This is a genomic window from Gilliamella sp. W8126 (assembly GCF_016102185.1).
In the GTDB taxonomy this organism is placed as follows: domain Bacteria; phylum Pseudomonadota; class Gammaproteobacteria; order Enterobacterales; family Orbaceae; genus Gilliamella; species Gilliamella apis_A.
The window spans coordinates 1-57,671 of record NZ_JACFPE010000008.1 but is presented as its reverse complement, the minus strand read 5'-3'; the positions used below and the strand labels follow the sequence as shown (position 1 = coordinate 57,671).

Here is a 57,671-nt window from a genome sequence, read left to right as displayed (position 1 = left end):
TCCCAGTTATCTTCTACAAAACGAATATCGTTGATAGTTGGATCAAGACCAAGTTCCTTTAACGATCCTAGATAGAGTTCTTGAATGTTGTCTGGTGATGGTTTTAAGATAACTTGAAATTGATAATAATGCTGTAACCTATTCGGATTTTCACCATAACGACCATCAGTTGGGCGGCGAGATGGTTGAACATAAGCAGCATTAATTGGTTCCGGACCAAGTGCTCGTAAACACGTCATTGGATGAGAAGTACCGGCACCTACTTCCATATCTAATGGCTGAATCACTGTACAACCTTGATTAGCCCAGTAATCTTGTAACGTAAGTATTAACCCTTGAAAGGTTTTGACATTAAACTTTTGCATGATGTTATCTTTATGGTTGAATTAATTTTTTCTACAAATTAAATAGTGCTACATTTTATACTTTTTATTAGTGCTTGTGAAATGCCTAATTACTTTATATTGATTAAGCTACACAAGATAGTTTTCATTTTGCATCTTTAGCCATTTATCGGTATAGTGAAGTCATCTATATTGCTTGGTAAAAAATCAAAAATAAAAAGGCCATGTCTATTTATCATAAACTGTTGATTATATTTTTTATTGGATTAATAAATACACATTTTGTGTATGCTGATGATAATCAACAATTACAATCTTTACGTCGTTCAATCGAAGAACAAGAGAAACGTTTAGCAGAGCAAAAAAAAGAGCGAACTCAATTAATTAGTGATCTTAAAGAGCAAGAAACAGAAATAGCAAAATTACTAACATCAATTGAGAAAAATAGTCTTACACTTAAAAAGCTAGATAGTGAAATCATTTCTTTAATTAAGCAAATCGATAATTTAAAAATTAAACAACAACAACAACGCAATGAGTTAGCAAAACAGTTAGAAAGTGCATTCAAGCTAGGAAAAAACACCAACTTTAAACTCATTTTTGCTAGCGAACAAAGTGAGCGTAATGAGCGTCTTATTACTTATTTTCGTTATATTAATGAAGCACGACAACAGCAAATAAATATGCTTCGCGAAACACAAGTACAACTTAGTGAAAAGAAAACGGCTTTGAAAAAGACACAGAGCACGCAAAAAACATTGAATACTAAACAGAAACAAGAACAGTTAGCGCTAGAAAAAAATCACCAAAATCGTAAAAAAACTATCAATCTGCTTGAATCCTCAATGCAGAAAAATCAACAAAAATTAGACGAGCTAAAAGATAATGAAGCAAAATTACAGGCTAGAATTGCCCAGGCGGAACGAGAAAGCAGAAAAATAGCCGAAGAAGAGGCTAGGCAAGCAAAAAATATAGAAGAAAAACAACAAAAGAATACCAATTACACACTTAATGCTAATGAGCGGGCATTAATGGCTCGAGTCAGTGGTATTGGTAAACCGCAACACCAATTTAATTGGCCTGTAAATGGTAATATTATTCATCGATTTGGCGAAGCATTACAAGGTGAACTCCGTTGGAAAGGGATGGTCATCGATGCTAGAGATGGCACTCAAGTTAAAGCCATTGCTGATGGACGAGTTATCTTAGCCAGTTGGTTACAAGGATATGGATTTGTTGTTGCACTTGAACATGGTAAAGGCGATATGAGTTTATATGGTTATAACCAACGAGTGTTAGTTGAAGTAGGTGAAAAAGTTCGAGCTCAACAGCCAATTGCTATTGTTGGCTCCAGTGGTGGTCAAAATATCTCTGGCCTTTATTTTGAAATTCGTCGAGATGGTAAAGCATTAGATCCAAATGGTTGGTTAAAATGATAAAACATCTATTAAAAGTAGGAGTATTATTTTTATTATTTAATGCTAATAATGTATTAGCAGCAAAATTAGCATTAGTTATAGATGATTTTGGTTATCGCCAGCACAATGAAGAACAGATTATTTCATTCTCCGACAACATCACAATTGCCGTTCTTCCTCATTCACCTAATGCTAGACGGATTGCGACCATTGCTCATGAACATGGTAATGATGTTATTATTCACTTACCTATGGCTCCTTTGGGGAAACAGCCTTTAGAGAAAGATACTCTATTTCCCTATATGAGTGAGTTAGAAGTAAAAAGAATCGTTGATGATGCGGTCTCGCGTGTACCGTATGCAATTGGTGTGAATAATCATATGGGCAGTTTAATGACTGCAAATTTAAATGGTATGCATAACGTCATGAAGGCGTTAAGTCACTATTCAATGTTTTTTTTAGATAGTAAAACGATAGGTAGGACCCAAGTAAAAAACGCAGCAAGTGAATACAATATAGCGGTTATTGGACGCGATGTATTTTTAGATGATCAACAAAAAGAATATGCTATTGCTCAGCAGTTTGATTTGGCAATAAAAATAGCCCAAAAAAATGGACATGCCATTGCTATTGGTCACCCTCATCTACAAACTGTGAATGTCTTACGTACAAAATTAGCTAATTTACCTCACGATATTGAACTAGTAAAAGTTAGTCAGTTGATCACAACACCACGAACTAAATCTAAACTCAAACCGACAATTAAAGATATATTTGAAAAATATAAAAAACGATTTACAGATATATCAAATCTTAATTCTCTTGAATAACAACAGTTATTGCTTTTCAAGCGTACGATGACGAATTTGAACTTGTTTATTTTGCGCTTTAAAAAACTCGGCTAATTGTTCAGCGATAAATACAGAGCGGTGTTGTCCACCAGTACAACCAATGGCAATAGTCAGGTAGCTACGGTTATTTTTTTCTAACATTGGCAACCATTGTTGTAGATAATTGGCGGTTTGATAAATGAAATTCGCTACCTCATCATGTTTTAATAAATAGTTTTTAACTGGTTCATCTAAGCCGGTTAATGGACGTAAATTGATATCCCAATGGGGATTCGGTAAAAATCTAACGTCAAACACAAAATCAGCATCGACGGGTAAACCATGTTTAAATCCAAATGATTCAAAGATCATGGTTAATTCTCGTTCTTTTTTACCTAAAACTCTGGTTCTAAGAATAGTTGATAACTCATGAACAGAAAGGTTGTCGGTATTTATCATCAAACTCGCATGTGATTTTAAAGGCTCTAAATAGGTTTCTTCTCGATCGATGGCTTCTTCTAATGAATATTTTTGATTGGTAAGTGGATGTATTCGTCTGGTTTCGCTATAACGTCGAATCAGTGTATTACGACTACAATCAAAAAAGATTATTTCAGGTGTGACAGAAGAAGGTAAACGTTGGAGAATATCATGATTAAAATCAAAATGATCAGGCAAATTTCGAATATCTAGACTGACCGCAACAGGGGTATTATTATCTTTTAATGATTCAGCCAGTTGGGGCAATAATGCAATAGGAATATTATCAACACAATAAAATCCCATATCTTCTAGTGCACGTAATGCAATTGATTTACCCGAACCTGAACGGCCACTAACTATCAATAATATCACAATATCAACTCCAAAATAATTGGTGTTCTAGTATATACTGTTTAGTTCAAAATGTTAAATTATTGAAAATAAACAGCGATCTGAAAGCCAGATTATCTGGCTAGTACTCAGTTTTTATTTTGGCAATTAATTGTTTAAGTGCTTGTCCACGATGAGAAATTTGGCTTTTATGCTCTTTGGTGAGTTCTGCTGCACTACAATTAAGTTCTGGAATAAAAAATAATGGATCATAACCAAATCCACCATTGCCATGTGGTTCATTCAAAATTAATCCGTTCCATTTTCCTAAACAAATAATAGGCGTTGGATCATTTTCGTGTCGCATAAAAGCAAGTGCACAATAAAAGTATGCGGTTCTTTTTTCTTTTGCTACATCTTTTAATGCAAGTAATAATTTCTCATTATTACTTTTATCATTGCCATGTTCTCCAGCATAACGAGCTGAATATATGCCTGGTTGGCCATTGAGCGCGTCAACAACTAAGCCAGAATCATCAGCAATCGCCGGTAATTGTGTCAGCTTTGCAGTATGTCTAGCTTTTAAGATAGCATTTTCAATAAATGTTAAACCGGTTTCTTCTACATCAGGAACATTGAATGCACTTTGGGCTACAACATCAAAGCCTGCATTGGCTAAAAGCTGTTGTAATTCGTTGACTTTTCCTTGATTGTTGGTAGCTAAAACAATTTTTTGCATTTTATGACTCCATAACTAATTTGTGTTATATCGCTATTAGTAAATTGAATATTACTGATAGAAATATTGCTTAAAATTTAAAAATCAGGCTCACAGCAAAATGTCATACTCTCCCCAGTTTTAGGGTGATTTATTGTGAGTAGTTGTGCATGTAACAATAATCGTTTTGACATCGAAAATGCTTCAGGATGAGCATAAAATTTATCCCCTAATATTGGGTGTCCGATTGCTTGCATATGAACTCGTAATTGATGGGAGCGTCCTGTGAACGGAAATAGTGCAACTCTAGTGGTATTATCATCATTACGAGCAATAACTTGATAATGGGTTAATGCATATTTGCCATTTTCGTGGTCAACCATTTGCCGTGGGCGATTAGGCCAATCACAAATTAATGGTAATTCGACTTGGCCAATATCATTTTCAAGATGGCCATGAACTACGGCAATATAATTTTTTTTGGGTATTCGTTCGCGGAATTGTTTTTTAATTTCTCTATCAGCCAATTTTGATAAAGCTGCAACCATGATACCACTGGTTGCCATATCGAGACGATGGACTGATTCAACATAACTATATTTTTGTTGTAAACGATGGATAATACTATCTATAAATTGTGGCTTATTGCCTGAAACAGATAATATACCGGGTTGTTTATTAACAACAACAATATGATCATCTTGATATAAAATAGTTAGCCACGGATCAATGGGGGGATGATATTCCAAAAGCATGAATGTGTGATAATTTGTAAAATTAAATTGCCACACATTCTAACAAACTTACCAAAAAGTGCTAGTCGAAAAGTTTATTTACTCCAGATTGACTTTTTATTCGGTGAAAAGAGTTGAGAAAAGAGTATCACCAAACTCACCAAAAGGTAACAAGCAAAAATAATGATCATCCATTGCGACATTTCAATAGTTAAAAAAGACCAAATTTTGTCTGCACATGAGCCATAAGCATTAAACATGCTTGGCAACCATTCATTTAATGCTAACCAAGAAGGAAATTGCACATTAATAGCACAGGTATCACCTAAATTTGGTTCAAACTGTAAATGGGCATGAAACATTGCTAAGTTAAAACCTTTAATGGCACTAAATAACCACACCAAAATACCCGCTAAACGAAAAATTAGTTTGCTAGGCGCAATCAGCCCAATTAAGCTACCAAGCATAATGCCGTAAATTGCACAACGTTGATAAATACATAATGTACAAGGGGCTAGACCTAAGCCATGTTGAAAATAGAGAGCGGTTATTTCAAAAATAAAGGTGGAAAGAAATAATAAAAACCAAGCAACTCTACCGCGAGAGTATTGATTGAGCAGAGATAACATACTGTTTTATTCCTCCGGATTCCGTTATAATCGTGTTAAATTCATTTTATTGAAATTAATCGATATTAATTTTTAGCCAGTAGTAGTGTAGTTTATTTTTTAATAATGTGAAACGACTTTTATTTATAAACGGTGGATTAATCTTTTCTTATGGACTCAAAAGTTCAACAAACAAAACAACAAGTCTCATTTGTCACAATTAGTGAAGAAAATGAGGCTCAACGCATTGATAATTTTCTCATTACATATCTTAAAGGTGTGCCTAAAAGTATGATTTATCGCATACTTAGAAAAGGTGAAGTCCGTGTTAACAAAAAAAGAATAAAACCAGAATACAAGTTAGCTATTGGTGACCAAGTGCGCATCCCTCCTATACGCGTTTCTGAAAAAACGGTGCCTGAGATTTCCACAAAACTAAATAAAGTTGCTGATTTGGAGAAAGCGATCATTTATGAAGATGATGTTATTCTGGCCATTAATAAACCATCCGGAATTGCCGTACATGGTGGTAGTGGTCTAAGTTTTGGTGTTATTGAAGGATTAAGAGCCTTACGACCAGAAGCAAAATTTTTAGAATTAGTGCATCGAATTGACCGCGAAACATCAGGTATTTTATTGATTGCGAAAAAACGTTCTGCGTTAAAGTCACTGCACGAACAATTACGTTTGAAACAGATGCAAAAAAATTATTTAGCTTTAGTGAAAGGTAATTGGCCTTCTGAATGTAAAGTTGTACAAGCACCATTACTAAAAAATGTTCTTAAAAGTGGTGAACGAGTGGTTAAGGTCAATGCCGAAGGTAAACCTTCAGAAACGAGATTTAAAGTAGAAGAACGTTTCGGTTTTGCAACCTTAGTTAAGGCAAGCCCAGTAACTGGTCGTACGCACCAAATTCGTGTGCATACTCAATATGCTAATCATCCAATTGCATTTGATGATCGCTATGGTGATAGTCAATTTGATGCATTATTAACTGATAGTAAACTTAATCGATTATTTTTACATGCCGCTAATGTAAAATTTATTCATCCGAAAACTTTACAAGAGATGCAATTAAATGCTCCGTTGGATGATGTATTGCAAAATTGTTTGACAAAGATTAGAGATGACAAATATCAACAAACAGAATGATTAAAATGAGAAGGTAATTAATAAGCATGAAAGATCTTAATTTATACTTAATTAGACATGGTCAAACAGAATGGAATATTAAAGATCAGATGCAGGGGTCACAAAATTCGCCTCTTACTGAAAATGGCATTTTAGGTGCCAAAATAACCGGAAAGCATCTAAAAAATACGCCATTTATACAAGCCTATTCTAGCCCTCAACAACGAGCAATGGAAACTCGGGACTATATTATTAATGAAAATGATAATGTAATTCCTACTTTTGAACTGGAAGGTTTGCGAGAAATGGATTTTGGGCTTTGGGAGGGGAGACATGTACCTTCACTAAAAAAAGAATTCCCAGAATTTAATACCTATTTAACTGAACCAGAAAAGTTTGATGCATCTATTAATCAAGGTGAAAATTATCTTGATGTCCTTTCTCGTATGAAAAATGCTTTAAATGAAATTGTCAAAAATGCGCCACAAGATAATGGTAATATTTTAGTTGTATCGCATGGTACGGTGTTACGAATATTACTTTGTGTTTTAAATGGTGGTGATTGGCGTCAACATCGTGATGAAAACTATTTTCCTCGAATGTTAAATACCAGTATTAGCGTGGTTAATTATAAACAGAACAACGATCAACAAGATGGCGAATTTTCAGTTAAATTTTATAATAATGTTGATCATTTAGACGATTAATTACTATTGTTCTTTGACATTTTCAGGCTAATGCTATTAGTAGCATTAGCCTGAAATGTGAGTTTATCTTCTACTATAAACAGCATAACGTTTTTGCAATTGTTTTAATTTATTAATTCTGGCATCAATTTTTGCAATTAAGGTATGATTACCTTTTGCTTGAGTTTTAGCATTAGTTAATAATCGAATCGCGTCAGTAAAATTTCCTTCTAGAGCGATTGACTCAGCCCGTGCACTCATCTCTTGAGCTCTTGACTTGAGTCCACCATAAGCGGTTATTAGCAAATCCCAACCGTTAGTATCATCATTATGATCAAAAGTATAACGATGTAATAAACTTACTGCTTGTTGGTAATTGCGTGCTTTTACATAGGCATTAGCTAAATTTAATTGCAATGCGGAACTATCAGGTGATCTTTTTAATGCTGATTGAAGACGACTAATAGCAGTACTACTATTATTAAGTGCTAAATCAATATCCGTCATTAGATCAATATACCAAATATTATTGGGCTCATTATCCAGTAATGGTTGTAATTGCTGTTTGGCTTTTTGGTAATTATTATTATTGTAATCAACTAAAGCATTAGCATAAATTACCGCTATTTTACTTTGTTCATTATTCAGTTTACGATAATCTTCAATCAATAATCTTGCATTAGTTTTGTTACTCATCAATATTGCTATTCTAGCTTTGGCTAGATAATAATTTAAAGATGGTGTAACATTCTTTTTTGAGTATTGTAATGAACGATTACGAATATCGGATAAACGACTATTAGGTAAAGGGTGAGTCATTAGGATTTCAGGCGGCTTACTGCTAAAGCGACTTTGATCGGCAAGTTTTTGTAGAAACTCAGAAGAAGCATAAGGATCAAATCCAGCTTTAGTTAATGTTCTAAGCCCAACTCTATCCGCTTCTTGTTCATTTGATTGGGTAAAACTAATCATACTTTGTGTTGAACTAGCCATAGTAGTTGTCATTGCCGCCATACCCGCTTCTGGATTGGCTAAAGTTAGTAATAACGAGCCAAGTGTTGCCCCCCAAACGTATGGACTATTACTATTTTGAGCCTCCATTGCTCGAGCCAAATGGCGTTGTGTCACGTGCCCGATTTCATGAGCCATTACCGATGCTAATTGACTTTCATTATCGGTATCTAATATTAATCTTGAATGAACGACGACATTGCCACCAAAAAAAGCAAAGGCATTAAGTACATTACTTCTCATAACATAAAAGTGAAAAGGCGTCTGTACTGATTCAGATTTGGAAACTAATTTTTTTCCTAAATCATTGATGTATTGATTTAAAACCGGATCATTAATAATCGGAGCACTACCACGTAACAAGCGCATATAATAATCGCCCATCTCTTTTTCTTGCCCGATGCTTAATGTAGCTGCAGCTGCGGTGCCCATATCGGGTAGCTTAATGTTATCTGCATAAACGATCGATGTGTTTTGCAATAATAACGACGTAGATATTATTAATGCGATTGCTTTTTTTAACATACTTTTAACTCATAAAAAAGATTGATAGTTAAGTATTCTAGCTTAAAAAAAAGACAATATCACTTTGAATATTTTATCAATTTGAGCTATTACTTCTATATTATTTTATTTACTCGATTTAATAATCATTAAATAATGAATGTTATTCAAATACTGCGTGGCGAATTTGTTCTACATCAACATTGTTAATGTAGTTTTTGATATTGGGATAAATATTATAATGATGTCCAAACTCCGGTTGCATTAATTCATCAATAACTTGACGTTTACTCCAGTTTTGAAAAATTAAGCGATACATAGCAACAACTACGCCTGTGCGGTCACTGCCATGCCAACAATGAATCAATATCGGTTTAGGTGAATTTTTGATTGTTTTAAGGATTTGAATTATTTTTTTATCAGAAATATTTCCTGCTCGCATATTGATCCAAACCTCAGTGATGCCTGTATTGACAACTTTATCTCGATCACTATGCCATAATCGCAGATTAATTATGGTTTTAATGCCGAGTTTATCAAGCTGTTTTATCTGTTTTAACGAGGGTTGTTCAGAACGATATATATCGTTAGATACTTGATAAAAGTTATTTGGAATGAGGTTGGAATTAATATTTGACTGGCAACTGCTAATAAAAAAAATCAAGCAACACAACAAGATAATGTTCACTCTTTTGGCGATTTGCAAACCAAAGTGAGCTATTACTTGTTGTGTTCTATTTATCATTACTACAATTGTCTATTGTTATGTTTATTGTTGACGGCTTTTAATAAATTCAAGGATTTGATCTACTTTTACCAATTCTTTATCCCCACCAGCACGATGTTTATATTCTACATCACCATTATCAAGGTTACGATCACCAATAACAATAGTGTGTGGAATACCAATTAATTCAGCATCAGCAAACATTACACCAGGGCGCTCTTTACGGTCGTCAAATAGTACTTCAATACCGGCAGCTTGTAGATCGGCATAGAGTTTTTCTGCAGTTGCCTGTACTCTTTCTGACTTGTGCATATTCATTGGAATGATAACAACTCTAAATGGTGCTATGGCTTCTGGCCAAATAATTCCACGATCGTCATGGCATTGTTCGATTGCAGCGGCAACTATTCGGCTAACGCCAATACCATAACAACCCATGATCATCACATGATTTTGTCCATCTTCACCTTGCACTGTTGCTTTCATTGCTTCTGAATATTTAGTACCAAGTTGGAAAATATGTCCAACTTCAATACCACGTTTAATTTGCAATGTACCTTTGCCGTCAGGGCTAACATCGCCTTCAACTACATTACGGATATCTTCGATGCGAGGTAAAGCAACATCGCGTTCCCAATTGATATTGAAATAATGTTTATGATCAATATTGGCACCAGCACCAAAATCACTCATTACAGCAACATCACGGTCAATAATCATTGGCATATTTAGGTTTATTGGTCCTAGCGAGCCCGGTCCTGCATTGACTAATGCGCGAATTTCATCTTCGGTTGCAAATTCAAGTGGAGACGCCACAATATCGATTTTTTCTGCTTTGATTTCGTTTAAGGTATGATCACCTCGAACTAATAAAGCTACTAGTTGGTGACCACTCTCTTTAGTGGCTTTAACCATTAATGTTTTAACGGTTTTTTCAATTGGTAAATTGAATTGTGCTACTAGTTCATCAATAGTTTTGGCATCTGGAGTATCAACTAATTGCATCTCCTTGGTTGGAGATTGGCGAGTTTGAGTTGGTGCTTGTGCTTGTGCCATTTCGATATTTGCCGCATAGTCAGACTCAGTTGAAAAAACAATATCATCTTCGCCACTATCCGCTAATACTTGGAATTCATGTGACCAGTTACCACCAATTGAGCCAGTATCAGCTCGTACTGCTCTAAAATTTAAGCCTGCACGAGTAAATACTGCACTGTAAGCTTTATACATATCATCATAAGTTTCTTGTAATGATTCTTGCGATGTGTGGAATGAGTATGCATCTTTCATAATAAATTCACGCGAACGCATAACACCAAAACGAGGGCGTACTTCATCGCGGAATTTGGTTTGAATTTGATATACATTAAGTGGTAATTGCTTATAAGAGCTCACTTCATTACGAAGTAAGTCAGTGATCACTTCTTCATGAGTTGGGCCTAAGACGAAATCACGATCACCACGATCTTTAATGCGTAATAATTCGGGACCATATTGTTCCCAACGACCACTTTCTTGCCATATATCGGCAGGTTGTACCACAGGCATTAATACTTCAATTGCACCTGCTTTATTCATCTCTTCACGAACAATATTTTCGACTTTTTTTAGTACACGATAACCTGTGGGTAGCCATGTATATAATCCGGCAGCAACTTTACGGATCATGCCGGCACGTAACATTAATTGATGACTAATTACTTCAGCATCTGCTGGCGTTTCTTTTAATGTAGATAGAAGATATTTACTGGTTCGCATACATTTATCCCGAAAAATAATTTATATATAAATATAATAAAAATGTTAGCTAGTTTAGCAGTACCAAGCGCAACACAAAAGTAATTTTATTAATAATTATGGTTATAGATGTTTATTAATGATAAATTATCGTTTATTGAGAATAAGTTACTAATCAATATGGACAAATGGACATTGAACATACATAAATTAATTGAACGTTTATTCTTTCTCTTTTTAATCGGTCTTATTTTATATTGGCCGATTAAATTTGCTAAATATCATTTGTTTGATTTAAGTTATCAAGAGGTATTAGAGTTTTCTTGGCGAACTGATGGTTGTCAATTGTCATATCCAGAGGTATGCCCATGCCCTAGTTTTATTGAGCCAGATGATCATTTCACAATTACTGATGATGGCGATTTATATTTTGAAAATAAACTTTATGGTAAATTGATATTAAAAGACAAACCTAGTTTTTTTCATGACCCCTCTGAAATATTGTCTGGTGGCTTCATGGAAATTATACGGTCAGATTCAGGTGTTATTTGCTACTATGATTCGATATAAAAATTTTGAGAATTTTTTAGCTAAAATTAGCTGTCAAAAACCCCGTTCCTCAAAAATTTTTTATGCTAATAATTTAATCTTAATTAATGGCTTGATTCGACAATTGTTATCACCATAATATAGCACTAAATATAAGTCATTTTTAACTATAATTACGAGCAAGTCATTGATTACAAAAAGGGATAAAATGGGTTCGGTTTTTGATATATTCAAAATTGGTATAGGTCCTTCTAGTTCACATACCGTTGGTCCAATGAGAGCAGGTAAGGCATTTATTGATCTACTTATTAATAATGAGCAAATGCCGTTAGTGACTAAAATTGTTGCTGATATTTATGGCTCTTTGTCACTGACAGGTAAAGGTCACCATACTGATGTGGCAATTATTCTAGGATTATCAGGTGAAAAACCTGATACTGTTAATATTGATCAGATCCCCCACATTATTCAAACCATGAATCAATGCTGTCGGCTACCAATATATAATGGTCAATACCAAGTCGATTTTTCCAGTCAAAGCATTATATTTCATTCTACTTTTCTACCATTACACGAAAATGGAATGACGTTAAGTGCTTATCATCATGACGAATTAATTGTGCAAAAGACTTATTATTCAGTGGGGGGTGGTAAAATTGTTGAAGAGGAATTATTTGGTCTACAAGATCAGAATGCAATAGATGTACCTTACCCTTTTGCAACGGCCGCACAATTATTGCAGCATTGTGATGATAACTCATTGTCGGTATCTAGTATTGTTTTAAAAAATGAGTTACAACATCACACTTATGAGGAAATCGTAAATTATTTTTCTTTAGTTGGACAAACAATGCTTGATTGTATTAAGCGAGGCATGAATGCCGAAGGATTATTACCTGGTACTCTTAAGGTTTCTCGTCGAGCAAATGCGTTGTATCGTCAATTATTAACAAGTAAAAGTAATAATGATCCAATGATTATTATCGATTGGGTAAATATGTTTGCACTGGCTGTTAGTGAAGAGAATGCAGCTGGTGGTCGGGTAGTGACAGCACCAACTAATGGAGCTTGCGGTATTATTCCTGCTGTACTGGCATATTACGATAAGTTTATTGATCCTGTCTCACCAGATATTTTTATTCGTTACTTTTTAACCTGTGGAGCTATTGGATTACTCTATCAAAAAAATGCCTCTATTTCTGGTGCAGAAGTAGGCTGCCAAGGTGAGGTTGGCGTGGCTTGTTCTATGGCGGCGGCAGGATTAGCTGAATTGTTAGGGGGTAATCCTCAACAGGTGTGTATGGCTGCCGAAATTGGTATGGAGCATAACTTAGGTTTGACTTGTGATCCGGTTGATGGTCAAGTACAAGTTCCTTGTATTGAACGTAATGCGATTGCAGCAGTGAAAGCCATTAATGCCACTCGAATGGCATTAAGACGTACTACCGCGGCGATTGTTTCGCTTGATAAAGTGATTGAAACTATGTACGAAACAGGCAAGGACATGAATGCTAAATATCGAGAGACTTCTCGTGGCGGGCTAGCTATTACGGTTCATTGTAGTTAATAGTGAATCGTATGAGATTTGAAGATTTATCATCAGTAATATTATGATTAAATCATAGCTGCGATTTCATTTATGAAATATTTTTACAGGGTACTAATATTGTCCATATTTTTATAGCTAAACGGATAGTACTTCGTTTAGACTATCAATTATATCACTAGCTAATAAACTGTATTTATTTAATTTTTTAGAAGCAACATCGCCAGCTAAACCATGTAAGTAAACACTTACTGGAGCAGCTTTGGTTGGCGGTAGATGTTGAGCTATAAGTCCAGCCATTATTCCTGTTAAAACATCACCAGCACCGCCAGTAGCCATACCACAATTACCAGATTGGTTAATATAAGTGGTTTGTCCAGGTATTGTGACGATGGTTTTTGCATCTTTTAATACGCAGATTACGTTATAGTCTTGCGCAAATTTTTTAGCCGTGTCGACTAAATTATTTTTAATAGCTTCAATTGGTTGTTTAACTAGCCTTGCCATTTCTCCCAAATGAGGGGTAACAATAATAGTTGACTGTGCTTGTTTCAATAATCTTAAATTAGGTACTAACGTATTAAGCCCATCAGCATCGATGATTACTGGAATCCTTGCATGCTGTAATACATACGATAAGATTTTATGAGTATCATCGGATACCCCCATGCCAGGTCCAATAACAATGACTGAAGCCCGATTTATTAGTTCATCAAGTTTTTTTATATCAATTTTATTGGTAATAAATGGGGTTAATAGAACTTCGGGAATTTGGGTTAATAAAATATCACGATTGCACATGGGGGTGTAAATATGTACTAATCCAGCTCCAGTTTTATATGCTGCTTTAGCTGAAAAGTACGCAGCTCCAGACATATTTTCGGAACCAGCGATAACTAATACTTTGCCATAACTACCTTTATGACTATTGTTTGATCTTTGCGGCAATAATTTACTCAACTCATTAGATTGATAAGTATAATGACTGGCTGGAGTATCTGCATAGATGCCGATATCGGCAATAGTGATTTCACCTGCTAATTCAGCTCCCGGATGAAGCGATAAACCAATTTTTGCGTAGGCAAAAGTGATAGTTTGTTTAGCCTTGACTGCAACACCAAGGATTTTTCCTGTATTGCTGCAAAGTCCCGACGGAATATCAATAGCAAGAACATCGGCACAGCACTGATTTATCTGCTCAATGGCATGAACAAAATCGCCGCTCACTATACGATTAAGCCCTATACCAAAAATAGCATCAACGATAGTGGTATATTCGGTAAAGCATTTTGGGAGTGAAGTGATAAAGTTGATATTATAATGCTGTGCTATTTTAATTTGTTGTAGTGTTTCCTTTGATGCATGTTCTACTTGACCAATTAAATACACATCAACATCAATATGTTGTAATTTGAGTAAGCGAGCTACAGCAATACCATCACCGCCATTATTGCCATATCCACATACTACCGCAATTTTGTTTAAATTATAGTTGTTTTCATTAAGTTGATTTACAACGGCTAATGCTGCTCGTTCCATTAATACTAGTGAAGGTAAGCCAATTTTATTTGCGGTATAAGCATCATAATGCTTCATTTCAGATGAGGTGACTAAGTATTGCATGAGATTACCTCTCTGTATATGATATGCCACATTGCGTGGCAAAATCATATTGGTAGATTAATCAATTATTAGATTAATGTTTGCTCATCTAATTGATCTTTTAATTGTTGTTTTTTTAAGTTTTCTAAAATTTTATTATGAATACCATTAAAACCACCATTACTCATAATCAAAATTGCATCAGTTGGTTTAGCTGATTTAGTAATCATCTCAACTAATAAATCAATATCACCAGACCAATAAGCCGGTTGAATACAAGCATCAACCACATCGGCAACTAACCAAGGTAGTTGTTCTGGTTGAAACATATATATTTCATCTGCACGACCTAATGATGGCGCTAGTTCATCTTTCGATATGCCTAGTTTCATGGTATTCGAACGAGGCTCTAATACTGCCAATATTCGTCGATTTGCGCCAATTTTGCTGCGTAATGCTTCTAAAGTTGCTAATATTGCAGTTGGGTGATGGGCAAAATCATCATAAATCTCGATATCATTAACTTCGCCGTATAACTCTAAACGTCTTTTGGCATTTAAAAACGATCCCAGTGCTAAACAAGCATCAGCTGGTTTAATACCGACATTATGTGCCGCGGCAATAGCCATTAAGGCATTATGCATATTGTGTTCACCAACAAGCGAATAGTTAACTTCACCAACCTGTTCATTGTTAAAGTAAACGGCAAACTGGCTAGCATCATTAGCGATTTTTTTCGCCATCCAACCATTTTCTGATTCGGTGAATGATTGTTCACTCCAACAACCTTTTGCTAAAACTTGTTTTAAATTGACATCTTCTTGCGGTGAAATTATCAACCCTTTACTTGGCACTAAACGAACTAAATGATGGAATTGTTTTTGAATTGAGCTAAGGTCATCAAAAATATCTGCATGATCAAATTCCAAATTATTCATAATTAATGTTTTTGGGCAATAATGCATAAATTTAGAACGCTTATCAAAAAACGAACAATCATATTCATCGGCTTCAATAACGAAAAAGTTACCTTCACCTAGTCTTGCTGATACTTCAAAATTACCAGGTACGCCACCAATGACAAAACCTTGGTTATAACCTTGTTTTTCTAAAATCCAGTTAACCATACCGGCAGTGGTTGTTTTACCATGCGTTCCAGCAACCGCAATCACCCAGCGTTCGCGTAAAACGTTGTCATGTAGCCATTGAGGTGCAGAAACATAAGGAATATTTTTGTCTAAAATATATTCAACACAAGGATTTCCTCTTGATAACGCATTACCAATAATCACCAGATCAGGAGTAGGGTTTAATTGTGAAGGGTCATCTCCTTCAATAATATCAATATGTTCTTTTTGTAGCAGCGTACTCATTGGTGGGTAAACATTTTTGTCTGAACCCGTGACTTTATGACCCAATGAGCGAGCGATTAATGCAATGCCTCCCATGAATGTGCCACAAATCCCAAGAATATGAATATGCATTTTTTGGTCCTTAATGTTGTATAAAATATTGTACTGATGATAAAACTTATCTGTTGCCAGTATTTTTAGTTATAACTGATTTTATTTTTGTAGAAAATTATAATTATAGTCGATTTTAATTGCTTATGCGATAGGCCAAATATGTCTAATCATCAATTTTGCCGTCTGATTTCCTCGAAAGTCATCAACATCTAATTGATAGACAATTTTTACATTTTTTATTGTATTATCTGGCCATTGCGTTAAATTTATATTGAAACATATGCCTTCAATAATTGGGCCACCGTTTTTCGGTTCTAATACTAATCTAAGATGTTTTTCAGCAAATAAACGTTGTTGATGGACAATAAAATCGCCATCGAATGTCGGTTCTGTAAATCCTTCACCCCATGGACCCGATTCTTTTAATTGTTTAGCCATCGCATAATTAAAATCTTGGCTGTCTACCTCACCATCGGTTTCTATTATTTGTTCAAGCGTATTGGCATTTAAACGTTTATCTATTAGTGTTTCAAAATGTTTTCGAAATCGTTCTAAATCGTTTTCGCGAATGCTTAATCCGACCGCCATTGCATGTCCACCAAAACTCACCAGAAGATCGGGATGGTTTTGATCCAGTTCATCAAGTAAATCTCGTAAGTGAATACCGGCTATTGATCGTCCAGAACCTTTTAGTATCCCTTCTTCAGTAGATGCAAAGCAAATAACTGGCCGATAATGTTTATCTTTTAAACGAGCTGATAAGATGCCAATGATACCTTGGTGCCATTCAGGATGATAGACAACTAATAAGTTTGGGAAAGAGGATTGTTGTTGCTCTAACCCTTGGATATAGGATAATGCTTCTTTATACATCGTTTGTTCAATTAACTTACGATCATTATTTAGCATATCTAAATCACTAGCTTGTTTAAGAGCACTATCGTAGTCGTCACATAACAATAATTCAACGCTAAGAGACATGTTATCCATTCGCCCTGCTGCATTAAGCCGTGGGGCAATATAATAAGCTAGATCGGTTGAGGTAAAGGATACCGGATCTTTTCGAGCAATATGTAATAGTGCTTTTATTCCTGCACAGCAATAACCAGATCGGATTCGATTAATACCTTGGTGAACCAATATTCGGTTATTGTGATCGAGTTTTACCACATCAGCAATAGTTCCTAACGCGACTAAATCTAATAAACTAGCGAGGTTGTATTCTTCTAAATTATGTGTTCTGAACCAGTTTTCTTGGCGTAATTTTGCTCGTAAAGCTGACATAAAATAAAATGCAACACCGACACCAGCTAAGTGCTTAGATGGAAAAGAGCAGTTTGGTAAATTAGGATTAATGATTGCATCAGCTGCTGGTAATTGCTCAGGACATAAGTGATGGTCAGTAATGATTACAGTTAAGTTTGATTGTTTTGCAAATTCAACCGCTTCAATAGCGGAAACACCATTATCAACAGTAATAATTAGATCGGCTTTTTTTAACAGTGCTCTTTTTATAACACTTATACTTAAACCATATCCATCATCAAATCGATTAGGAATGATATAATCGACATGTTGGCATCCCATCTTTTTTAACGCTTTTACCGTTAGTGCAGTACTGGTTGCACCATCAGTATCAAAATCACCGACAATCATAATCCGCTTGTTATTCTGCATAGCTGAATAAACAATTTCGACAGCGGTTTGGGTACCATCTAAGTTGTCATAATTACATAAGTTACGCGTTGTATAATCTAACTCTTGCATAGATGTTATTCCACGTAATGCATAGACTCGTTGCAATAAGAGTGGGATATCCGGTGACAATTCAGGTAACGCTTCAGGTAATTGGCGGTGTGTTAATTTATTTTTCATATTTTAAATGTTAGCGCACGTGCGCTAACATACTTTTCTTATTTTATATTTAAATTTTAATTGCTATAAATTATAACTTATTAATTTTTTGCTTTCTTTTTTAAAATTTCGATTAATTTATCAGCAGGGACATAGCCTGAAACTAATTGTCCATCAGGTAGTACTAATGCAGGAGTACCACTGATACCTAATTTTTTACCAACGTTAAATTGTTGTGTTACATAAGGTACCATGCTATTTGCTGGAGAAATTGAATTACCCTTATAGGCATTATCAAAAGCAGCTTTACGATCGGCAACACTCCAAATAGATTGCATATTTTTACCTACATCACTATTAGCACCGGCTCGAGGAAAGGCAAAATAGTGCACAGAGATACCCGCATCTAAGTATTGATTTATATTTTCATGAAGTAATTTACAATAGTGACAAGTGTAATCGGTGAAAACCGAAATAATATATTTTTCTTTTGGTGCTTTATAAACAATGGCATCTTTTTCAATTGATTTCATTAATTTTAAGTTATTACTGTTAGCAATATTTACTGGTTCACCGCCTTCAAGACTATAGATTGGTCCTTGAGTTAAAAATTTACCATCATCTGTTACATAGAAAATGCCCTCAGGTGTGATAACACTTTTTAAACCTTGTACTGGGTTATTTTCGATAGTAATTTCTTTATTAGAAAAACCTAATTTTTCCATCGATTTGGTTATATCGGCGTTATTGGCTAATACTGAAGTTGAGATTAATGCTAAACCTAAACTTATGACTAATTTTTTCATTCAGTTATCCTTAGTTATCTAAACTGTTATGCACGAGGATGATGTTTGCTGTGCAATTGTTTTAATCTTTCTGTTGCAACATGTGTATAAATTTGTGTAGTTGATAAACTACTGTGCCCCAGTAACATTTGTACTACTCGTAAATCGGCGCCATGATTAAGCAGATGCGTTGCAAAGGCGTGCCTAAGTACATGAGGTGAAAGGGCTTCGATATTAATGCCGGTTAGTATGGCATAATATTTGATTCTATGCCAGAATGTCTGTCGTGTCATTTTCTTGCCTAAACGACTTGGAAAAAGCACATCAACTGGGCCATTTTTTAGTAGATCATTGCGCGCATATTTGAAATAGTATTCAAGCCAATAGATTGCTTCTTCACCTAAAGGAACTAAACGTTCTTTATTGCCTTTGCCTACAACTCGTACTACTCCTTGCCTTAGGCTGACGTCACTAATTTCTAAGTTAACTAATTCTGAAACTCGTAATCCTGTAGCATAAAGCACTTCTAACATAGCTTTATCTCTCAGCTCAATTGGATCATCAATACTTGGTGATTCTAGTAGGGCATCAACCTGTAATTCAGTTAAGTCTTTAGGTAATTTTTTGGATAATTTAGGTGATGACAATATAGCTGATGGATCATCGGTACGATAGTTTTCTTGATATAGATATTGGAAGAAACGTTTAGTCGCACTCAATAAACGTGCCGAACTACTCGCTTTATAACCATCTTTAACTCGTTGTAGTAAAAATTCTTGTAAGTTAATGGATTGTGCTGTGAGAAAATTAACTTGTTGTAATTGTAGTGATTGGCTTAGTGCAAGAAGATCAAGTTTGTAAGATTCAATCGTGTTTTCAGCAAGATTTCGTTCTAACCAAATTGAGTCTAGAAATTGTTCAATTAATATTTTATTTTGTGATGATATATCTTTATCAGACATTAAAAGCCAACTCATTTTTAATAGTTGTTAACATTATATACTAACTGTCAATAACTTGAAGTTGTCACATTATTATTGTGTTTGGAATGCATAAAAACGAAACGTTTAATTAATGAAAAAATTAACTTTAGTTGATATTGAAATAATATTTTGTATCTTTTCTATAGCCTACTATATACTGAATTATCTGTTATTTTTTATAATAAGTTATGTTAAAACGAAATATTAATCTTTTTATTGCGTTATATGCTTTTTTTATTATTGGTCTTGAAACTTATATTTATTGGCATACAAAGCTGAGACCGTGGCAACCAAGTACTCCAACTGGGCGAATAATATTTTACTACAGTTTTTTTACAGTACTTTCTAATCTAATGTTGGCATTTAGTTGCCTATGCTTAACTTTCAATCCTAACTGTAATCGATATAGTTTCAAGGTGATACGCTTGAATGGTTTAGTCGGGGTGATTATAACCGCGATAGTTTATAACTTAATTTTAAGGGGAATACATAAACCACCTAATACGTTATTACAATTTGCCAATGAAAGTTTACATGTGATTCTACCGATTATTGGCGTATTAAGTTGGTTAGTTTGGGGACCATTTCGACGTATTCAATTTAATGTCATTGTTGGCTCGTTTTTGTCGATGTTAATTTATGGTATTTATATTTTTATACGAGGTTATCTTACTAATCAATATCCATATCCTTTTATTAATGTGGTTAGGGTTGGATATATTAAAGCGCTATATGCTGCAGGATCGGTTTTTGTGCTGTTTTTAGGGCTGGCTCTTTTGTTATGGGCCATTGATTGTTTTAGGAGAAGAATATGAAATTGTATATTTATGAACATTGTCCTTTTTGTGTACGGGCAAGAATGATTTTTGGTTTAAAAAATATTTCAGTTGAACAGCATGTCTTTCTCAGTGATGACGTTAAATCACCAACAAGTATGATTGGTGAAAAAATGGTGCCGATCTTACAAAAGGAAGATGGCAGCTATATGCCAGAAAGTCTTGATATTGTTGCTTATGTTGATAGTAATTACGGTGAAAGCCCTGTCTTAATTGGAGCTAAAAATCCAGAAATAGAAGCATTAATTAAACAATTTCAACAATATGATTATAAGTTAGAGTGTCTTCGATATGTAAAATTAGGCTTGGCTGAATTTGCCACTCAAGCTGCTATTGATAATTTTATTACTAATAAGAGTAAAAAATTGGGTTCGTTTGCTGATTGTCTTGCAGAAACTGAAACATTAATTGCTAAGATATCTGATTTATTAAATCAGCTTGAACCATTAATTGTGACGTCGAATGCATGTAATGGCACATTATCTTGGGATGATATATGTTTATTCCCGATATTACGTAATCTAACCTGTGTTAAGGGTCTTATTTTTCCTACTAAAATTAAAGCCTATTTAGAGTCAATGTCTGAGCTAAGTAAGGTAAATCTGTTTTTTGATCAGGCGGTTTAATAAAAAGTAGAATTCAATTGCATGTGGGGCTGATGATTAGCTGATATGCAAATTGTTCATTAATAAGAAGAGTACAAGAAAAATAGGATAAAACTTGTACTCTTATCTGTTATTAAAGTTATTTATATAAATCTCTACAAAAACGATTAATTACTTAATTTAAGATCAATAATTTCAAGCTTGTCTTTTCCACCATATACATCGTACCAAGGGGTTGCATATTGTTTTAAAATCTTATTAAGTTGTTCAACATTTTCACGTCCGATGGTATCAAGCCAACGTTTTAAACCGTCTTTACCATTTTTTGCATATGCCTCAATCCCTTCAAACCAAGTAGCTCGACCACCTAGAATACCGCTATATTTGGCACCATGCTCACCGGCAAAAATGAGTTCTTCATGGAAAGTTTTGGTTGGTACGCCTGCACTTAAATAGATGAAAGGACGAGTGGCAACATCACTTGCTTGTTTGAAATAATCGGCTGCTTCTTGTTGTGAATAAACTACTGGATTACTATCGTTAAATCCTGCAACGTTTTTGAATAATACTGGCACTTCAACTTTAAGTATATCAATGTAATAGTGATCTTTAGTAAATTCTTCAATTGTCTTGATAACTTTTTGTGGTTTTATTTTTGCGAATTCAGGGCTTTTATCATCAGTTACCACGTTATCATAAACAATAGGTTCAACAAATACCGGAATATCGGCCGCCCTCGCTTCATTGCCTAAACGTTCTAAAAAGGCGTGTTTTTTATCTAAAATATCTTGCGGATCGTCAGGATTATAATAGACCAGTACTTTCGCTGCATCAGCACCTTTTTGAATTAGGCGTTGAAGTGAATCTTCCGGTAAAATATCTGGTAAACGTCCTGGTGTATTGGCATCGTATCCAGTTTTTTCATAAGACATAATTAAACCAGCATTTTTATTTTTTGCTGCCATGCCTTTAAAACCGAGTTCTTCATCCAGTAAAATGGCACTAACATATTTGGTTAATTCCTGAGAAACAAGCTCTTTAAATTCATACACCATATCAATATTATAACGTTCTTGACCTACAGCATTTTGCATCATTTTTACCATTGAACCACGTTGATCGATTGCTAATGCTGCAATTACGCCATCCTGGTTAGATAATTGTTGCATACGGTTGAATTTTCCACGAGAAATGCGTTTTGTTGCCATTTTAAAACTCTCCATTTAATAAGATTTTTTCATTGTAGGTTTTTATTTGACCAATTATTAATCATTTAGTGCTAGTTTTAATTTTGTGTAAACTTTTTGATATTTTCTTTTAAATGGCAATTTGTTCCGGTATATTAGTACAGATTAATAGACTGTTTGTAAAAAAATATTTACAGGGATGATTATGCCAGATTCAGCAATAGTTACAAATATGCGAACATTAAATAATCAAGATTATAAAACGTTAGCCCTATCAGCATTAGGTGGTGCATTAGAATTTTATGATTTTATTATATTTGTCTTTTTTTCAATTACGATAAGCCATCTATTTTTTCCGGATGATATGCCTGCATGGTTAAGTCAAGTTCAAACTTTTGGCATATTTGCTGCTGGTTATTTGATTCGTCCTTTTGGTGGTATTGTGATGGCTCACTTTGGTGATATGTTTGGTCGCAAAAGAATGTTTACACTTAGTATTCTATTAATGGCGTTACCAACATTATTTATTGGTTGTTTGCCTACTTATGCCAATATCGGTATTTTTGCACCATTATTACTCTTAATGATGCGATTATGCCAGGGGCTCGCGGTAGGTGGTGAAGTGCCTGGGGCGTGGACATTTGTTGCTGAACATGTACCTAAAAACAAAATTGGCCTAGCCTGTGGTATTTTAACTAGTGGTTTAAGTTTAGGTATTTTGCTGGGGTCATTAGTATCAACCATAATGAGTAAAAGTGTATCAATAGAACAAATGAATGATTGGGGCTGGCGAATTCCATTCATTATTGGTGGTATCTTTGGTTTAATTGCCATGTATCTTCGCCGTTGGTTAAAAGAGACACCTATTTTTCTAGAAATTCAAAAACGTAAGAATGAAGAATTATCTAAAAAATTACCTGTGATAACCGTTTTAACTCAGTATTTACCACAAACTATTTTATCAATGTTACTAACTTGGGTGTTATCTGCCGGTATTATGGTGATAATGTTAATGACTCCAATTTTATTACAAAAGCAATTTGGTTTTTCGGCAATTGACGCTTTACAAGGTAATATATTAGCTATCATTGGACTTATCATTAGTTGTACGTTTTATGGCATGATGATGGATAAATTTGCAATGGGCAAAGTGCTGGTTATTGGTTGTAGTATTGCTGCTATCATGATTGCTATATTTTATTTATCATTAGAAAACGCGAATCTTCTCTTTATCACTTATTTCTTAGCCGGTTTTAGTGTCGGAATTGTTGGCTCTTTTGCTTATTTTATGGTTAAGGTATTCCCAACTCAGGTTCGCTATAGTGGTGTATCTTTTTCATTTAATATGGCTTACGCTATTGCTGGTGGTTTAACCCCATTACTGATCTCATTTTTTAGTGATTTTGTTAGTAAAATGGCACCGGCCATTTATGTGGTTGGATTATTTGTATTAGGCGCATTAATCGGACTGTTCTTATTAGTTAATAACAATAGCCAAAAATATGTGGCAAAAGATATTGCTTAACTTCTGATAGGAAAAGAAAAATTTTGAGGAACAGTTTTTTTATGTTCCTCAAAAATCATATTTAGACTATTTCACTGATTTTTGCCAAGCTCAACTGTTCGTATTACACCAGCTTTAACACTGCGCTGTAATCCTGCTGCGAAGTCACTGTTATTAAGTTCATACAAACTGTGTATACCCACCCCAGCAGGTGAATTATTTATATCGAGCAATTGTCTTGGATGTTTTTGGCTCAATTGCAGCATTGAGGCTGCACCGTGCAAATTTTCAAGTGCAATTCGTTTGGCTATGTCTCGGGGTAAGCCCACTAAAACACCTGCATCAACAAGAGATTCGTAAAAATAATATATATAATTAGGTCCTGCAACCGCATAACCAGTAAAAATATCTAGTAGTGATTCATCAATATATTCTAGTTTCCCAAAGCTATTGAAAAATTGAGTAACAGATTTCTGTTTTGCAACTGCCTGCTCATTAACATCGGTAGCAATACCGGAATAACCAAAACCGGTATCGGTGAGTGTATTGGGAATCGTTCTAATAACAGGGATATCGACTTTTAATGATGCTTTTATTTGCGCAATTGTGACTCCAGCAATAATTGAAATGATAATGGTATTTCTGTTATTAGTGCCAAATTGTTGAACAATGTCACTCCACGAATCTTGAGGTCGCACCCCTAACACAATAATATCTGTATTGACTATTTTGCCAGTAGGTGTAACTCCATAAGTTAATTGTAAATAGTCTAAACGAGATTTAACAATATCGTTCACTAAGATATTTTCTGGCTCATACGCTTTATTTTTTATTAATGCTCTAATAATCGCTTCCGACATATGGCCACTGCCTATAAATAAAATTTTACTCATATTTATCGGTTCCTGTTTATAATTGGCTAAAAATCATAACAACACCATATGTTTCACTAGCTGGTACGACAATAGTGTTATTTTGTAAATCAAATTTTATTTTCCCACTCTCAAGGGCTTGTTGAGTTTGTGATAATGATTTGGTTGTAAAACCTAAAGCAACTTTACGATCTTGGTCATTGTTCGCTTTGCTTAAGGATGAGCCAAAAAGACGCTGTGTTGCGCTTGGTGTAAGGTAATCGATATATTTGTCATCCGCTTTTAGCCGAACGCCTCCGTCGACATCGATAATTTTTGCCGACGGAAATGTTTTTTCAAGTAACTTAATTGAGGAAAGGGGATTTTGAGCTTCAATGATAACTTGATTAATATTGATTACCCCATTTGGATGGTTTTGCCATTCTTTACGCCACACTAATTCTGGTGTTAATTGGTCACAAAAAAAGATTTGTCCATTTGGTGTATAAGTAGGATCAAGTCTGACAGTTTTGAAACAAGCATCAGCTAATGTGCCATCATTTAATTCGACTGGTCTATAAAAGGATCGCGGTTCTTCACCCTCAACTTTTATACCATTATTAACGAGTTGTTGATAAAGCTCATCGGCATTTGAGGTTTTAAAGACCAAGCCAGTTAGTCCATTAGCAAACCGCCAACTTTTATCAACTTTAATGGCATTTTGCGCTTCAAAACCTAAAAGTTCAAGATAGGTAGTCGAAAAAATGGCTAAATTGTTACTGGTGCCTAACGAATGGTGTCCTCGTGGGGTGATGGTAAAACCCAGCTTTTGATATTGAAAATTTGCTTTATTAAGCTGATCTGATACGGTGATTACAACATGATCAATTTGTGGGGTAAGTGTTGTCATTATATTCACTCCTTAAATATGAATAGCAGGGGACATATCAATTAGTCGAGGTGGATTCCAACCTTTTCCTGGTACCGCAGCCAATAAATTTTTGGTGTAAGGTTGCGATGGATTTAAAAAGACTTGTGATGCGATACCTTGCTCAACAATTTTGCCTGATTTCATTACCAGAATATGATCACAAATTTGTGCAGCAACTCGCAGATCATGGGTAATAAATAGCACTGTTAAGCCAAGTTTTTTACGTAATTCGCTTAATAGTTCCAGTACTTGTGCTTGTACTGAAACATCAAGTGCTGACACAGGTTCATCGGCAATCAATATTTTAGGTTCCAATGCGAGTGCTCGAGCAAGTCCTATTCGTTGTCGTTGTCCTCCTGAAAACTCATGAGGGTAACGGTTTAACGCTTCACTTTCTAAGCCAACCATGTTGAATAACTCTTTTGCTTTCTTTATTGCGTCTTGTTTGGTTATTCCGTGCAGTATTGGCCCAATAGTAACTTGGTCACCGACTTTTCGACGAGGATTTAATGATGCATAAGGATCTTGGAATACCATCTGGATATGACGTGCATAGTGTTTAAGTTTATTACCTTTTAAGTTACTAATATCTTCTTTTTCAAAGTGGATTTGACCACTATCTATTTCCAATAATTTAATGATACATCTGGCTAATGTTGATTTACCTGAACCACTCTCGCCAACAATTCCCAACGTACTACCTTTATGTAACTTAAAACTCACATCATTCACAGCATAGGTTGTGCGCCGATTTTTTTTGAAAAAACTACTTTTGTGATAAACCTTTGAAAGATTATTTACTTCTAGAATAATTTCCTTGTTAATAAGACGAACATCTCCTGGAGTAAGTGGTGGAACTGCAGCAATTAATCTTTGTGTATAATGATGGTTGGGATGATTTAATAGTTCCTCCGCAACGCCTTGCTCAACAATCTGTCCTTGTTGCATAACCGCAACGCGAGTTGCAATATCGGCGACTACACCAAAATCATGAGTAATAAATAAGACCGCTGTTCCTTTACGTGATTGTAATTCGCTAATCAGTTTTAAAATGCAAGCTTGAGTTGTAACATCTAAAGCAGTTGTTGGTTCATCGGCAATTAAAATAGCCGGTTCTAATGCTAAGGCCATGGCAATCATAGCTCGTTGACGTTGTCCTCCAGAAAGCTGGTGAGGATAAGCATTAGCAACCGATATAGGATTTGGCATTTGCACATCTGTTAACAAGGATATAACTTTCTGATTAATATCTTTTTTACTTAAATTAGTATGTATGGTAAACATTTCACTAATTTGGTTAGCGATGGTTTTTAATGGATTTAATGCTGTCATGGGATCTTGAAATACCATGCCGATATGTGCACCACGGATTTTACGCATTTGTTCGTCATTATAGGTGAGTAAATTATTGCCATCGAAATCGATTTCACCTTGAGAAGCCGTAACCCCATCAGGTAATAGTCCCATGATTGCATTAGATAATAAAGATTTACCCGACCCACTTTCACCGACGATACATAGTATTTCATTAGCATAAAGATCTAGTGATACATCATTAACAGCATATTTTCGATCCGAACCTTGAGGTAAAGTTATGGTTAAATTTTTAATAGATAGTTTTTTTTGATTCATCTCTTTTTTAACCTCGGGTTGAGTGCATCATTTATTCCTTGTCCTACTAATGACGTCGATAAAACAGTTAATAATATTGCTATTCCCGGAATAGCTGAAACATACCATTGTTGACGTAATACCAGACGCCCATTCCCAACTAGATTTCCCCATGAGGAAATATTCGGATCAGAAAGATTTAAAAAGGCAAGTGCACTTTCCATTAATATCGAAGTAGATAAAATAACACTGGCATACATAATTACCGGTGGTAATGCATTAGGTAAGATTTCTTTAAACATAAGTCTAGTTGAACTCATACCAATAGTTTTACCAGCTTGGACAAATTCACGATTGCGTAATGATAAAAATTCGGCTCGAGTTAGTCTTGCAACAGGTGGCCAAGAAACCACGCCAATTGCAATCACTACAATATTTATGGTTGAACCAAATATCGCCACTGCAACTAACAAAAGTAAAAAATTTGGTAAAATTTGGAATGCTTCTGTCAGGCGCATAAGTATGTCATCAACCCATCGGCCATAGAACCCAGCGATGGCGCCAATGATCACCCCGATAACCATTGCTATCAATGTAGAGATAAGCCCAATAATAAGCGATACCTTAGCACCATGAAAAAGTTGTGCGGCAATATTGCGTCCTGCTTGATCGGTTCCTAGGATAAATTTAGGATTGGAAAATGGCCATTGTAAAGGACGGCCAGCTAAACGAAGTGGGTTACCCGGAAAAACCCAATCGGCAGCTAAGGCAATGATAATAATTAATACCAGTAAAATTGTGCCAATTCTAGCGATTGGACTGCGGAAATAATCTTTTAATATCGCCATTATTAATGTCCTGTAATTCGTGGATCAAGTTTGGCATAAAGCATATCGACAATAAAATTAATAAAAATAACTAATATTGCAGAAATAAATACTACGCCGAGTAACGTATTTAGATCTCGCTGTACAACAGAATCATAGGCTAGGCGGCCTAATCCTGGGATGGCAAAAATTGTCTCAATGACAACTGAACCACCTAACATGGTCCCAGCTTGTAAGCCGATTAAGGTTATCATTGGTAACATTGCATTACGTAAAACGTGATTGACTAATATTTTGCGACTGCTTAATCCTTTGGCTTTAGCCGTTTTAACAAAATCTAGAGTAGATACCTCAAGTAGGGATGCACGCATGATGCGCAAATAGATTGCTAGATAAACTAAAGCTAAAGTTATTGTTGGTAGAATTAAATACCATGCAATATCAAGTATTGCTGAAAATCCAGTTAAGGATTGCTCTATACTGCCAAATCCACTAGGAGGTAACCAATTTAAATAAATTGAAAAGAAAACTATCCCCATTAATGCTAACCAAAAGGATGGAGTGGAATAAAAAATCAGTCCTAATATAGAAATCAAAGTATCAGGCCAACGATTGACTTTTTGGGCAGATAAAATGCCAAGAATTGTGCCACAGGTAAACGCTAATGACATTGCGCTGATCATTAATAATAATGTAGCAGGTAAGCGTTCTAAAATCATATGGCTTACCGGCTTGTTATAGATTGCAGATTGACCTAAATCTAAATGAACTAATCGCCATAAATAGTTTAGCAATCGAGAGCTTGTGGATTGATCTAGTTCATAATAATGACGCATTTCGTCAATTACACTCGATTCGGCGCCACCAATTTGGGCTAACAATGCATCGACTGTATCACCAGGTGCTAATTGCAATAACAAAAATAGTGTGATTAGAATGATAACCAATGCTGGTATAGTGGTTATCAGTCGTCTAAGTGCAAGAGTAAGTATATGCGTCATCATTTCACCTCAATTTAATGTTCTATCCATATATCAAACCAGCTACTTGATGGCCAACGTGCGGTATTGTGATGATTGTGTACTTTAGTATTCACAACCGAGATGAATTCTCGTTCAGTAGCAAACCACAGAGGCAGTTCAGCATTTATGATATCGACCAACTGAGTATAAAGCGCTTTACGTTTGGTTGGATCTATTTCAGTTGCAGCATTATCAATTAATTGGTCGACGGTATCAGATTTCCAACCATATTGATTGGTCCAAGGTGCACCATCAGGGCTACCTGAACGCAGCCAAACTGTTGTTGATACTGCAGGATCACCTCTATATTGATGCCAACCCGTTGCAATATCAAAATCGTGGAGTTTATAAACAGCATTTAAAGCACCTGCGGTATCGAGATTGACGATAACTACGTTAATGCCAATTTCAGCTAAAGATTGTTGAATGAAAGTTGCAAAAAGTGGGACATCTTCACCATTATTGATATGTACTAATTTTAAAGTAAAACGATTACCATCAGATTTTCGTTTATAGCCGGCTTCATCTAATAATTGTTCGGCTTTCTCTCTATCAAAAGGGTAAACGATTTTACTGTTTATGGGATAAAAGGTATTTGATGAAGGAATAATTCCTGTTGCTGGTTTTCCAAAACCATATAAGAAATCTTCAGTAAAAAAAGAGATATCAAGCGATTGGACAATTGCTTTGCGAACATTTAAGTTAGCAATGATAGGATTACGGAAGTTAAATTCTAAAGTGTTATTAAAAATATTAGCTTGTGAGCCCTTAGTTAGTACTGCAAATTTTTCGTTTTGCTTGAATCGATTAATATCGGCAAGACTTAGTTTTGAGTAGGCACTTAAATCAATTTGTCCACTTTCTAATGCAGCAGATGCTGAAGAATTATCATCAATAATACGCCAAATTATCTTGTCTAAATAAGGATAACCTTTTCGCCAGTAGTCCGTATTACGTTCAACAATAATATGTTGGCCTCGCTGATATTCAACAAATTTAAAAGGTCCTGTCCCAATTGGTGCCGTATTATAAGGATTATTTAGGACGTCAGTTCCTTCATATAAATGTTTGGGTACCACATAGCCAAGATCGACGAGTGCTCTTAATAGTAAATCTAACGGCATTGGACGAGAATAATTGAAGACTACAGTATAGTCATCAGGGGTATCGACAGAAGTTAAATTAAGTTGCAATGCAGTTGAAAAATTTAATCTTTTCTTCCAAAATTCCAGCGCATTATATTTTACATCCTGTGATGTAAATGATTTGCCGTCGTGCCATTTAACGCCTTCACGTAATTTAAATGTTATTGTTTTTCCATCCGGCGATGATGTCCATGATGTAGCAAGGACGGGAATAATTTGCCCATTTTGATCAAGATCTACCAGTGATTCAACTACTTTTCCTGATACTTCATATACACCAGTTGAAGCGCGTAGAGCTGGATTGAGAATCCTTTGTTCACCTGAGTAATGAACAACTAGTGTTCCACCATATTGTGGTGTTTTTTCATCAGCCAGTGAATAAAATGGTAACAAAATTGAGAATAAACCTATAAAAAAAGTTTTTTTAATATTAAATAAATCCATGTGTGCTCCTTACAATAGTTGCTACCATATTTTGAATATTTCAAAGTATGAAAAATTTCTAGAATTCCACTATAAAAATTTTAAGGAAAGATGAGAAATGCCGATATCGAATATTTATATTACTTTTAGTTATATATTTAGATTATCTGTTTAATATATTTAACTTTTTTACTATTGATAGCCGGTATTTGATTTGATTATTGAGATTTAGTCCCTATTTATAATAGAGATGAAAAATTAATTTTTATTTTTAGTTATAAATGTGAAATAGCGCATATTTTTTCTAAATAAATGGTTTAAAATATAATCAATGATTTTTTAAAATTGTAATTATTCTAGGAGAAATAAATGAAAGCTGCAGTTATTAAACAAGAATGCGATGGTCAAGTCGAAATTAAAGACATTCCTGTTCGCCCATTAGAGGCTGGAGAAGCTTTAGTTGAGGTTGAGTATTGTGGGCTTTGTCATACTGATCTTCATGTCGCTGCTGGCGATTTCGGTAAAAAACCTGGTCGAGTAATTGGCCATGAAGGTGTGGGTATTGTGACTAAAATTGCACCTGATGTAAAAAGTTTGAAGGTTGGAGATCGTGTTAGTATTGCATGGTTCCATGCAGGTTGTGGTACCTGTGAATATTGTATCTCGGGTAACGAAACATTTTGCCGAAGTGCTTTAAACTCAGGTTATAGTGTCGATGGTGGTATGGCTGAACAATGTATTGTCAAAGCTGATTATGCGGTAAAAGTCCCCGATGGACTTGATCCAGCCCAAGCAACTAGTGTGACTTGTGCTGGGGTGACTACTTATAAAGGCATAAAAGTAGCCGATACTAAACCGGGTCAATGGTTGGCTGTATTTGGTATTGGTGGGCTTGGTACTTTGGCTATCGAATATGGTAAAAATGTTTTCAACAATAAAGTTGTAGCGATTAGTAACAGTGATAGTCAGCTAGAGTTGTGTAAGAAACTTGGCGCTGATTTAGTGGTTAATCCTAAAAAAGTGGCTGATGTTGGTGCTTACATAAAAGAACATACCGATGGTGGTGTGCATGGTGCGGTGGTCACTTCAGTTACTAAAACAGCATTTAATCAGGCTATTGGTTCTGTACGTCCATTAGGTCGAGTTGTTGCATTGGGTCTACCTTCTGAAACAATGGATTTAAGTATTCCTAAGACAGTTCTAGATGGTATTCAAGTGCTCGGCTCATTAGTTGGTACTCGTGAAGATTTAGCGGAAGCATTTCGTTTTAGTGCTGAAGGTAAAGTTGTACCAATTGTAGAAAAACGTCCTCTTGAAGATATTAATGATATGATTGACGAAATGAAAGCAGGTAAAATTCGTGGTCGTATGGTTATTGATATGAAAATGAAGAAAAAATAGTAATTATTGCGTAATTAACTTATTAAAAGTCAGCTTTATGCTGACTTTTTTATTGACAATAACTTCTGATTTGGAAAGCTTTTTTTCTATTAAAATTAATCTTGCTTGTTTTTTATAAATAAAGTCCTATTATAGGCAAATTTTGCTTTATTGATCAGTTTAAGAGGTTATTTATGTCTGAACACAATTTAGAGAATAATTTGCGGAAAGATCTTGGTTTAGTTTCTGCATTATCACTCGTTGTTGGAATGGTTTTAGGCGCTGGTGCATTTATGAAACCACCTGCTGTATTAGAAGTCGCTGGCGATTATAATTTTGCTTTATTAGCGTGGATTATTGGTGGAGTTTTTTCAATTTGTGGTGGTTTAACGTTATGTGAACTAGGGGTTATGTTCCCGAAAACTGGGGGCATGCTGGTTTATTTAGAAAAAATTTATGGTGCTAAAGTTTCTCATTTATATGGTTGGATGATCACTGTACTTTTTGCTCCATCCTTAGTTGGGGCTTTGGTTGGTTATTTTAGTTCTGTATTTTGTTTATTATTTGGGATCAATGATGCCTATCGTATGGCGGTAAGCGCTGGTGTTTTGGGGCTTATTGCATGCATTAATTCAATTGGTGTAAAACAGGCTGGCTATCTACAAACGATTGCTACCTTTTGTAAGCTTGTTCCAATTTTGTTGTTAGCCATATTTGGATTATGGAAAGGTAATGGTCAAGTTGCATTATTTAGTGCTAGTGGACAAGGTATTGAAACTTACGCACCATTTGCAGTGGCAATATTGGCAACATTATTTGCTTATGATGGATGGGCACAGGTTGCATCTGTTGCTGGTGAAATTCGTAATCCATCAAAAGTATTACCTAAAGCAATTATTCTCGGCATAATATTTTTAGTGATTGTTTATGCTTGTATCAATATTGCGTTATTTAAGATATTTCCGGTACAAGAAATGGTTACGCTTGGTCATGACGCTTCAGCAGTTGCTTCACAACGTATGTTTGGACATTTAGGCGGTAATTTAGTTGCTGTTGGTATAATGGTTTCAATTCTTGGCGGTATTAATGGTTATATCATGACTTTATCTCGAACTATTTTTAGTATGGGAGAGCGAGGAACCATCATTGGAGCAAAATTTTTAAGTACTATTGATGACGATAGCCGTTCACCAGTGAATGCAATTATTATATTGGTTGTTTTTTCATTCCTTTATTCAACCCTGCTTGATGCTGATCGTTTATCTGAAATCTCGATGTTTTCTATTTGGGTTTTTTATCTATTAACATTTATTGGGGTAATTATCGCGAGGAAAAAATTTGCTGATATCCCAAGACCTTATAAAGTCATTGGTTACCCAGTTATTCCTCTTATCGCTATTTTAGGCGCTGGCTATGTTATATATGGTATGTTAATTCACCAAACAGTAAATGGGATTGCTTCAATTGTGTTAACTTTAATTGGTTTGCCTCTTTATTACTATTTTGATAATAAAAATAAACATATTGAACTTTCACTTGGTGAAGTAAAGAAATACCAATTTAAAACTAAGTATATGATTGCAATCTCATCTATAGTGGTTATTGTATTCTTAACATTATACGGTTACTTCGTCATCAACTAATTTTATATATTTAATAATCGTTATAAAAAACAATCTAAATCGTTTTTTATAACGATTAAACTAACTGAATAACTAAATTTTGTTCTTTTATTTTTTTTGTTACATTTTCAGGTAAAGCATTGTCGGTGATAATAACATCAAAAATATTTAATGGTAACACCGAAAAAGTTGCAATCTTCCCATATTTTGATGAATCGCTGACTAAAATCCGAGTACCGCTAGAATTGGCAATTACTTTTTTTACAACAATTTTATTTTCATCAGGTGTACTAAGACCTTGTAAACTCCATGAGGATGTAGATATAAAAGCCACATCAACGTAAACTTCAGATAACATGCGAGCAGCAAAATCCCCGACGCTAGAATAATTTTCACGACAAACTATACCACCTGTATGAATTATTTTGCAGCAACCATATTCAATTAAGAAATTAGCTATTACAAAGTCATTAGTAAATACAATTATATCGGAGCGATGAATAATTTGTTTCGCAATAGCTAATGTGGTTGTACCTGCATCTAAATAAATCGTTGAATTTTTAGCAATATATTGAGTTGCACATAAGCTTATCTTATTTTTTTGCTCTTCAAACATTTGTGACTTTTTGATGTGAGAAGGTTCGAAGGGTAACTTTTCAAGCGATTGGATTCCACCAGAAACAGATATAATTATACCTTTTTCTTCAAGTTTTTGGATATCTCGTCGAATAGTCATGTGTGAAACATTTAGTTTTTCAACTAGAAAATTTATGCTAATTACCCCTTTTTTGGCAACAAGATCAATAATTTTTTGTTGTCTTTCTGAAGGAATCATAATTATTTTGCCTTTCCATGAAATTTGATTATCTCAAAGTAATATTGGTATAGATTAACATTGAAAATTATTAATACGATAAACAATATAGTTATTTGTCTGCTACAAATTGGTAATGTTTATTAAGAATTATCAAAAATATACTGACTTTATTTTTTCTATTATTTTAACGTCACATTCCTAAATAATCATCATTTTTAATATTTTTGTTGTTTTTGTTAATTTATGTGAAATAGATCACACAAAGAAAATATATTGCATTGTATTTAACAAAAAATAACATATCATAACTTTAATTAACACTAATCATCAGTAAAAGGAATCATATATGAATAGTTCGATGTCAGTTTGTGTAATTGGGTTAGGTTCTATGGGAATGGGAGTAGCGACATCCTGCATAAAGGCTGGTTTTAAAACATATGGTGTAGATTTGAACCCAGATGCGCTTAAAGTTCTTAATGATGCCGGCGCTGTTAAGGCAGAAAAATCAGCAATTAGTTTTGCTAAAGAACTTGATGTGGTTATTTTGCTTGTTGTTAATGCTGAGCAAGTAAAACAAGTTTTATTTGGTGCTGATGGATTAGCACAACATTTAAAAGCTAATACCATTGTTATGGTGTCTTCAACAATTTCTGCAAAAGATGCAAAAGAAATCGATGAGAATCTTGCACAATATCAATTAATTATGCTTGATGCACCAGTATCTGGCGGTGCAGTTAAAGCAGCTAATGGAGAAATAACTATCATGGCTTCTGGTGCAAAAAGTACATTTAATCGTATTAAACCGGTACATGATGCTATTGCTGCGCATGTCTATAATATAGGTACAGAAATTGGATTAGGTTCAACTGTTAAAATTATTCATCAACTTTTAGCTGGTGTCCATATAGCAGCAGGAGCCGAAGCTATGGCGTTAGCTGCTCGTGCAAATATTCCTTTGGGAATTATGTATGAAGTTGTTACTAATGCTGCAGGTAATTCATGGATGTTTGAAAACCGTATGCAGCATGTTGTTGAAGGTGATTATACCCCAAAGTCAGCTGTTGATATTTTTGTTAAAGATCTTGGACTTGTTAATGATACCGCAAAAGCACTTAAATTCCCTTTACCATTAGCTAGCACAGCTCTGAACATGTTTACTCAAGCAAGTAATGCAGGGCATGGAAAAGAAGATGATAGTGCGGTTATTAAAGTATTTTCTGGAATTACTCTACCAGGTAAAGGAGTTTAATATGCAATTAGGTGTTATTGCAGATGATTTCACTGGTGCGACTGATATTGCTAGTTTTTTAGTAAATAATGGTATGTCGACTATTCAATTAACCAGTATTCCTAAACAACCTATTAATATAGATTGTAATATCCAAGCAGTTGTTATAAGCCTTAAATCACGTTCTTGTGCGGTAAATATTGCAGTAAAAGAATCTGTTGAAGCGTTGAGATGGTTAAAAGAACAAGGATGTTCTCAGTTTTATTTTAAATACTGTTCGACGTTTGATAGTACAGACAAAGGTAATATTGGCCCTGTTATTGATGCTTTGCTTGATGAATTAGAGGAATCATTTACTGTTATTTCCCCCTCACTGCCAATTAATGGGCGAACAGTATATCAAGGATATCTGTTTGTAATGGATAAACTTCTTTCAGATTCAGGAATGAAAAATCATCCCATTAATCCAATGACAGAGAGTAGTTTAATTAAATTAATTGAGAGGCAAGCTTCAGGAAAATGCGGTTTAATTCCTTATTGTGAAATGGAAAAAGGTGAAATATCAATTAGACAACAATTAACAAGATTGAAACAAGAAAATTATCGATATGTTGTATTAGATACATTAACTGATGAACACCTTGTTTCGCAAGGTAAAGCAGTTAAGGATTTAAAACTTGTTACAGGGGGATCTGGTTTAGCGATAGGTGTTGCTAAAAACTTCGCAAAAAGTGACGTTAATTCAAAACAAGCACAAATCTTAGGAAAACCACAAGGTCATAATAAGACGGTATTGTTATCTGGTTCATGTTCATTAATGACCAACAAACAAGTGGAATTTTATAAAACTGTTGCGCCAACTTACACATTAAATATTGAGAAATGTATCAATGAACCTGAAGATTATTGTCAAGTTGTGATTGATTGGACAAATAATCATCAACAACAAAAATATGCACCTTTAGTTTCTGCCACAACGGATATTGAGCAATTAAATGTTATTCAGCAAACATGGGGTGTCGAAAAGTCAAGTCAAGCGGTTGAATATTTTTTCAAACAGCTAGTCATCGCTTTAGAAAAGCAAGGATATGATAAGTATATTGTAGCGGGAGGTGAAACTTCAGGAGTAGTAGTACAAGCATTAAATGTTCATGGTTTTTATATTGGACCAACGATCGCACCAGGGGTTCCATGGATTAGATCTATAAATAAGTCTATTTCATTGGCATTAAAATCGGGTAATTTTGGTGATGAATCTTTTTTTGTTACAGCTCAAGGAGATTTCTAAATGGCAGATCAACAAGCTAGACAAAATTTGATTGAAATTGCTTCTTCATTGTATCAAAGAGGATATGCAACTGGTTCTGCTGGTAATATATCATTACTGCTTGAGGATAATACGATTTTAGCTACACCAACCGGCGCATGTTTGGGACGCTTGCAGCCTAAAGAGTTATCTAAACTAACTTTATATGGTGAACATATTGGTGGTAATAAACCTTCAAAAGAGGTTAAATTTCACTTGGGACTTTATCACAACAACCCTTCGTGTAAAGCGGTTGTACATTTGCATAGCTTATATTTAACCGCACTATCTTGTTTAAGTGATCTAAATTATCAAAATGCAATTAAACCATTTACCCCTTATGTAGTCATGCGAATGGGAGATGTGCCGGTTATTCCATATTACAAACCAGGTGATATTCAAATAGCAACGGAATTATCGAAATTAGCAGCTAATCATCAAGCATTTTTATTAGCTAACCATGGTGCGGTAACAATTGGTAACAGTATACAAGATGCGACAAATAATTATGAAGAATTAGAGGAAACGGCGAAATTAATTTTTATTCTTAAAGACCGAAAAATTAAATATTTAACTGAAGATGAAATTAAAGAATTGAGGAAATAATTATGCCAACTACAAGATGTAAATTTGCAGCAAATCTCACTATGATGTTTAAAGAATTACCTTTCCTAGCACGTTTTAATGCAGCAGCTAAAGCTGGTTTTAAAGCCGTCGAATTCTTATCCCCTTATGAATACAGCAAAGAAGAGTTATTACATCAGTTACAAAAAAATAATTTAAAATTAGTTTTATTCAATAGTGCTATGGGGGATGTGACCAATGGTGAATGGGGATTGAATGGTATTCCTGGTCGTGAAAAGGAAGCTAGAGAAAATATCAATTTAGCACTAGATTATGCTATTACATTGCAATGTCAGACTGTTCATCTTATGGCTGCAGTTGTTCCACCAGGAGAGGACCGCGCTTTATATCAGCAAACTTTTATTGATAATATTCGTTATGCAGCGGATCTTTATAAAAAACATAATGTTTCAATAGTGTTAGAGGCATTAAGTCCTATTGTAAAGCCTAATTATTTATTCTCAAGTCAATTCCAAACTGATGAACTAGTTAAACTTATCAATCGCCCAAATGTATTTATTCAGTTTGATGTTTTCCATGCACAAAATGTCGATGGTAATCTAACACGATTATTTGAACAACTCAAAGATAAAATTAGACATATACAAATTGCATCAGTTCCTGATAGGCATGAACCCGATCAAGGTGAAATTGATTATGCGTATATATTTAACCTTTTAGAAAAATACCATTATTCGTACTGGATAGGTTGTGAATATAACCCAAGGTCTAATACTCAAGATGGGCTAAGTTGGTTACAAAAATATAAGCATTGATGTTTATAAATTTATTTAAATGAGGGCCGGATTTCTCAAGCTAATTTAGTTCTGATAGGAGTAAAAAATGTCCATATCCTTATTACTCACCATTGCGGTGATCGGTATTCTATTGCTGTTAGTTTTGATTATAAAATTTAAAGTTCAACCTTTTATCGCATTGTTATTAGTCAGTTTATTTGTTGCACTAGCAACAGATATTCCCGTAGATAAAATTTGGTCAATAATGACCGCAGGCATGGGGGGATTATTAGGACATGTGGCACTAATTATTGGACTTGGTGCTATGTTAGGAAAATTGATTGAATATTCTGGTGGTACTTATTCTTTAGCACAGTATTTTACCAATAAATTGGGAAAGAAAAGAACCATTGTGGCTTTAAGTATTGCTGCTTTCTTTCTTGGTATTCCTGTATTTTTTGAGGTTGGATTTATTGTAATAATTCCTATTATTTATGGTTTTGCAAAAATTAATAATTTATCACCGGTAAAATTTGGTTTACCCGTATCTGGTGCTATGTTAACAGTTCATGTTGTGCTTTCACCGCATCCAGGACCGGTTGCTGCAATCGGTAATCTTAACGCTGATATAGGTTTGCAGACAATGATTGCGTTAATTATTTCAATTATTGTTGCTTGCCTTGGAGTTTATTATTCAAAATATCTTAACAGAAAAGAATATAAGATTGATGATGAAATTCGAAATGAAATGATGAATACAAAGCAGGTGGATAATACTAAATCAGCTCCTCATGCTTATACTATAGTTGCATTGATAGTAACACCAATTTTACTCATCATGGTAGGAACCATGGGGAGTTACTTAGTTGATAATGTTGTATTGAGGAATTATCTTAGTCTTATTGGCGCACCTGGTATTGCCTTATTATTTGCTATTTTCTTAGCATGTTTTTTTATAGGACGTCAACAAAAATGGTCTATTAAACAATGTAGTGATCTTATGGAACACTCTTTACCAAGTATTGCAACTATTATTTTTGTAATCGGCGGTGGTGGAATTTTTGGTAAAGTATTGATTGAATCCGGTATTGGTAAATCTTTAGCGGATGCCTTGTATATGATTCATTTACCGCTGATTCCAGCTGCATTTCTTATTTCATTAGCATTGAGAGCATCACAAGGTTCAGCAACCGTTGCTATTATTACAACTAGTAGTTTATTGGCAGAATCAACTGCTGGATTAAATCAAATTCAAATTGTATTGATAACTATATCAACTTGTTTTGGTGGGTTAGGGTTATCCCATGTTAATGATGCAGGTTTTTGGGTTGTGACAAAATATCTTGGCCTTTCTGTATCAGATGGTCTTAAGACATGGACAATATTAACCACTTTATTGGGGGTAACAGGCTTTATTTGTACATGGTTGCTTTGGTTTATAGTTTAATAAATTTAGATGAATCGTTAACAATAAATAGAATTAACTCTCTCTATTTTAATAAAACCGACAGAGGTCGGTTTTTTTATAACCAAATAATTAAACCTAATAAGCAATCAAACCATAAATATTTTGATCGTGAAAAGTTCCATTAATATATTCAGCTTGTTTTAGGGTGCCTTCGTAACTAAAACCACAACGTTTGGCTATAGCATTACTTTTCTCGTTATTAACTGCGCATTTAATGACAAATCGTCTAATTATTTTTTGCATAGTGTAATGCTTTATTAATGCATTGATTGCGACGGTCATAATTCCATTGCCCTGTTTTGAGCTATCTAGCCAATAACCGATATAAGCTGTTTTATTATTTTTATCAATCTGATTAAAAGATAGTAATCCAATAGCTTGACTTTTTAATAAAATGACATAGGTTTTGCTTTCATTCTGTTGATGTTTTAACCAACAAGAATCTAAAAACAGCGCTGTATCCGTTTGGTTTTTCACAAATTTAGGCCATGCCATAAATTGACTAAAGTACTCTCTATTGTTAGTGATAATATTATAAATATCTGATGCATATTGATTATTTGCTGGTGCTAAACAAAGATGTTTATCAACATCAATCATATCTTTTTGATTATTTGTCATTATTAACTTTTTTAAAATACCGAACGAAGTTATTTAAACATTTTAAACAAATTATGTTGTCATGTATATTAAATAAACTATGTTGTCGAAAGTTGATAGGATAAGTTGTAGTACGATGAAGTGGTATAAAATTGCCAGACTAGCAAGTCTGGCATCATATTATTACTTAATGAAAAGGTAAAAGTCTATTTTTCATTGTTACTTTTTTTAGGTTTTGTTAATGTATTATGTACAACTAACAAAGCAAAAATAGCGACAAAGATTCCCATAATAATATCTTTATTGAACCAATTTGCCATATTGCCCAGAATAATTCCTACACCACAAAAGTCTACATCAGAGAAAGTTGTGTTAGAAAAACCAAGTGACCCTAAAACTGGTAATAAAAGTACTGGTAAGAATGTAACTAATAAGCCATTGGCAAATGCACCAAGCATTGCTCCTCGACGGCCACCCATAGCATTACCAAACACCCCTGCAGTTGCACCACAGAAGAAATGAGGGACAACACCAGGTAAAATAAGCACAGCATTTAGTTGTCCTAATACAAATAATCCAACTAATCCACCAAGAAAACTAAATAAAAAGCCAATTAATACTGCATTTGGTGCATAAGGGAAAACAACCGGACAGTCTAAAGCTGGTTTTGCATTTGGCACTAATTTTTCTGAGAAGCCAGTAAATGCCGGAACAATTTCGGCTAAAATCAGTCTAACTCCTTGAAGGATAATGAATACACCTGCTGCAAATGTGATGGCTTCAATAATGGCATAAACTAAATAATTATCCCCCTTACTTAAGTTTTCTTGAATATAATCAGGGCCAGCAAATATCGCTAAAATTAAATAGATAATCATCATTGTTAATGAAATAGAGATTGAACTATCACGTAAAAAACTTAAGTTTTTCGGTAAATTCATTTCTTCAGTAGAACGAGAGCCTTTACCAAAAGCTGAACCAAGCCAACCCGCTAATACATAACCTAAGGTACCGAAATGACCGAATGCAACATCATCATTGCCAGTTATTTTTCGCATTTGTGGTTGGGCTAAAGCTGGGAAGAATGCCATGATCAAGCCGAGAACTAATGAACCAGTAAATACTAATTGCCAACCTTCAAATCCAGCAACGGTCAAAATAATACTGATCATACATGCCATATAAAAAGTATGATGGCCTGTTAGAAAAATATATTTTAAACATGTGAACCTAGCAACCATAATATTGGCCACCATGCCGAATGCCATAATTAATGCTGTTGCCGTACCATATTCATTTAAAGCCATTGAAACGATAGCTTCATTATTAGGGATGATACCTTGAAGTTTAAACGCTTCTTCAAACATTAATCCTAATGGAGTAATTGCGCTGATTAAAACTGTTGCACCACCACCTAATACTAAAAATCCTAAAATTGTTTTAACCGTTCCTTTAACTGTATCCGCAAATGATTTTCGTTGCGCTAATAGCCCAACCATGGCAATTAGACCAACGAGTATTGCTGGTACTTTTAAAATATCAACAACGAATTTAATTACTTCTTGAATCATAGCAATACCTCATAATTAGGCTTTATTAAAGTGCTCAACGAGTTTCTGTTCTAAATCGTTGATATCAATAATATTATTTAAAACCACTAATTTATCTTGTGGAATGCCAGAGCTTGCAGCTAGATCTTTAGTCATCACAAAAAGATCCGCTTGTTCTGGTGTGGCGGAGGCGAGATCTGCATGTGTTACTTCTGCATCAATGTTTAATTTTTTGAGTACTTTTTTGATATTCATTTCAACCATGAAGCTACTACCAAGCCCAGAACCACAAACTGCCATAATTTTCATATTATTTATCCTTCTATTAATTGATTTGAATTTAATAACGATCAATTACTGTTAAAATTTCATCGCTATTTTTAGCATTAAAAATTGAATTAACATCATCTGATTCAGCGAATAATGATGCTAACTGAGTTAACATTTCGATGTGACTAGTGCTATCACTAGCGGCCAGCAAAGTAATTAAATAAACAGGGTCATTTTCTTCTGAATTAAAATTAACGCCATTTTTAACTAATAGCATTGATAAACCTAAATTATTTACCCCTTGTTCGGGTCTGGCATGAGGCATTGCAATTCCCGGTGCTAATACATAGTAAGGACCAATAGATTCATGCAATTGAAAGATAGCATCAATATAGTTTGGTGTTATTGATTTGTTCTCTAATAATGGAGCAGCACAAAGCTTAATTGCTTCTTTCCAATCTTTCACCGAATCAACAATCTTTACAGTTTGACCCGTTAGCCATTGATTTAACATTTTACCTCCGAAAAACTGATTTATTATTTGTTAATATTACGATAATAGAAAATTAACACATTGGCTAACAATAATAATTTAAAAAGAACAAAAATGTGATAGCGCTATCATTTTTTCGTGAATAATTTTTCTATTTTGTGATTTAGATAGCATTTTTAATATATATTTGAAAAAAAATGGTCATAGCATAATATTATAATAATCTCATTATTTTGATTAAACATTTAAATTAATTAATTAACATATTGTAATTGTTAATGTTTTTAGGGTTTGGAGTATACATTTAACTACTGGTTAGCTCTAGTTGAGATCGAATATGCAAGATACCAAAAAACGCAGAAGTACAGGTCAAACTACTTTATTTGATGTCGCTAAATATGCTGGTGTTGGTACGATGACTGTTTCACGAGCATTGCGAACGCCAGATAAGGTATCGGATAAACTGCGCCAAAAAATCCAATTAGCTGTTGAGACATTAGGCTATAAACCTAATATTGCAGCTAGCTTGCTAGCATCCGCTTCTGCCAATAAAGTTATTGCTGTTATTACTACAAAAATTTATGAAGATTCAACCCGCATAGCCCTTAATTCACTGCAAGCATATTTACTTAAAGAAGGTTATACCACAGTTATATTTGAATCTTATTATTTTTATAAACGAGAATCACAACTATTAGATACTCTCTATAGTAATAATCTTGAAGCGATATTACTTTTTTATATTGAAAATGATGATTTTATTGAAAAAATATTAAACAATAAAACAATTCCTACTTTCAATATTGGTAAGCAGTATGATGAATTGGCTAATATACATATAGAAGTAGATGATAGTTTGGCAATGAGTATGTTGACGGAACAGGTAATAAAAAAAGGCTATCGCAATATTGGTTTACTTTGTGCTAACCACCAATGCCATGTTTTTCAACAGCGGTTACATGGTTGGCATAAAGCTATGTTAAACAATCACTTGCCAACCCATAGAATAATTAATCCTGCTAAACCAGCTAATTTTAGTACTGGTAGTGAATTACTGCCAGATATTTTATTGAATTGGCCTGAATTAGATGCGTTAGTTTGTACTACTGATGAGCTGGCATGTGGTGTGCTTTATGAATGTCAAAGACGGCATATTCGAGTTCCTTATCAATTAGCTGTTTGTGGATTTGGTAATAGTGAATTTAGTCAGGTAAGTATTCCAACACTCACTACTGTTTCTTTACCTTCAAAGAAAAAAGGGGAATATATTGGTAATTTATTATTGAATGAATTAACAGATAAAAGTGGTCATTCAAATTTTGAAATCGCAACTCTAACACCAACAATTTGCTTAAGAGATAGTTTGTAATTTAACCAGAAAGTTAATTGTTTCAAGAAATACTTTAAGTTTGAATTAATCTAATAGCTACGAGAATAAAAAAGAACGACGAGAGCGAGGATTGACTCGAATTTAATGCTCACCCTACGGGTAGTTGCTAAAGCAACACAGTCTCGAGCTACTTGGCTTGAACCTTTTATCGGTTCGAATCAAATGTATAGTAGTAATAACAAAAAAGCCTACTCAAATGAGCAGGCTTTTTTATTAAATTGGTCGGCGAGAGAGGATTCGAACCTCCGACCCACTGGTCCCAAACCAGTTGCGCTACCAAGCTGCGCTACTCGCCGTTAGGAAGCGCATAATACTGCGCTAACTATAATGTGTCAATAGTTGATATATAAAATTTATCAACTTTGTTTGGTTTGGTTACCTAATGGTGCAGGTGTTTTACCAATTCGTTGATAGAATTCAGTAACAAACGCTTCATATCGTTTATTTGCTACTGCTTCGCGTATTTCAGCCATTAAACGTTGATAATAACGTAAATTGTGAATAGTATTTAAGCGAGCACCCAATATTTCACCGCATTTATCTAAATGATGAAGATAAGATTTAGTGTAGTTTTTACAGGTATAACAATCACAATGCGGATCTAATGGTGTCGTATCGTCTTTATATTTGGCATTACGAATTTTTATAACCCCATTGGTAACAAATAAATGACCATTACGAGCGTTTCGAGTTGGCATAACGCAGTCGAACATATCGATACCGCGACGCACGCCTTCAACTAAATCTTCTGGTTTTCCTACTCCCATTAAATAACGTGGTTTATCGGCAGGTAATTGTGGACAGGTTCCTTCAAGTATGCGGTGCATATCTTCTTTTGGTTCACCAACAGCAAGTCCACCAACAGCGTAACCATCAAAACCAATTTCGGTTAATCCTTTAATTGAAATATCACGTAATTCTTGATGTATACCACCTTGTACAATACCAAATAATGCATTTTTGTTATTTAGTTCATCAAAACGTTGTCGGCTACGTTTTGCCCAACGTAAGGACATCTCCATTGATTTTTTGACATAGTCCCATTCAGCAGGAAAGGGAGCACATTCATCAAAAATCATTACAATATCCGAACCAAGATCATATTGGATTTCCATTGAGATTTCAGGCGATAAGAAAATGGAATCCCCATTAATTGGATTACGAAAATAAACACCTTCTTCTTTTATTTTACGAATATCACCAAGACTAAAAACTTGAAATCCACCTGAATCGGTTAAGATTGGTCCTGACCACTGCATGAAATCATGAAGATCTCCGTGTTTGCGCATAATTTCCTGTCCAGGTCTTAACCATAGATGGAAAGTATTACCTAATAAGATTTGTGCTCCTGTTGCTTTTACTTCTTCGGGTGTCATACCTTTTACTGTACCATAGGTACCAACCGGCATAAAAGCAGGAGTCTCAACGGTATATTCCACTCCTCGACGATCAAACTTCATACGGCCACGACGAGCTAAGCCGTCAGTATTGTCTAACTCAAATTTCATTTTTATATTAACCTCTTGCGACCAAATAAACAGTTTGGCGCCAATTATTGCTATAATACATACTTGTATCATTAAGTAGTGTTGCTTAGTTTATCGTGCTAAGCTTAAATAGACAATATTTGTAAGGATTTTCGAACCATTGAAATCTATTATTTTATTTATCGCATGTGTTGTAATGCTAATGTTGGTTGGATGTCAGAACCAAACTAGAATAACACCCACGATAGTCTCATCTGAAGGAATTAAAACCTTATCGGAACATGATATATTGGCAATTAGTCAACAAGCTTGTATTGAAAATGACAATAGAGCGATTATTCCTCCTAATTATCATCATCTTAATAGTCGATTATCTAAAATAGCCCAAAGTTTACCGCAAAAAATAAATAATATTGAGTTAAACTATAAGGTTTATATTGATACTGAACCGAATGCTTGGTCAACCGCGAATGGTTGTATTCGAGTCAATAGTGGTTTAATGAAATTACTTGAAGATAATGAGTTACAAGCAGTACTGGCGCATGAACAGGCTCATATAGTCCTAAAACATGGAATAAATTTGTTTCGACAAGCTCCTTATATTGAAATTACAGATAAAGCCCATGAGCTTGTGATTATTGTAAAAGAAGCAACCTCACACCAATATGAGGTTGAAGCGGATAGTTATGCTTTTGACTTATTAGTAGGGGAAAATATAGATCCAATTGGTTTGCTCAATATGTTAACAAAAATGCCAATTCATTCTGAAAATCAACCAACCTCGCATCCATCAAGAATAAAACGAATATCCCATATTGTTGATAGATTGAATCGTCACTAACTATTTTTAATTTATTGAATATAAATGCTTTACTTTAGCTATAAATCATTTGTTATTAGTAATTAGCATTGCATCACCATAGCTAAAGAATTGATATTTTTCTTTTACGGCATACTGATAAGCATTCATAGTGTTCTCATAGCCAGCAAATGCTGAAACCAGCATAATCAATGTTGATTCAGGTAAATGAAAGTTAGTGATCAGAGAATCAATGACTTTAAATTGATAGCCCGGGTAAATAAATATTCGGGTATCGGCAAAAAAAGGTGCAATAGTTCCAGTTAGTTGTGCTGCACTTTCTAATGCTCTGACTGATGTTGTTCCTACAGCAATAACTTTATTTCCGCGAGCTTTACAGTCTAAAACTGCTTTTACAACTGATTCGGGGACTTCTGCATATTCGGCATGCATAATATGAGTTTCAATATTTTCAACTCTTACAGGCTGAAATGTACCAGCGCCAACATGTAAGGTAACAAATTCCATCTCAACACCTTTTTGTTTAAGTTTGTCTAATAAAGGTTTATCAAAATGAAGACCAGCCGTTGGGGCTGCGACAGCGCCGGGAACTTTGCTATAAACGGTTTGGTATACTTCACGATCTTGAGCATCATCAGGGCGATCTATATAAGGTGGTAATGGAATATGGCCGATTTCATTTAAAATGCTAAGCACATCGTTAGGAAATTGTAGCTCAAATAATGCATCATGACGTGCAACCATGGTAACTTGGATATTATCATTTTCACCTAAAATGAGTTCTGCTCCTATTTTAGGTGATTTTGAGGCTTTAATATGTGCAAGTGCTCGATTTCCCTCTAACAATCGTTCAATCAATACCTCAATTTTTCCACCTGATGCTTTTTTTCCATATAACCGTGCAGGAATTACTTTAGTATTATTGAAAATGAGTAAATCACCAGCATTAATACAATCAATAATATCCGTAAATACTTTATCTTCAATTTTACCTGAATGGCCATCAAGAGCTAATAATCGACAAGAACTTCTTGTTTCTGAAGGGTATTTTGCAATCAGTTCTTTAGGAAGAGTAAAATCGAAATCAGACAGTTGCATAATTATGTTCCTCAAAAAAAGAGGCACTAGTCTAAATGGCTAATTATTACGAAGCAAGTAATTATTTGTTGATTATTATTAAAGTTGCGTTAAAATTTCACACATCTAACATGAATGTTAGAAGAAAGAAAAGTCTGTTAATATAAGGAAAATGATATGAAAAAACATCAAAAAACATTGCTTGTTGCACTACCTTTAGTTGCAGCTATGTCTTTAGCCGGCTGTAAAAATATGAGTGCTAGTGATTTAACTAGTCTTGGTATGAAAGGTTTACAAGCAGCAACACTCAGTGATAATGATGTGAAAGCATTAAGCCAAAAATCTTGTGCTCAAATGGATGCTCAGTCAAAAATTGCTCCAGCTAAAAGTGCATATACTAAACGCTTAAATAAAATTGCTAAAGCTCTTGGTAATAATATCAATGGAACTCCAGTTAACTATAAAGTGTATATCACTAAAGATGTTAACGCTTGGGCAATGGCTAATGGCTGTGTTCGTGTTTACAGTGGTTTAATGGATATGATGACTGATAATGAAATTCAAGGCGTTTTAGGTCATGAATTAGGTCACGTTGCTTTAGGTCATAGTAAAAAAGCAATCCAAGTTGCTTATGCAACAGAAATTGCTCGTGATGCAGCGGCAGCATCAGGTAACAAAACAGTTGCTTCATTATCTAAATCTTCTTTAGGTGCTTTAGCTGAAGCTGTTATCAATGCTCAATTCTCTCAATCACAAGAACAAGACGCTGATAATTTCTCTTTTGATTATTTAGTTAAGAAAAAAATCAATCCAGCAGGTCTTGCAACTGCATTTGATAAATTAGGTGGTGGTGATGCATCAATTTTAAGTAGCCATCCATCTTCAGCAAAACGTGCTGAAAATATTCGTAATAAATTAGCTGAATTAAAAAGATAATTCATTTAAATAATTTATTAGAAAAAAGCGCCTTTTTGGCGCTTTTTTATTAGTTACTGTTAATCAATTATTAATTGATAATCATAATTAATGAGTTTAAGTAGAGATTAAGCAAATTAATTTAAATAATTTATTGAAATATTAAAATAGATTATTTTAATGTTTGAATATCCCTCTATTATAATTAGAGGGATATATAGAAATTAAATTATACTTGTTTATAGTTAGATAAAAAGTGTGCAAATCGAGCTATAGCATCTTGTAGTTCACCTGTATGAGGTAAAGCAACAATCCTAACATGATCTGGTTTATGCCAATTAAATCCACTTCCTTGTACTAACAGTACTTTTTCTTGTAACAAAAAGTCTAAAACTAATTTTTGATCGTTATGAATATTAAATTTTTTCTGATCCAGTTTTGGAAATAGATATAAAGCACCTTGTGGTTTAGTACAAGAAACGCCAGGAATATCATTTAATAAACGCCATGCCAACATACATTGATCATAGAGTCGACCGCCAGGCACAATAAATTCGTTAATACTTTGATAACCACCCAATGCGCCTTGAATTGCGTGTTGCAGTGGTACATTGGCACATAAACGCATTGAAGCTAACATATTTAGACCTTCAATATAACCTTTAACATGATGTTTTGGTCCACATAGTGCCATCCAACCTTGTCTAAAACCAGCAACTCGATAAGTTTTTGATAAACCGCTCATGGTAATAACAAATAGATCTGGAGCTAAAGCCGCAATCGAATGATGTACAGCATCATCATATAAAATTTTATCGTAAATTTCGTCAGCAAAAATAATTAAATTATTTTGACGTGCGATTTCGGCTATTTCGAGTAAAACTTCTTTACTATAAACCGCTCCAGTCGGATTATTTGGATTAATAATCACAATCCCTTTGGTTTTAGGGGTAATTTTTTGTTTGATATCTTGTAAATCAGGTGACCAATTAGCTTCTTCATCACAAACATAGTGAACTGCATTGCCACCAGATAAACTAACAGCAGCTGTCCAAAGTGGATAATCAGGCATTGGTACTAATATTTCATCACCACTATTAAGTAATGCTTGCATGGATTGAACGATTAACTCTGAAACACCATTACCAATATAGATATCTTCTACATCTAAATTAGTAATTCCTCTGGATTGATAGTGCTGCATAATCGCTTTACGAGCAGAATAAAGACCTTTTGAGTCACAATACCCTTGTGATGTAGGTAGATTACGAATGACATCAACTAATAATTCATCAGGTGCGTTAAAACCGAAAGGGGCTGGATTTCCAATATTGAGTTTAAGAATAGTTTGACCCTCTTCTTCCAGCCTTTTGGCATGCTCAAGAATTGGCCCACGAATGTCATAACAAACATGGTCCAATTTATTGGATTTTTGAAAATTTATCATAATAATGCCCTTTCATTTTATCTTATTGCTTTTTATTTTGCGTAAAAAAACAATCTACTCCTATTTAGATAATTTTTGAAGGTGTTATTATAAACAACTCAATAAATATTTTTTAAGTGTATAAAATTTGTGCGGAGAGTGTGATGAAAACAATTTTAACGGTAATTGGTAAGGACCAAACAGGAATTATTGCAGGGATAAGCCAAAAGTTATATGAATTAAATATTAATATATTAGATGTTAGCCAAACTATTATGGATGAGTATTTTACCATGATTATGTTATTAGATTTATCTAACATTAACGTCACTTTTGATGAAGTTAAAAATACTTTAGTACATACCGGTGAGCAGTTAAAAGTTAAAGTGAATATACAACGAGAAGAAATTTTTGATGCAATGCATCGTTTATAAGCTCAATTTCATATTTTTACGAAAGGATAGAACTAATGGAAACAAAACAGATCCTCGAAACAATTAAAATGATAGAGGAAGAAAAACTTGATATCCGCACAATAACCATGGGTATATCTCTTCTTGATTGTATTGATAGTGATGGTGCAAAAGCGCGTCAAAAAATCTACGATAAAATTACGCGATTAGCGAAAGATTTAGTTAAAGTTGGTGATCAAATTACTTCTGAATTTGGTATCCCTATTATTAATAAGCGTATTTCAGTTACTCCTATATCATTGATTGCAGGCGCAAGTGACGATAAAGACTATATTGCCTTTGCTAAAACACTCGATGAAGCAGCCAAAGCGGTTGGTGTTAATTTTATAGGCGGATTTTCTGCATTAGTGCAGAAAGGTTACCATAAAGGCGATGAAATTCTTATTAAATCAATTCCACAAGCATTAGCACAAACCGAACGAGTTTGTTCTTCAGTTAATGTCGGTTCTACTCAAACTGGTATTAATATGGATGCAGTAAAGCAAATGGGGCAAATTATTAAAGAAGCGGCCGCATTAACCGCCGATAATAGTAGTATGGCTTGTGCAAAATTAGTGGTATTTGCTAATGCAGTTGAAGATAATCCATTTATGGCTGGTGCTTTTCATGGTGTTGGTGAAGCTGACTGTGTGATTAATGTCGGTGTGAGTGGGCCGGGTGTAGTTAAGAGAGCATTGGAAAAAGTTAAAGGTCAGCCTTTTGATGTTGTTGCTGAAACAATTAAAAAAACTGCCTTTAAAATAACTCGTATGGGGCAACTGGTAGGTAAAGAAGCGTCAGAACGTTTAGGCGTTAAATTTGGGATTGTTGATTTATCTTTAGCACCAACTCCAGCTATCGGTGACTCAGTAGCACATATTTTAGAAGAAATGGGACTAGAAGTTGTTGGAACACATGGAACTACCGCTGCACTAGCGATGCTTAATGATGCCGTGAAAAAAGGTGGCGTAATGGCTTGTGGACATGTAGGTGGATTAAGTGGTGCATTTATTCCTGTATCAGAAGATGCGGGTATGATTGATGCAGTAAACAATGGGGCTCTAAATCTTGAAAAATTAGAAGCCATGACCTGTGTTTGCTCTGTAGGGCTTGATATGATTGCTATTCCTGGCGATACGCCAGCTGAAACTATTTCAGCAATTATTGCTGATGAAGCAGCAATTGGAGTAATTAATCATAAAACTACGGCGGTCAGAATTATCCCAGCTGTAGGTTTGAAAGTAGGCGATAATATTGAATTTGGTGGTTTACTTGGCCATGCTCCTGTAATGCCAGTAAATAAATTTAGTTCATGCGATTTTATTAGTCGTGGTGGGCGTATTCCTGCTCCAATTCACTCCTTTAAAAATTAATTTATTGTGACTCTGTCGATAATATTTATTTATGGCAGAGTCATAAATTATTTCTCATTATAAAGCATATCGATGACATAGATTCATTGTTTAGTATGCCTATTCTAAATTGTTCATATATGCAATATTATTTACTAATCAGTATCAATAATTCTAAACAAATTTAATGTTTCACTCTTGAAAAGGTATAATAGGAATAATATTAATGAATAAGTTATCAATAAAAGAGAAGAGATATTCTCATCTAAAAAGGTTTGAGGAGTATATGGTGTTTAAACATAAACACTATCAATAAATAATGATGAAAACAGAACTTTATTTTCAACGCTTTAGTGGTATCGCTAGACTTTATGGTGAGCAGGCATTACAACGTTTCTCTCAAGCTCATGTCTGTGTCATCGGTATTGGTGGTGTGGGGTCGTGGGTCGCTGAATCGCTTGCTCGAAGTGGCGTTGGACAAATTACTTTGATAGATATGGATGATGTCTGTATTACCAATACTAATCGTCAAATTCACGCTTTAAAATCTAATATAGGTAAAGCAAAAACTTCGGTTATGGCAGATCGAATTTTACAGATTAATCCTGAATGTGTTGTTAATGATATAGATGATTTTATTAATGCCGATAACGTTAATGATTATTTGGGTTCTAAACAACATCCTCGTTATGACTATATTATTGACGCAATTGACAGCGTCAAAGATAAAGCTGCTGTTTTGGCTTATTGTAAGCGACAAAAATTAAAGGTCATTACAATCGGGGGAGCGGGGGGACAAAAAGATCCTACGCAAATTAAAATCGCTGACTTAGCGAAAACAATTCAAGATCCTTTAGCGGCTAAATTGCGCGAGCGATTAAAAAATGATTATAAACTTAATAAAGATAGTAAAGGTAAATTTGCTATTCCATGTGTGTTTTCTACTGAACAATTGACTTATCCTGCATCTAATGGCCAAACTTGCTTAATGAAAAGCCAAGCGAAAGGTGCAAAAAAAATGGATTGTGAATCAGGTTTTGGGGCAATCACTACTGTTACGGCAACATTTGGTTTTGTGGCGGTTAGTTATGTATTAAATAAGTTGAGCATTGTATAATTTTTATCATTTATTTACGTTAAAAATATATTTTTTACCTTATCGTAAATTGTTCATTTTTTGAAATGCTCTGATAATAAAGTAATAAAATTTTAAATTTTAGTCAGCAAAAAACAATAAAATTATTTGCTCTTTTAAATAACATTCATTTTTTGTAAATATCTTATTGTGTAAAGTAAAAAACTGATTTACGATATCCGACAATTTCGTTTTGCTATTATAAATATGCTTTAAATATGTTCAAGGAAGACGCCAAACGATCCAAGTTTATTTTTTAATTTTCAAGGAGAAATCTATGGCAGTAACCAATATGAATGAGTTAAATGAGTTAATGACTCGAGTTAAAAAAGCTCAGGAAACTTATTCTACTTATACTCAAGAGCAAGTTGATAAAATCTTCGTGGCAGCAGCAACAGCCGCAGCCGCAGCTCGAATCCCTCTTGCACAGCAAGCTGTTGCTGAATCAGGAATGGGGATTGTAGAAGATAAAGTTATTAAAAACTTATTTGCTGCAGAGTATATTCTTAATAAATATCGCAATGACAAAACTTGTGGTGTTGTTGCTGAAAATGAGTCTTATGGTACCATTACAATAGCGGAGCCATTAGGGATTATTTGTGGAATCGTGCCGACTACAAACCCGACTTCAACCGCAATTTTTAAATCATTAATCAGTTTAAAAACTCGTAATGCTATTGTCTTTTCCCCACATCCACGTGCTAAAAAATCAACTATTGAAGCTGCCCGTATTGTGTTAGATGCGGCAATTAAAGCTGGTGCGCCAAAAGATATTATTGGTTGGATTGATGAACCATCTATCGAATTATCAAACGCTTTAATGCATCATGATGATGTTGCTGCAATCTTAGCAACTGGTGGACCAGGTATGGTTAAAGCCGCTTATAGTTCTGGTAAACCAGCATTAGGTGTTGGTGCAGGTAATACCCCTGTAATTATCGATGAAACTGCTGATTTAAAACGTGCTGTTGCATCAGTACTTATGTCTAAAACTTTTGATAATGGTATGATCTGTGCTTCTGAGCAAGCTATTGTTGTCGTTGATTCAGTTTATGATGAAGTACGTGATTTATTGACTCAATATGGCGCTTATGTTTTAAATGCTAAAGAAACAAAAGCTGTTCAAGGTATCATCTTAAATGATAAAGGCGCTTTAAATGCTAATATCGTAGGCCAACCAGCAACTAAGATTGCAGAAATGGCTGGTATTAAAGTTCCTGCAGGTTCTAAAGTACTTGTTGGTGAAGTAAGTAAAGTAGATTTATCTGAACCATTTGCTCACGAAAAACTTTCACCAACATTAGCTATGTTTAAAGCTAAAGATTTTAATGAAGCGGTAGATAAAGCTGAAAAACTTGTTGAAATGGGTGGTATGGGACATACTTCAGTACTTTATACTGATCAAGATAGTAATCGTGATCGTGTTGCTTATTTTGGCAGTAAAATGAAAACATGTCGTATTTTAATCAACCAACCAGCTGCTCACGGTGGTATCGGTGATTTGTATAACTTTGATTTAGCTCCATCTTTAACATTAGGATGTGGTTCTTGGGGTGGTAACTCGGTCTCAGAAAATGTCGGTCCGAAACACTTAATCAACAAGAAAACAATCGCTAAGAGAGCAGAAAACATGTTATGGCACAAATTACCAAGTTCTATCTATTTTAAACGTGGCTCGCTTCCAGTTGCTTTAAATGAAGTGATTGAGCAAGGTGCCAAACGAGTATTTTTAGTAACCGATAAATTCTTATTTAATAATGGTTACTCAAAACAAATTACTGATCAACTTGAAGCACAAGGTGTGATTTGTGAAACCTTCTTTGATGTTGAAGCTGACCCAACATTAAGTGTCGTCCGTAAAGGTACTGATTCAATGACAGCATTCCAACCGGATACTGTTATAGCTTTAGGTGGTGGTTCACCAATGGATGCGGCGAAAATTATGTGGGTTCTTTATGAACATCCAGAAACTAAATTTGACGAATTAGCATTGCGTTTCATGGATATTCGTAAACGTACTTGTCATTTCCCTAACATGGGTAAAAAAGCAAAACTAATTTGCGTGACAACCACATCTGGTACTGGGTCTGAAGTGACACCGTTTGCGGTAGTTACTGATGATGCAACTGGCCAAAAATATCCATTAGCTGATTACGCAATTACACCAAACATGGCAATTGTCGATGCTAACTTAGTTATGAATATGCCAAAATCACTTTGTGCTGCTGGTGGTTATGATGCGGTAACTCATGCTTTAGAAGCTTATGTGTCAATTATGGCAAGCGAGTTTTCTGATGGTCAAGCATTACAAGCATTAAGCTTATTAAAAGCTTACTTGCCAACAAGTTACAAAGAAGGAGCAAAAAATCCTATCGCTCGTGAAAAAGTGCATAATGCTGCAACTTTAGCCGGTGTTGCGTTTGCTCAATCATTCTTAGGTGTTTGCCACTCAATTGCCCATAAAATTGGTGCGGCATTCCACATTCCTCATGGTGTAGCGAATGCGATGCTAATTAGTAATGTTGTTCGCTTTAATGCAACGGATAAACCGACTAAACAAGGTACATTTAGCCAATATGGTTATCCTCAAGCTGTAAGACGTTATGCAGAGATTGCAGAACATCTTGGCTTAACTGTAGCAACAGATAAAGACGAGAAGAAAGTTGAGAAATTAATTGGCTGGTTAGATCAATTAAGAAAAGATCTAGATATTCCTTTCTCTATCAAAGAGTTTGGTGTAGATGAGAAAACTTTCTTAGCTCAAGTTGATCAACTTGCAGTTGATGCATTTGATGACCAATGTACTGGTGCTAACCCTCGTTATCCTTTAATTGCAGAATTAAAACAAATTCTACTTGATACTTACTATGGTCGTGCGTATCAAGATAAAGGTGACATTAGTGAAGATGTAGCTGTTAACACTGCAGCTAAAGGTGTAGCTGCAACTACAACTAAGAAAAAAGCACCTAAAAAGAAATAATTTAAAAGATTATTCTTGATTAGCAAAAGCCTGAGATAATTTATATCTCGGGCTTTTTTATTTTTTAATTTTGCGAAACAAATAAATTCTACTTTAAATTTACTATAGTCATATGTATCAAGATAAGAGTGATATTAGCGAAAATGCATCTATTTACATCATAGCTAAAGATGTCTTCAATCATAATTAAGAAAAAAAAGTCTAAAAAGAAATAATTTGAAAGATTATTCTTGATTAGCAAAAGCCTGTGATAGTTTATATCTTAGTTTTTTATTCTTTAATTTTATTATATGAACAAATTTTACTCGAAATTCGCTATGGTATTACCTCAATATTAGGGTGATATTCATAGAAATATTGTTACTCATACCGCTTTTAAAGCGGGTTCAGCTACTAAAACCACGAAAAAGGCGTAAAAAAGGAAATAATTTAACATGTTATTTTTGATTAAAAAAAATCCTGAAATAGTTTACATATCAATCTTTTTTGGTTTTTTTGATTTTTTTTTAATCAAACAATAAAAAAAATGTTTTTTTTGCTTGCAAGCTTAAATGTTCTAGTACATAATGCGCAGCACTTAGGCCGGCTTAGCTCAGTAGGTAGAGCAACTGACTTGTAATCAGTAGGTCGCCAGTTCGATTCCGGCAGCCGGCACCATTTTCCTAAGTAAACAGTTTATAATGATTCGGGGTGGGGTTCCCGAGCGGCCAAAGGGAGCAGACTGTAAATCTGCCGTGTCACACTTCGAAGGTTCGAATCCTTCCCCCACCACCATTATCTAACATTAGCAATTGCTAATTGAAGCATTTAGGTAGCCGAGTTTGAACATGCGGGCATCGTATAATGGCTATTACCTCAGCCTTCCAAGCTGATGATGCGGGTTCGATTCCCGCTGCCCGCTCCAATTGCTGATATAGCTCAGTTGGTAGAGCGCACCCTTGGTAAGGGTGAGGTCGGCAGTTCAAATCTGCCTATCAGCACCATTCTTGTTAATTTCCTAAACCTTCTAAAAAAATTAGATTTAACTGCTTTAGAGCTTGTCACTTGACGGCTTTATCTGGTATCATTCAGAGCTAATTTTAAGTTAGTATTATGTTAAAATTAAATATGATACTTGGTTAATGTGGTGAATCACCACCGATTTGTATTACATTGAGGGACGATAAATGTCTAAAGAAAAATTTGAACGTACAAAACCCCACGTTAACGTTGGTACAATCGGCCACGTTGACCATGGTAAAACAACTTTAACTGCAGCGATCACATCAGTATTATCTAAAAAATACGGTGGTCAGGCTCGTGCATTCGATCAAATCGATAACGCACCAGAAGAAAAAGCACGTGGTATCACCATCAATACTTCACACGTTGAATACGATACACCAACTCGTCACTATGCACACGTAGACTGCCCAGGCCATGCCGACTATGTTAAAAACATGATCACTGGTGCGGCACAAATGGACGGAGCTATCTTAGTAGTAGCAGCAACTGATGGTCCAATGCCACAAACTCGTGAGCACATTCTTTTAGGTCGTCAAGTAGGTGTACCTT

General features: G+C 34.6%; 52 protein-coding genes and 5 tRNA genes (1 of these 57 running past the window's edge). 28 read left to right on the top strand and 29 right to left on the bottom strand.

Annotated features, from left to right (window positions below):
- On the bottom strand, positions 1–365 hold the 5' end (the start) of the coding sequence (glyQ, locus tag H3S74_RS11465; protein ID WP_198201450.1) for a glycine--tRNA ligase subunit alpha. The gene continues 568 nt to the left of window position 1, outside the view; only the first 365 of its 933 coding nucleotides appear in the window; its start codon is at positions 363–365; its stop codon lies off the left edge, out of view.
- Positions 366–568: 203 nt separating this feature from the next.
- Here glyQ and envC point away from each other — a divergent pair, with 203 nt between their 5' ends.
- Positions 569–1,780: a murein hydrolase activator EnvC gene (envC, locus tag H3S74_RS11460; protein ID WP_198247918.1), complete on the top strand. Its 1,212-nt coding sequence runs from the start codon at positions 569–571 to the stop codon at positions 1,778–1,780.
- Positions 1,777–2,592 carry a divergent polysaccharide deacetylase family protein gene (locus H3S74_RS11455; protein ID WP_198247917.1) on the top strand — a complete coding sequence of 272 codons (816 nt, stop codon included), beginning with the start codon at positions 1,777–1,779 and terminating at the stop codon, positions 2,590–2,592. The genes envC and H3S74_RS11455 overlap by 4 nt, the downstream gene beginning before the upstream one ends.
- Before the next feature lie 6 nt (positions 2,593–2,598).
- On the opposite strand, the gene rapZ is transcribed toward H3S74_RS11455, so the two are convergent.
- From rapZ to dsbB, 4 genes are all read right to left on the bottom strand, one after another.
- On the bottom strand, positions 2,599–3,447 hold the full coding sequence (rapZ, locus tag H3S74_RS11450; protein WP_110448672.1) for an RNase adapter RapZ: 849 nt from the start codon (positions 3,445–3,447) through the stop codon (positions 2,599–2,601).
- Between the two features lie 100 nt (positions 3,448–3,547).
- Positions 3,548–4,144 (bottom strand): XTP/dITP diphosphatase, encoded by a 597-nt coding sequence (locus H3S74_RS11445; protein ID WP_198247916.1) that lies wholly within the window; start codon positions 4,142–4,144, stop codon positions 3,548–3,550.
- A gap of 77 nt (positions 4,145–4,221) precedes the next feature.
- Entirely contained in the window at positions 4,222–4,878 is a 657-nt protein-coding gene (rluA, locus tag H3S74_RS11440; RefSeq protein ID WP_110448674.1) for a bifunctional tRNA pseudouridine(32) synthase/23S rRNA pseudouridine(746) synthase RluA, read from the bottom strand.
- Between the two features lie 74 nt (positions 4,879–4,952).
- Entirely contained in the window at positions 4,953–5,486 is a 534-nt protein-coding gene (gene dsbB / locus H3S74_RS11435; protein WP_110448675.1) for a disulfide bond formation protein DsbB, read from the bottom strand.
- Positions 5,487–5,636: 150 nt separating this feature from the next.
- On the opposite strand from dsbB, the gene rluC reads away from it, so the two are divergent.
- Positions 5,637–6,617 (top strand): 23S rRNA pseudouridine(955/2504/2580) synthase RluC, encoded by a 981-nt coding sequence (rluC, locus tag H3S74_RS11430; protein WP_110448676.1) that lies wholly within the window; start codon positions 5,637–5,639, stop codon positions 6,615–6,617.
- Between the two features lie 26 nt (positions 6,618–6,643).
- Complete coding sequence (locus H3S74_RS11425; RefSeq protein WP_198201446.1) at positions 6,644–7,303, top strand: histidine phosphatase family protein; 660 nt, start codon at positions 6,644–6,646, stop codon at positions 7,301–7,303.
- A gap of 63 nt (positions 7,304–7,366) precedes the next feature.
- Here H3S74_RS11425 and H3S74_RS11420 read toward each other — a convergent pair whose 3' ends face one another.
- The 3 genes from H3S74_RS11420 to proS all read right to left on the bottom strand — a co-directional run bounded on the left by H3S74_RS11420 (position 7,367) and on the right by proS (position 11,282).
- Positions 7,367–8,818, bottom strand: coding sequence for a M48 family metalloprotease (locus H3S74_RS11420; RefSeq protein ID WP_198247915.1), 1,452 nt, complete (start codon positions 8,816–8,818; stop codon positions 7,367–7,369).
- A 142-nt stretch (positions 8,819–8,960) separates the two neighbouring features.
- Positions 8,961–9,542, bottom strand: a complete 582-nt coding sequence (locus H3S74_RS11415) for a tyrosine-protein phosphatase (RefSeq protein ID WP_198247914.1) — start codon at positions 9,540–9,542, stop codon at positions 8,961–8,963.
- A 24-nt stretch (positions 9,543–9,566) separates the two neighbouring features.
- Positions 9,567–11,282 carry a proline--tRNA ligase gene (gene proS / locus H3S74_RS11410; protein WP_198247913.1) on the bottom strand — a complete coding sequence of 572 codons (1,716 nt, stop codon included), beginning with the start codon at positions 11,280–11,282 and terminating at the stop codon, positions 9,567–9,569.
- Positions 11,283–11,390: 108 nt separating this feature from the next.
- Between proS and H3S74_RS11405 the strand changes: the two genes are divergently transcribed.
- Positions 11,391–11,831 carry a hypothetical protein gene (locus H3S74_RS11405; RefSeq protein ID WP_198247912.1) on the top strand — a complete coding sequence of 147 codons (441 nt, stop codon included), beginning with the start codon at positions 11,391–11,393 and terminating at the stop codon, positions 11,829–11,831.
- Positions 11,832–12,018: 187 nt separating this feature from the next.
- Complete coding sequence (locus tag H3S74_RS11400; protein WP_198247911.1) at positions 12,019–13,377, top strand: L-serine ammonia-lyase; 1,359 nt, start codon at positions 12,019–12,021, stop codon at positions 13,375–13,377.
- Between the two features lie 117 nt (positions 13,378–13,494).
- Here the strand turns inward: H3S74_RS11400 and H3S74_RS11395 are convergent, their stop codons facing one another.
- The 5 genes from H3S74_RS11395 to xerD all read right to left on the bottom strand — a co-directional run bounded on the left by H3S74_RS11395 (position 13,495) and on the right by xerD (position 20,025).
- The gene (locus H3S74_RS11395; RefSeq protein ID WP_198247910.1) at positions 13,495–14,979 is read right to left on the bottom strand and encodes an NAD(P)H-hydrate dehydratase; all 1,485 of its coding nucleotides are present in this window, start codon (positions 14,977–14,979) and stop codon (positions 13,495–13,497) included.
- Positions 14,980–15,047: 68 nt separating this feature from the next.
- Entirely contained in the window at positions 15,048–16,442 is a 1,395-nt protein-coding gene (mpl, locus tag H3S74_RS11390) for a UDP-N-acetylmuramate:L-alanyl-gamma-D-glutamyl-meso-diaminopimelate ligase (protein WP_198222087.1), read from the bottom strand.
- 123 nt (positions 16,443–16,565) lie between these two features.
- Entirely contained in the window at positions 16,566–18,299 is a 1,734-nt protein-coding gene (gene recJ, locus H3S74_RS11385) for a single-stranded-DNA-specific exonuclease RecJ (protein ID WP_198247909.1), read from the bottom strand.
- An 80-nt stretch (positions 18,300–18,379) separates the two neighbouring features.
- Entirely contained in the window at positions 18,380–19,084 is a 705-nt protein-coding gene (dsbC, locus tag H3S74_RS11380) for a bifunctional protein-disulfide isomerase/oxidoreductase DsbC (protein ID WP_110448686.1), read from the bottom strand.
- Between the two features lie 26 nt (positions 19,085–19,110).
- The gene (xerD, locus tag H3S74_RS11375) at positions 19,111–20,025 is read right to left on the bottom strand and encodes a site-specific tyrosine recombinase XerD (RefSeq protein WP_198247908.1); all 915 of its coding nucleotides are present in this window, start codon (positions 20,023–20,025) and stop codon (positions 19,111–19,113) included.
- 209 nt (positions 20,026–20,234) lie between these two features.
- Between xerD and H3S74_RS11370 the strand changes: the two genes are divergently transcribed.
- Both H3S74_RS11370 and grxB read left to right on the top strand, forming a co-directional pair.
- Positions 20,235–20,861, top strand: coding sequence for a Pr6Pr family membrane protein (locus tag H3S74_RS11370; protein ID WP_198201436.1), 627 nt, complete (start codon positions 20,235–20,237; stop codon positions 20,859–20,861).
- The gene (gene grxB, locus H3S74_RS11365) at positions 20,858–21,508 is read left to right on the top strand and encodes a glutaredoxin 2 (RefSeq protein ID WP_198247907.1); all 651 of its coding nucleotides are present in this window, start codon (positions 20,858–20,860) and stop codon (positions 21,506–21,508) included. Before H3S74_RS11370 ends, grxB begins: the two co-directional genes overlap by 4 nt.
- A gap of 146 nt (positions 21,509–21,654) precedes the next feature.
- On the opposite strand, the gene H3S74_RS11360 is transcribed toward grxB, so the two are convergent.
- On the bottom strand, positions 21,655–22,695 hold the full coding sequence (locus H3S74_RS11360) for a tagatose 1,6-diphosphate aldolase (protein WP_198201434.1): 1,041 nt from the start codon (positions 22,693–22,695) through the stop codon (positions 21,655–21,657).
- A gap of 184 nt (positions 22,696–22,879) precedes the next feature.
- Between H3S74_RS11360 and H3S74_RS11355 the strand changes: the two genes are divergently transcribed.
- Positions 22,880–24,199: an MFS transporter gene (locus H3S74_RS11355; protein ID WP_198222093.1), complete on the top strand. Its 1,320-nt coding sequence runs from the start codon at positions 22,880–22,882 to the stop codon at positions 24,197–24,199.
- 71 nt (positions 24,200–24,270) lie between these two features.
- On the opposite strand, the gene H3S74_RS11350 is transcribed toward H3S74_RS11355, so the two are convergent.
- The 6 genes from H3S74_RS11350 to H3S74_RS11325 are packed head-to-tail and all read right to left on the bottom strand — an operon-like array spanning position 24,271 to position 31,009.
- A complete protein-coding gene (locus H3S74_RS11350; RefSeq protein ID WP_198247906.1) occupies positions 24,271–25,071 on the bottom strand; it encodes a pyrroline-5-carboxylate reductase in 801 nt (266 codons plus the stop codon).
- A 16-nt stretch (positions 25,072–25,087) separates the two neighbouring features.
- Entirely contained in the window at positions 25,088–25,939 is an 852-nt protein-coding gene (locus H3S74_RS11345) for a VOC family protein (protein WP_198247905.1), read from the bottom strand.
- A 12-nt stretch (positions 25,940–25,951) separates the two neighbouring features.
- Positions 25,952–27,592, bottom strand: a complete 1,641-nt coding sequence (locus tag H3S74_RS11340) for an ABC transporter ATP-binding protein (protein WP_198247904.1) — start codon at positions 27,590–27,592, stop codon at positions 25,952–25,954.
- Entirely contained in the window at positions 27,589–28,419 is an 831-nt protein-coding gene (locus H3S74_RS11335; protein ID WP_198247903.1) for an ABC transporter permease, read from the bottom strand. The genes H3S74_RS11340 and H3S74_RS11335 overlap by 4 nt, the downstream gene beginning before the upstream one ends.
- A 2-nt stretch (positions 28,420–28,421) precedes the next feature.
- On the bottom strand, positions 28,422–29,399 hold the full coding sequence (locus H3S74_RS11330; protein WP_198222099.1) for an ABC transporter permease: 978 nt from the start codon (positions 29,397–29,399) through the stop codon (positions 28,422–28,424).
- 14 nt (positions 29,400–29,413) lie between these two features.
- Positions 29,414–31,009 carry an ABC transporter substrate-binding protein gene (locus H3S74_RS11325; protein WP_198247902.1) on the bottom strand — a complete coding sequence of 532 codons (1,596 nt, stop codon included), beginning with the start codon at positions 31,007–31,009 and terminating at the stop codon, positions 29,414–29,416.
- Positions 31,010–31,357: 348 nt separating this feature from the next.
- On the opposite strand from H3S74_RS11325, the gene adhP reads away from it, so the two are divergent.
- Both adhP and H3S74_RS11315 read left to right on the top strand, forming a co-directional pair.
- Positions 31,358–32,389, top strand: a complete 1,032-nt coding sequence (gene adhP / locus H3S74_RS11320; RefSeq protein ID WP_198201427.1) for an alcohol dehydrogenase AdhP — start codon at positions 31,358–31,360, stop codon at positions 32,387–32,389.
- A 173-nt stretch (positions 32,390–32,562) separates the two neighbouring features.
- Positions 32,563–34,011 (top strand): APC family permease, encoded by a 1,449-nt coding sequence (locus tag H3S74_RS11315; protein WP_198247901.1) that lies wholly within the window; start codon positions 32,563–32,565, stop codon positions 34,009–34,011.
- 55 nt (positions 34,012–34,066) lie between these two features.
- On the opposite strand, the gene H3S74_RS11310 is transcribed toward H3S74_RS11315, so the two are convergent.
- Entirely contained in the window at positions 34,067–34,825 is a 759-nt protein-coding gene (locus H3S74_RS11310) for a DeoR/GlpR family DNA-binding transcription regulator (protein ID WP_198201425.1), read from the bottom strand.
- Positions 34,826–35,153: 328 nt separating this feature from the next.
- Here H3S74_RS11310 and ltnD point away from each other — a divergent pair, with 328 nt between their 5' ends.
- The 5 genes from ltnD to H3S74_RS11285 all read left to right on the top strand — a co-directional run bounded on the left by ltnD (position 35,154) and on the right by H3S74_RS11285 (position 40,149).
- On the top strand, positions 35,154–36,056 hold the full coding sequence (gene ltnD / locus H3S74_RS11305; RefSeq protein WP_198201424.1) for an L-threonate dehydrogenase: 903 nt from the start codon (positions 35,154–35,156) through the stop codon (positions 36,054–36,056).
- A gap of 1 nt (position 36,057) precedes the next feature.
- The gene (gene otnK / locus H3S74_RS11300) at positions 36,058–37,323 is read left to right on the top strand and encodes a 3-oxo-tetronate kinase (RefSeq protein WP_198247900.1); all 1,266 of its coding nucleotides are present in this window, start codon (positions 36,058–36,060) and stop codon (positions 37,321–37,323) included.
- On the top strand, positions 37,324–37,947 hold the full coding sequence (locus H3S74_RS11295; RefSeq protein WP_198247899.1) for an aldolase: 624 nt from the start codon (positions 37,324–37,326) through the stop codon (positions 37,945–37,947).
- A gap of 2 nt (positions 37,948–37,949) precedes the next feature.
- Entirely contained in the window at positions 37,950–38,741 is a 792-nt protein-coding gene (otnI, locus tag H3S74_RS11290; protein ID WP_198247898.1) for a 2-oxo-tetronate isomerase, read from the top strand.
- 67 nt (positions 38,742–38,808) lie between these two features.
- Positions 38,809–40,149 carry a GntP family transporter gene (locus H3S74_RS11285; RefSeq protein ID WP_198247897.1) on the top strand — a complete coding sequence of 447 codons (1,341 nt, stop codon included), beginning with the start codon at positions 38,809–38,811 and terminating at the stop codon, positions 40,147–40,149.
- 96 nt (positions 40,150–40,245) lie between these two features.
- On the opposite strand, the gene rimL is transcribed toward H3S74_RS11285, so the two are convergent.
- The 4 genes from rimL to H3S74_RS11265 all read right to left on the bottom strand — a co-directional run bounded on the left by rimL (position 40,246) and on the right by H3S74_RS11265 (position 43,104).
- Positions 40,246–40,791, bottom strand: coding sequence for a 50S ribosomal protein L7/L12-serine acetyltransferase (gene rimL, locus H3S74_RS11280; protein WP_198247896.1), 546 nt, complete (start codon positions 40,789–40,791; stop codon positions 40,246–40,248).
- A gap of 185 nt (positions 40,792–40,976) precedes the next feature.
- On the bottom strand, positions 40,977–42,341 hold the full coding sequence (locus H3S74_RS11275; RefSeq protein ID WP_110448701.1) for a PTS ascorbate transporter subunit IIC: 1,365 nt from the start codon (positions 42,339–42,341) through the stop codon (positions 40,977–40,979).
- A 15-nt stretch (positions 42,342–42,356) separates the two neighbouring features.
- A complete protein-coding gene (locus H3S74_RS11270) occupies positions 42,357–42,629 on the bottom strand; it encodes a PTS sugar transporter subunit IIB (RefSeq protein ID WP_034900870.1) in 273 nt (90 codons plus the stop codon).
- A gap of 31 nt (positions 42,630–42,660) precedes the next feature.
- Positions 42,661–43,104: a PTS sugar transporter subunit IIA gene (locus H3S74_RS11265; RefSeq protein ID WP_198201418.1), complete on the bottom strand. Its 444-nt coding sequence runs from the start codon at positions 43,102–43,104 to the stop codon at positions 42,661–42,663.
- Between the two features lie 316 nt (positions 43,105–43,420).
- On the opposite strand from H3S74_RS11265, the gene H3S74_RS11260 reads away from it, so the two are divergent.
- A complete protein-coding gene (locus H3S74_RS11260) occupies positions 43,421–44,452 on the top strand; it encodes a LacI family DNA-binding transcriptional regulator (RefSeq protein WP_198247895.1) in 1,032 nt (343 codons plus the stop codon).
- Between the two features lie 240 nt (positions 44,453–44,692).
- On the opposite strand, the gene H3S74_RS11255 is transcribed toward H3S74_RS11260, so the two are convergent.
- Together H3S74_RS11255 and tgt are read right to left on the bottom strand one after the other, a co-directional pair.
- Positions 44,693–44,769, bottom strand: a tRNA-Pro gene (locus H3S74_RS11255).
- 60 nt (positions 44,770–44,829) lie between these two features.
- Complete coding sequence (gene tgt / locus H3S74_RS11250) at positions 44,830–45,981, bottom strand: tRNA guanosine(34) transglycosylase Tgt (protein ID WP_110448704.1); 1,152 nt, start codon at positions 45,979–45,981, stop codon at positions 44,830–44,832.
- A 139-nt stretch (positions 45,982–46,120) separates the two neighbouring features.
- Here tgt and H3S74_RS11245 point away from each other — a divergent pair, with 139 nt between their 5' ends.
- The gene (locus H3S74_RS11245) at positions 46,121–46,801 is read left to right on the top strand and encodes a M48 family metalloprotease (RefSeq protein WP_198247894.1); all 681 of its coding nucleotides are present in this window, start codon (positions 46,121–46,123) and stop codon (positions 46,799–46,801) included.
- A gap of 45 nt (positions 46,802–46,846) precedes the next feature.
- Here the strand turns inward: H3S74_RS11245 and queA are convergent, their stop codons facing one another.
- Positions 46,847–47,878, bottom strand: a complete 1,032-nt coding sequence (gene queA, locus H3S74_RS11240; protein WP_110448706.1) for a tRNA preQ1(34) S-adenosylmethionine ribosyltransferase-isomerase QueA — start codon at positions 47,876–47,878, stop codon at positions 46,847–46,849.
- 156 nt (positions 47,879–48,034) lie between these two features.
- On the opposite strand from queA, the gene H3S74_RS11235 reads away from it, so the two are divergent.
- The gene (locus tag H3S74_RS11235) at positions 48,035–48,793 is read left to right on the top strand and encodes a M48 family metallopeptidase (RefSeq protein WP_110448707.1); all 759 of its coding nucleotides are present in this window, start codon (positions 48,035–48,037) and stop codon (positions 48,791–48,793) included.
- Positions 48,794–49,001: 208 nt separating this feature from the next.
- Here H3S74_RS11235 and H3S74_RS11230 read toward each other — a convergent pair whose 3' ends face one another.
- On the bottom strand, positions 49,002–50,219 hold the full coding sequence (locus H3S74_RS11230) for a pyridoxal phosphate-dependent aminotransferase (RefSeq protein ID WP_110448708.1): 1,218 nt from the start codon (positions 50,217–50,219) through the stop codon (positions 49,002–49,004).
- A gap of 143 nt (positions 50,220–50,362) precedes the next feature.
- Between H3S74_RS11230 and H3S74_RS11225 the strand changes: the two genes are divergently transcribed.
- The 9 genes from H3S74_RS11225 to H3S74_RS11185 all read left to right on the top strand — a co-directional run.
- On the top strand, positions 50,363–50,632 hold the full coding sequence (locus H3S74_RS11225) for an ACT domain-containing protein (protein WP_110448709.1): 270 nt from the start codon (positions 50,363–50,365) through the stop codon (positions 50,630–50,632).
- A 35-nt stretch (positions 50,633–50,667) separates the two neighbouring features.
- Positions 50,668–52,023: a PFL family protein gene (locus H3S74_RS11220; RefSeq protein ID WP_198247893.1), complete on the top strand. Its 1,356-nt coding sequence runs from the start codon at positions 50,668–50,670 to the stop codon at positions 52,021–52,023.
- 301 nt (positions 52,024–52,324) lie between these two features.
- Entirely contained in the window at positions 52,325–53,119 is a 795-nt protein-coding gene (tcdA, locus tag H3S74_RS11215; RefSeq protein WP_370547631.1) for a tRNA cyclic N6-threonylcarbamoyladenosine(37) synthase TcdA, read from the top strand.
- Positions 53,120–53,414: 295 nt separating this feature from the next.
- Entirely contained in the window at positions 53,415–56,117 is a 2,703-nt protein-coding gene (gene adhE / locus H3S74_RS11210) for a bifunctional acetaldehyde-CoA/alcohol dehydrogenase (RefSeq protein ID WP_110448712.1), read from the top strand.
- Positions 56,118–56,698: 581 nt separating this feature from the next.
- A tRNA-Thr gene (locus tag H3S74_RS11205) sits at positions 56,699–56,774 on the top strand.
- Positions 56,775–56,806: 32 nt separating this feature from the next.
- Positions 56,807–56,891: transfer RNA gene (locus tag H3S74_RS11200), tRNA-Tyr, on the top strand.
- A gap of 55 nt (positions 56,892–56,946) precedes the next feature.
- Positions 56,947–57,021: transfer RNA gene (locus H3S74_RS11195), tRNA-Gly, on the top strand.
- Positions 57,022–57,024: 3 nt separating this feature from the next.
- Positions 57,025–57,100, top strand: a tRNA-Thr gene (locus H3S74_RS11190).
- Positions 57,101–57,283: 183 nt separating this feature from the next.
- On the top strand, positions 57,284–57,671 hold a 388-nt coding region (locus H3S74_RS11185), incomplete at its 3' end, for a GTP-binding protein (protein ID WP_198247891.1).

Excerpts from the sequence above, each read along its gene's own strand:
- envC (WP_198247918.1), top strand. The coding sequence starts at position 569 with ATGTCTATTTATCATAAACTGTTGATTATATTTTTTATTGGATTAATA.
- H3S74_RS11455 (WP_198247917.1), top strand. The coding sequence starts at position 1,777 with ATGATAAAACATCTATTAAAAGTAGGAGTATTATTTTTATTATTTAAT.
- H3S74_RS11445 (WP_198247916.1), bottom strand. The coding sequence starts at position 4,144 with ATGCAAAAAATTGTTTTAGCTACCAACAATCAAGGAAAAGTCAACGAA.
- rluA (WP_110448674.1), bottom strand. The coding sequence starts at position 4,878 with ATGCTTTTGGAATATCATCCCCCCATTGATCCGTGGCTAACTATTTTA.
- dsbB (WP_110448675.1), bottom strand. The coding sequence starts at position 5,486 with ATGTTATCTCTGCTCAATCAATACTCTCGCGGTAGAGTTGCTTGGTTT.
- rluC (WP_110448676.1), top strand. The coding sequence starts at position 5,637 with ATGGACTCAAAAGTTCAACAAACAAAACAACAAGTCTCATTTGTCACA.
- H3S74_RS11425 (WP_198201446.1), top strand. The coding sequence starts at position 6,644 with ATGAAAGATCTTAATTTATACTTAATTAGACATGGTCAAACAGAATGG.
- H3S74_RS11420 (WP_198247915.1), bottom strand. The coding sequence starts at position 8,818 with ATGTTAAAAAAAGCAATCGCATTAATAATATCTACGTCGTTATTATTG.
- H3S74_RS11415 (WP_198247914.1), bottom strand. The coding sequence starts at position 9,542 with ATGATAAATAGAACACAACAAGTAATAGCTCACTTTGGTTTGCAAATC.
- proS (WP_198247913.1), bottom strand. The coding sequence starts at position 11,282 with ATGCGAACCAGTAAATATCTTCTATCTACATTAAAAGAAACGCCAGCA.
- H3S74_RS11405 (WP_198247912.1), top strand. The coding sequence starts at position 11,391 with ATGTTTATTAATGATAAATTATCGTTTATTGAGAATAAGTTACTAATC.
- H3S74_RS11400 (WP_198247911.1), top strand. The coding sequence starts at position 12,019 with ATGGGTTCGGTTTTTGATATATTCAAAATTGGTATAGGTCCTTCTAGT.
- H3S74_RS11395 (WP_198247910.1), bottom strand. The coding sequence starts at position 14,979 with ATGCAATACTTAGTCACCTCATCTGAAATGAAGCATTATGATGCTTAT.
- mpl (WP_198222087.1), bottom strand. The coding sequence starts at position 16,442 with ATGCATATTCATATTCTTGGGATTTGTGGCACATTCATGGGAGGCATT.
- recJ (WP_198247909.1), bottom strand. The coding sequence starts at position 18,299 with ATGAAAAATAAATTAACACACCGCCAATTACCTGAAGCGTTACCTGAA.
- dsbC (WP_110448686.1), bottom strand. The coding sequence starts at position 19,084 with ATGAAAAAATTAGTCATAAGTTTAGGTTTAGCATTAATCTCAACTTCA.
- xerD (WP_198247908.1), bottom strand. The coding sequence starts at position 20,025 with ATGTCTGATAAAGATATATCATCACAAAATAAAATATTAATTGAACAA.
- H3S74_RS11370 (WP_198201436.1), top strand. The coding sequence starts at position 20,235 with ATGTTAAAACGAAATATTAATCTTTTTATTGCGTTATATGCTTTTTTT.
- grxB (WP_198247907.1), top strand. The coding sequence starts at position 20,858 with ATGAAATTGTATATTTATGAACATTGTCCTTTTTGTGTACGGGCAAGA.
- H3S74_RS11360 (WP_198201434.1), bottom strand. The coding sequence starts at position 22,695 with ATGGCAACAAAACGCATTTCTCGTGGAAAATTCAACCGTATGCAACAA.
- H3S74_RS11355 (WP_198222093.1), top strand. The coding sequence starts at position 22,880 with ATGCCAGATTCAGCAATAGTTACAAATATGCGAACATTAAATAATCAA.
- H3S74_RS11350 (WP_198247906.1), bottom strand. The coding sequence starts at position 25,071 with ATGAGTAAAATTTTATTTATAGGCAGTGGCCATATGTCGGAAGCGATT.
- H3S74_RS11345 (WP_198247905.1), bottom strand. The coding sequence starts at position 25,939 with ATGACAACACTTACCCCACAAATTGATCATGTTGTAATCACCGTATCA.
- H3S74_RS11340 (WP_198247904.1), bottom strand. The coding sequence starts at position 27,592 with ATGAATCAAAAAAAACTATCTATTAAAAATTTAACCATAACTTTACCT.
- H3S74_RS11335 (WP_198247903.1), bottom strand. The coding sequence starts at position 28,419 with ATGGCGATATTAAAAGATTATTTCCGCAGTCCAATCGCTAGAATTGGC.
- H3S74_RS11330 (WP_198222099.1), bottom strand. The coding sequence starts at position 29,399 with ATGACGCATATACTTACTCTTGCACTTAGACGACTGATAACCACTATA.
- H3S74_RS11325 (WP_198247902.1), bottom strand. The coding sequence starts at position 31,009 with ATGGATTTATTTAATATTAAAAAAACTTTTTTTATAGGTTTATTCTCA.
- adhP (WP_198201427.1), top strand. The coding sequence starts at position 31,358 with ATGAAAGCTGCAGTTATTAAACAAGAATGCGATGGTCAAGTCGAAATT.
- H3S74_RS11315 (WP_198247901.1), top strand. The coding sequence starts at position 32,563 with ATGTCTGAACACAATTTAGAGAATAATTTGCGGAAAGATCTTGGTTTA.
- H3S74_RS11310 (WP_198201425.1), bottom strand. The coding sequence starts at position 34,825 with ATGATTCCTTCAGAAAGACAACAAAAAATTATTGATCTTGTTGCCAAA.
- ltnD (WP_198201424.1), top strand. The coding sequence starts at position 35,154 with ATGAATAGTTCGATGTCAGTTTGTGTAATTGGGTTAGGTTCTATGGGA.
- otnK (WP_198247900.1), top strand. The coding sequence starts at position 36,058 with ATGCAATTAGGTGTTATTGCAGATGATTTCACTGGTGCGACTGATATT.
- H3S74_RS11295 (WP_198247899.1), top strand. The coding sequence starts at position 37,324 with ATGGCAGATCAACAAGCTAGACAAAATTTGATTGAAATTGCTTCTTCA.
- otnI (WP_198247898.1), top strand. The coding sequence starts at position 37,950 with ATGCCAACTACAAGATGTAAATTTGCAGCAAATCTCACTATGATGTTT.
- H3S74_RS11285 (WP_198247897.1), top strand. The coding sequence starts at position 38,809 with ATGTCCATATCCTTATTACTCACCATTGCGGTGATCGGTATTCTATTG.
- rimL (WP_198247896.1), bottom strand. The coding sequence starts at position 40,791 with ATGACAAATAATCAAAAAGATATGATTGATGTTGATAAACATCTTTGT.
- H3S74_RS11275 (WP_110448701.1), bottom strand. The coding sequence starts at position 42,341 with ATGATTCAAGAAGTAATTAAATTCGTTGTTGATATTTTAAAAGTACCA.
- H3S74_RS11270 (WP_034900870.1), bottom strand. The coding sequence starts at position 42,629 with ATGAAAATTATGGCAGTTTGTGGTTCTGGGCTTGGTAGTAGCTTCATG.
- H3S74_RS11265 (WP_198201418.1), bottom strand. The coding sequence starts at position 43,104 with ATGTTAAATCAATGGCTAACGGGTCAAACTGTAAAGATTGTTGATTCG.
- H3S74_RS11260 (WP_198247895.1), top strand. The coding sequence starts at position 43,421 with ATGCAAGATACCAAAAAACGCAGAAGTACAGGTCAAACTACTTTATTT.
- tgt (WP_110448704.1), bottom strand. The coding sequence starts at position 45,981 with ATGAAATTTGAGTTAGACAATACTGACGGCTTAGCTCGTCGTGGCCGT.
- queA (WP_110448706.1), bottom strand. The coding sequence starts at position 47,878 with ATGCAACTGTCTGATTTCGATTTTACTCTTCCTAAAGAACTGATTGCA.
- H3S74_RS11235 (WP_110448707.1), top strand. The coding sequence starts at position 48,035 with ATGAAAAAACATCAAAAAACATTGCTTGTTGCACTACCTTTAGTTGCA.
- H3S74_RS11230 (WP_110448708.1), bottom strand. The coding sequence starts at position 50,219 with ATGATAAATTTTCAAAAATCCAATAAATTGGACCATGTTTGTTATGAC.
- H3S74_RS11225 (WP_110448709.1), top strand. The coding sequence starts at position 50,363 with ATGAAAACAATTTTAACGGTAATTGGTAAGGACCAAACAGGAATTATT.
- H3S74_RS11220 (WP_198247893.1), top strand. The coding sequence starts at position 50,668 with ATGGAAACAAAACAGATCCTCGAAACAATTAAAATGATAGAGGAAGAA.
- tcdA (WP_370547631.1), top strand. The coding sequence starts at position 52,325 with ATGAAAACAGAACTTTATTTTCAACGCTTTAGTGGTATCGCTAGACTT.
- adhE (WP_110448712.1), top strand. The coding sequence starts at position 53,415 with ATGGCAGTAACCAATATGAATGAGTTAAATGAGTTAATGACTCGAGTT.